Consider the following 57671-nt stretch of genomic DNA (forward strand, 5'->3'; position numbering starts at 1 on the left):
CAACAGCAAATTGGCGATCGCCATCATCACGAACGACACTGCCACGCCGCATAGCAGCAGACGGTCACTGTCCAGCCGACCCTGCCGGTTGGCGATGCCCAGCACCAGAAACATGCTCAACAACGCGCCGATGAACGCGGCGATCGGCAAGGTCAGCAGGCCGACGATTTCACCGACATGCAGCACCACGATCACTGCACCGAGCGTGGCACCGGAGGTGACGCCGAGCAGATGCGGATCCGCCAGCGGATTACGCGTCACCGCTTGCAGCACCGCACCGATCAACGCCAGCCCGGCACCAACCAACGCACCGAGCAACATGCGCGGCACACGGATCAGCCAGACGATGTGTTCCTGGCCGGCGCTCCAGTCCGGCACTCCGAGGCCGAACAGTTTGTGCAGCAGAATCCGCCATACCACGTCCACCGGCACCCGCGCAGGGCCGAAGCCCAGCGACACCACGCACGACACCAGCAGCGCCGCGCCGAGGGCAATCAGCAGCCAGCCGTAGCGACGATTGATCATTCGCCGTGGAAACCTTTGGCCAGGGTTTCAACCGCCAGCACGTTGTCGATCCCCGGCGTGGCCTGCACGTAAGGGATGACGATGAAGCGCTGGTTCCTGATCGCGTCCACCGATTGCAGCGCCTTGTTCTTCAGCAGGAATTCAATCTTCTGCTCGGCGGTGATTTCGCTGTAGTCGACGATCACGATCACCTGCGGATTGCGCTCGACCACGGTTTCCCAGTTGACCCGGGTCCAACTCGCTTCGACGTCATCGAGAACGTTGCGCCCGCCGGCGGCGTCGATCAGCGCCTGCGGCATGCCGAGGCGGCCGGAGGTCATGGCGCGGTCTTCGCCGCTGTCGTACAGGAACACTCGGGGTTTCTCGGCGGGCAGGTCTTTGCGGACTTCGGCGACTTGACTTTGCATGTCGGCGATCAGCGCGTTGGCGCGGCCCTGCACGTCGAAGATCTTTCCGAGGTTGCGCAGGTCGTTGTAAGTGTCGTCCAGCGTGGCGGCCGGGCGTTTCATCACAAAGGCGCAGGACTCGGTCAGTTCATAGACGTTGATGCCCAATGGTTGCAGGGTCTGCGGCGTGAGATCGCCGCCGACGCGCATGCCGTAATCCCAGCCGGCGAAGAAGAAATCGACGTTGGCGTTGAGCAGGGTTTCCACCGACGGGTACTTGGCTGCCAGTTCCGGCAGACCGTCGAGCAGCGACTGCATTTCCGGTGTCACCGACTTCCAGCCACTGACGCCGCTGTAGCCGGCCATCTTCGACTTGAGGCCGAGGGCGAGCATCATCTGGGTCATGTTGATGTCGTGGCTGACCGCGTGCTTCGGCGCTTCCTTGAAGGTCACTTCGCGGTTGCAGCTCTGGATCGTCAGCGGGTACTTGGTGGCCTCGGCAAAGGCGTGGGTGGTGCCCAGCAACAGAGCGAGGCAAAGCAGGGAGCGCACAGTCATGGTCGGGTTATCCAGGTGATTCGCGGGTAGCCGTGGAGAGGGTGGGAATCGATCAGTGCTTCGACGCCGAACACGTCGCGCAGCAGTTCGACGGTCAGGACTTGTTGCGGGGTGCCGCTGGCGACGATTTGTCCGTGATTGATAACGTACAAGCGGTCGCAGAATGCAGCAGCGAGATTCAGATCATGGATGCTCGCCAATGTGCCGATCTGCAGGCGCTTGACCAGTTGCAGCAGTTCCAGCTGATAACGCGGGTCGAGGTGGTTGGTCGGCTCGTCGAGGATCAGCAGTTGCGGTTGCTGGGTCAGGGCCCGGGCGAGAATTACACGCTGTTTTTCGCCGCCCGAAAGGGTGGCGAACGCGTGGTCTTCGAAGCCATCGAGGCCCACCGATTTGAGGGCTTGAGTGGCGAGATTCCGGTCTTCGAGGGTGTCGCCATCGAACAGGCCCTTGTGCGGCGTGCGGCCCATGGCGACCACTTCTTCGACGGTCAGGCCGAAGGCGTCGGGGAATTCCTGAAGGACTACGGCGATGCGTTGCGCGCACCAGCGCGAAGATTGCTTCCAGACGTTGTGGTGATCGAGTTTGACCTCACCGCGTTCCGGCTGGCTGAAGCGGTAGGCGCAGCGCAACAGGCTGGTCTTGCCGCTGCCATTGGGCCCGATCAGCCCGACGAACTCACCGGCGGCCACTTGCAACGAGGCGTCACGCAGCTGGAACTGGTGATGGCAGTGGCCGTGGCCCAAGGGTGACCATTTCAGGTTGGTGAGGGTTAGTGAAGTCATGCATTTCTCTTGAAAACTATGGTGCGGCGGATATCGCTTTCGCGAGCAAGCTCGCTCCCACAGGATCTGCACAATCCCTGTGGGAGCGAGCTTGCTCGCGAATGGGGCCTTGAATCAAAAGGTGTAGTCGGCGGTGACAAAGAACGAACGAGGCTCACCCAGAATCCACTGCTGCCCCTCATTGTATTGGCTTTGCGCGTACGTCCGGTCAAACAGATTGTTCACCTGCAAGCCCAGCGTGGTGTTACGCAGGGCTTTCCACGACAGCGTCGCATCGACCACGGTGTAGCTCGGCAGCTCGTTGCGGTTGGCCATGTCGGCGTAGCGCGCATCGACGTAACGCACACCAGCGCCAGCTTTCAGGTCATCAGTGAGCGTCTTGCTCAGCCACAGATTGGCGGTGCGGCGGGGCACGTCCACCGGGCGATTGCCATTGCGCGACACCGGCACGCCGCCGACCACTTCTTCAAAATCGTCGTACTTGGCCTTCACGATTGCAGCGTTGGCTTGCAGCTGCCAGGCGTGTGGTAGTTGCAGATCGAGGCTGGCTTCCAGGCCGTTCGACGATTGCTGGCCGACCTGCTGCTTGAGCGTCGGGTTGCCCGGATCGTCGGTCAGCAGCTTCTTCTTCACGATGCGATAGGCCGCCAAGGTGAACTCGCCACGCTGATCCCAGAACAGTTGCTTCAGGCCGATCTCGGTTTGCCGGGCAGTGGACAAGTCATATTGCTGCTGGCTCGGGCTCAGGGAAATCAGCCCGCCGATGCCATCGGTGCTGGTGGCGACCTGGCCGTAGAACGAAGTGTCCTGGGTCAGCGCGAACACCAGACCGGCCTTCCAGTTGTTGCCGGTCAGGGTCTTGTCGCTCTGGCTGCCGTCGACCAGGTTGTTGCGATCCACGTGCACGTAGTCGCGGCGCACACCGGTCACCATCGACCAGCGCTCGCTCAGTTGCGTGCGGTTTTCGGCGAATACCGACATCTGTCTGGTGGTGCTGTCGAACTGATCGCGATACGGATCGGCGCTCTCGAAATAACCGGTTTGCGGGTGATACCGATCCAGTGGCTGACCGTTCGGCAATACGTCGTTGAACGGCGAATTGCTGTCGAGCTGGAAGCGGATGCGGTTGTAGTCGACGCCGGTCACGGTCTGGCTGTCGAGACCAAACAGCGAGTGCTTGAAGGTGAAGGTCTGGCGGTCGCCGACCTGTTCCTGTTTGTGTCCGATGCCGAAGTAGCCGCTGCGGCTGAGCTGCTGACTGTCAGCGTCGAAGTTGTAGTTCTCGGCGTTCTGCCAGCGGCGTTGGGCCTTGAGGTAATACAGCTCGTTGCTGGCGCTGACCGCATCGTTGATCTGCCAATCCGTGGTCAGACGCGTCCATTGATCGTTGTAGTGCTGCTTGTCGTCGCGCACGTTGTAGTTCTTGTTGCGCAGGCTGTCTTTCAACTGGCCGTTGATCAGCGGCGTGCCGAAGTAGTTCTGCGGGCGCTGATCGCCGTAATCGTGGGCGAGGGTGAAGGTCAGATCGTCGGTGGCCTGCCAGCGCAGGGCGGCGCTGATGAAGTCGCTCGATGAGTCGCCGCGATCGACCCAGCCGTTGCTGCGCAGACGGTTGAGGTTGAGGCGATAGCTCAGGGTGTCGGTCAGCGAACCACCGCTGTCGAACGCCTGTTGTTGGCTGTCGAACGAGCCGTAGCCGACGCGCACGTGGTTTTCGATTTCACCTTCGAACGGCTTCTTCGGGATCACGTTGACCACCGCGCCGGTCGCGCCTTCGCCATACAGCACCGAGGCCGGGCCGCGCAGCACGTCGACGCGCTCCACCGACCAGGTGTCGACCGGGAAGGTCACGGTGCCCATGCCGGTGTACATGCGGTTGCCGTCATACAACTGCATCACCGAACTCTGCCCGGTAAAGCCCCGAGCCTGCAACGAGGTGCCGCCATCGCCGGGCGTGCCGGTGCGACTGATGCCGGTGCTGCGCGACACCGCGTCCTGCACGCTGCGATCACCACGGGCGCGGATCTGTTCGCCGCTCAGGCTTTCGACACTGGCCGGGGTTTCCATGGCCGTGAGGTTCAGGCGCGAGCCGGCGCTGGTCGGCGTGGTCAGGCTGACGGTCTGGTCGTCATGGGCCGGAGCGGTGATGGTGCCGGTGGGCAGCGTCAGCGGGGCGTTGTCGGCGTGGGCGCTGTGGTTCAGCGCGAACAGACAGAGGCTGGACAAGAGGTACTTGTTCATCGGGGCGGTGAATCACTTCTTCAAAAGAAAAGCCCGCAGGCTCATGACAGTGCATGGCTGCGGGCAGAGCAGCAAATTTGCGTTATACAGTAACACTAAAAAATGCCGGAGTTTAAGCCCCGGCAGTTTAAAGATCTGTCTGGATCGCGCATCTCGCCTGTTTCATGATGAAGTTGAGGCAGATTCAGCTTGTCGACCCAGACGCGACAACAGCAGCCGATCCAGCAACCACACCACCACCAGCGAAGCCCCCACCAGCGGAAACACCACCGCCAGCACCAGCATGATCGCCACCCCGGTTTTCCATTTCGGCAGATCGTAGCGCAGCGGCGGCACGCCGAACTTGCCCTGTGGCCGGCGCTTCCACCAGATCACCACGCCACTGACGGCGCTGAGCAGGATCATCAGGCAGATCAGCAGCACGATGATCTGGTTGAAGGTGCCGAACATCTTGCCTTCGTGGAGCATCACGCCGATCTCGGTAGCGCGGGCAACAGCGCCGTACTGCTCGAATCGCACGTCGGCCAGAACTTTGCCGGTGTACTGATCGACGTGCAGGGTGGCGTCGTTACGCGGGTCGTCGGCGAATACGGCGATGGTGAACACACCGGTGGCGGTGGTCGGCATCGTGATGCTGTAGCCCGGCTCGACCTTGCGCTCGATGGCGATGTTCTGCACGTCCTGCAGGCGGATGGTCGGTGCAGCGGGGCCGTGTTGCATGCCGCCGTGGGCCATATGTTCGGCGTGGTCACCGGACATCGGCATCGGGGTGTTTTCCATCGCCCACGGCACGGTCTGGCGTGCGGCGTTGTTGAGGCTGCCGGCCTCGACGTCGGAGGTCGGCACGTTGTCCCACATCGCCGCCGGGAACACGTTCCACACCTGGGCGTATTGCTTGCCCCAGAAGCCGGTCCAGGTCATGCCGCTGAGCAGCATCACCAGCAGCAATGCCGCGCCCCAGAATCCGGTAACGGCATGCAGGTCACGCCACAGCACGCGGCCGCGACTGCTCAGGCGTGGCCACAGAATCCCCGCTGCCTGACCTCGCGGCCACCACAGGAAAACCCCGGAAACTACCAGCACCACGCCCCAGCCGGCGGCCATTTCGATCAGTCGGTCACCGACGGTGCCGATCATCAGTTCGCCGTGGATCGCCCGGGCGATGGCTTGCAGGTTCTGCTTGGCATCCTGCTCGCCGAGGATGTCGCCGTGGTACGGATCGACGAACACGTTCAGCTCATGGCCGGCATTGGCCACGACAAACTGCGCGCTGCGCTCGGCATTCACCGGCGGCAGGTACTGGGTGACCTGGCCTTGTGGATAAGCGCTTTTGACCTTTTGCAGCAAGTCATCGGCCGGCACGGTGTGATGCCCGGCGGGGACGTTCAGCAGGCTGCTGTACATCAGCGAATCGAGTTGCGGCTTGAACAGGTAAATGATGCCGGTCAGGGCCAGCATCACCATGAATGGGGCGACGAACAATCCGGCATAAAAATGCCAACGCCAGGCCAGGTTGTAGAAATTCGGTTTGGGCTGTTTCATCACGTGTGCTCCGCTTGGCTTGGATCTTCTAGTTGTTCTGCAACCCTTGTGGGAGCGAGCTTGCTCGCGAAGGGGGCGGCACATCCAACATAAATGCCGCCTGATACACCGCCTTCGCGAGCAAGCTCGCTCCTACAGGGGGAAGGGTTAGAAACTCATGTCCACCTTGGTCCAGAGCGTGCGCCCCGGCTCATTGATCGCTTGCGGGTCGTTGGCCGGGTAGCCGAACCCGGCGTTGCCCGCCAGGTTCAGGTGTTCGGCGTAAGCCTTGCCGAACAGGTTGTCGACGCCGGTACTGACCTTCCAGTTTTTGTTGATCCGGTAGGCACCGTTGAGCGAGAACACGCCGAAGCCTGAACTCTTGTCGTAATCCTTGCCGACCACGTTGCCCTTGTTCTGGTCGATACGGTTTTGCGCGGCGACCACCCTCCACAGTGCGCCGGCGCTCCAGTTGTCTTCGGTATAGGTCAGGCCGAAGCGCGCATCCAGCGGCGGCATCTGCGGCAGTGCCTTGCCGTCGCTGCTGTTCTTGCCCCAGGCGTAGGCCAGGGTCGCATCGGCTTTCCAGTTGTCGGTGAGTTTGTAAGCGGCACCGAGTTCACCGCCCATGATCCGCGCGTCGATGTTCTCGGCGCGGGAAGTGCTCATGCCCATCATCCCCGGGGTGTAGTCGAACAGAATGTAGTCGCGCACCTGGCCGATGTAACCCGAGGCCCAGGCTTCAAGCTCGGCGCTTTTGTAGTTCACGCCGAAGTCGAGCTGGGTGGTCTTTTCCGGCTTGATCGAATCAAACGCATTGACCGAACCCGCCGGGCCGGACTTGGGCGAAAACAGCTCCCAGTAATCCGGAAAGCGCTGAGCGTGGCCGAGGCCGGCGTAGAGCGTGGTCGGGCTGTCGGCCAGGTCATGTTCGTAACGGACGAAGCCGCTTGGCAGGGTGTCGGCACGGGTATCGCCGGCAGTCGGATTCGGCCGGGACATCATTCCCGAGCCGGTGGTCTGCCGGAAATCCCTGGCCGAGGCACGGTCGACCCGGGCGCCGGTGATCAGCCGGTCGCGATCGGCGGCGTACCAGGTCGTTTCGCTGAACACGCCGTAGTTATGGAAGTCGGCGTCCTTGGTGAACGGCTGATCCTTGTAGGTATCGATGCCCATCCCGCTGCGCTGACGGTGTTCGTTGGTCTGCGCGTCGAGGCCGGTGATCAGCTGGATATCGGCCCAGCGCCAGGTCGCCTTGATCCGTGCGCCGAGGGTGCGGCGGTCGACGTTGGACGCCATCGGCCCTGCCATCATCCCGGTGCCGGAAGGCGTGCGCAGGGTGTAGTTGTCCATCACGTGGTCGGCATAGTTGTAGTAGACCTGCGCTTCGAGCTTCTCCAGCACATCGGTGATATTGGATTTCTCGACGCGCAGACCGAGGCTTTCACGCAGGAATTGCGAGCCGTCCATGCCGCGTCCGGCGTAGCGTGCTTCGCCGTCGCCCTTGCCGGCGGTGAGTTCGATCAGGGTGTCGGCGTCCGGGGTCCAGCCCAGCGCCACGTCGCCGTTCCACTTGTCATAGCGCGAGGCGACGATGTCGTTGTTGCCGTCGCGGTAGTCATCGGAATGTGCGGTGTTGCCGATCACCCGCACATAGCCCAGCGAACCGCCGGCCGCTGCATCGACGACTTTGTCGAAGCGTCCGTGGGAGCCGGCCAGCACGCTGGCGTTCACGCGGGTGCCGAGTTCGCCGAAGCTTTCCGGTTCGCGGTCGAACAGGATCGTGCCGGCCGAGGCGCCGGGTCCGTAGAGCACGGTTTGCGGGCCTTTGATCACAGTGAGTTTGTCGTAGGTCTCGGGCGAAATGTACGAGGTCGGCGCGTCCATCCGGCCGGGGCAGGCACCGAGCATCATGCTGCCGTTGGTGAGGATGTTCAGGCGCGAACCGAACATGCCGCGCAATACCGGATCACCGTTGGTGCCGCCGTTGCGCACCAGGGCGAAGCCGGGAATGGTCTTCAGATAGTCGCCGCCATCGCTGGCCGGCACCGGTTGGCGCGGGTCTTTCGGGTTGGTGACGATGGTCAGCGGCGAGCTCGGGGCGATGGCGGTGATCACCGTCGGGCTCAGCTCATCAGTGTGGCCGGCGTGTTCGTCGGCGTGGACCAGCGGGGACAGCAGGACGCCGCAAAGGACGGCGGTAGCGTGCCTGAAACGAATGCGCGATTCGTTCAGGGCAAAGGACGCCGGGGCAGAACCCGGGCGTGGGACAGCAGAAAACCTGGACATGACAATTTCCATCAAACAGTCGTAAACGACACGGCCGGCAGCCTGAAGCTGTCTTCTCAACCGTGTGCAATCGGAGGTGGGTGTTTACGCTGCGACGGGCGGGGCGCGGGTGCGGGCGCCAGGGAAGAAGGTCTGCCGGGCATGGCCCAGGCGCGGGGAGGGTGGGGTGAAGGTGTTGACCAGAGGGATGCTGAAAGTGGCGAAGCTGCCGCCGCCGGTCAGCGCCGGGCAATTGAACAGCAGGCTGCAATAGCCGCATTTTTCCCACAGCACATGGTGCGAGGATTGCGGCGGACAGTGTTCGGCGGTGGGCTGCGCATCGTGCCCGGAGTGATCCATGCCGGGCATGTCCATCGACATGTCCATGCTCATCGGCATGGAGGTCGAGGCGTGCTGATCCATCGGCATCGACTGGGAAATCAGCGGGCCGATGAAGATCATCAACATGGCGAACAGGGCGATCCAGCTGCCGCGGGTCAGGTGTTCAGTCTGACGGCGTTGCAGGGAGGGCCTGGCGCTCAGGGGGCGCATGGGCGGAGTCTGCCGGAACGGTTACTGGGCGTGCGCGTGGGCTCGCGTGGCTTCCGGCGGCTTCTTCTGCACGGCGACTTCGACGGTCACGTCACCGGCCTTTTCGAAGTGCATCGTCAGCGGGAAGCGCTTGCCGTCGGTCAGCAGACTGCGGTCAGTCGGATTCATCAGCATCACGTGATAGGCCATCGGCGCGAAGGTCACTTTTCCACCGGCCGGGATGGCCACGTTCGGCACCTGTTGCATCTTCATCAGATCGCCCTGCATCACATGCTCGTGCAGTTCCGCTGTCGGGGCGATGGGCGAGTCGACGCTGAGCAGGCGGTCAGCCGTCTTTCCACCGTTGTGAATGATGAAATACGCGGCAACGGTCGGCGCGTTCGGCGGCAGTTCCTGCGACCACGGGTGGGCGATTTCCAGCTCGCCGGCCTTGTATTCGTGGGCATGGGCGAAGCACGCAGGCAGCAACAGCGCAGCGATGACGATGAATTTGTTCAACATGGCAGTTCTCCAGAACGATTTGAAACGCAGGTCAAATGCGGGAACAAATCAAACCAGAGGGGACGCGCGGGGATTGAGGCTCGGCCATTGCTGGCGAGGTGTCGGGGTTTGCAGCAAGGCGGGCGCCACGCTGCGATTGCTTTCGTATCGGGCGAAATACAGCTGCGGCGAATGCCCCGGCAACGCCACCACCGGCGCCGATCCGGAACAGCACCAGCAATGCTGCATGGTCGAATGATTGTCACCGCTCTGCGGCGCTTTCTGATCGAGGCTGCCGATGTCGATCGCCACCATCTTCGTCCCGCTGCCGGTGCAGAAACTGCTCCACAGCAACTGCTCGGCCGGCGTCTGCGCCGCCTGCGCCACCGCTCCCGTCAACGGCATGGCGAGCATGTTGAACAGCACTGCAAAGCAGGCGATCCAGGCAAATGCGAGCCGGTGTCGGTTCATGGGACAGATCCGTAGGGTGGGCGATCAGGCGCGGCTATTTAGCCTGATCAGGGCCGATAAGTAAAAAAGCGTCGTGCGGTTTGGTGTCGCAGAGGATTCAGCCTGCTACGGCATGCAACCGCAAACCCAGCGCCTTCATGACTTTCATGATAGTCGCGAATTCCGGATTTCCAGTGCTGCTCAGCGCTTTATAAAGGCTTTCGCGACCCACCCCTGCATCTCGTGCAACCTGGGTCATGCCTTGGGCGCGGGCAATGTCATTCAGTGCTGCACGGATGAGAACGCCATCGCCAGCATCTTCGTCAAAACAAGCGTCCAGGTAAGCCGCCATTTCCTCGGGCGATTTAAGAAACTCTGCAGCATCGAAGCGAGCGAATTTTTCGAACATTGGAATCGCGTCCAGAGGCAGGTTGATACTGCAAACGTATGCTCGGGAGGCTGCTGCAGGTAGTCAGTCGGGCTTTAAGTTGTTGTGCGTAGCGTCCGATTGATTGGTAGGACTTAAGTTTTTCGCTGTGACAGCCGACGCCATCGCGGGCAAGCCCGCTCCCACAGGGTTAGCGTTGGACATCAGTTTTGTGATCGGCGTTAACCACTGTGGGAGCGGGCTTGCCCGCGAAGGCGTACTCAAGAGCGCAAAAAGCCTCAGGGCTGTAAGTTGATGGTGAGTGCGCTGATGGCTTCATCAACCGTCCAAAACTCCCGATCAACCCTCGCCAACTCCGGCCGCTTCAACACCATCACCGGCACCCCAAGCTCCCGCGCCACTTCCAGCTTCGGCTCGGTTGCGGTGCTGCCGCTGTTCTTGCTGATCAGCACGTCGATCTGCCGGCGTTCGAACAGCGCCCGCTCATCTTCCAGTAGAAACGGCCCACGGGCGCCGATGACTTCGCAGCGTTCGTTGCCGGGGTAGACGTCGAGGGCGCGCAGGGTCCAGAACTGGTGCGCAGGGATTTCGTCGAGGTGTTGCAGCGGTTCGCGGCCAAGGGTGAACAGTGGGCGGCGGAAGGGTTCGAGGGCGGTGATCAGTTCGGCCCAGTCGGCGACTTCGCGCCAGTCATCGCCCGGCTGTGGTTGCCACGCCGGGCGGCGCAGGGCCCAGCAGGGGATGCCGGTGAGTTGCGCAGCGGTGGCGGCGTTCTGGCTGATCTGTGCGGCGTAAGGATGGGTCGCGTCGAGCAAAAGTGTGATGCCTTCGTCACGAATGAACTGCGCCAGACCTTCGGCGCCACCGTAGCCGCCGACGCGCACCTGACACGTCAGATCGGTCGGCACCCGGCCGACGCCGGCCAGGCTGTAAATGTGTTCCGGTCCCAAAGTGCGCGCGATGGCCAGCGCTTCAGTCACGCCGCCCAGCAACAGAATCCGTTTCATACAAAAGCTCCCGCATGGCCAACGATGCCGCCCTGACGATCAATCGCAAACACCTCGACCTGCACCTGCACCGGCACTACGCTGCGGGCGAACTCCAGCGCGTGGCGGCAAACTTCATCACCGAGGGCGACACCCGCCGCGCTGGCCATCGCCAATGCCTGCTGACTGGTGTTCGCCCCGCGGATGGCTTGCTGCAACGCATCGTCGGCGCCAATCGCCGCTGCCCATTCGGCCAGTTGCGGCAGGTCGATGCTCGAATGGCGCGAGTGCAAGTCCATGTGTCCGGCCGCCAGTTTGCTGATCTTGCCGAAGCCACCGCACAGGCTGAGTTTATCCACAGGCACTTTGCGCAGGTGCTTGAGCACGGCGCCGACGAAGTCGCCCATTTCGATCAGGGCGATTTCCGGCAGGTTGTAGACCCGGCGCATGGTGTCTTCGCTGGCGTTGCCGGTGCAGGCGGCGATGTGCAGGTAGCCGTTGGTTTTCGCCACGTCGATGCCTTGATGAATCGAGGCGATGTACGCCGCGCAGGAAAACGGCCGGACGATGCCGCTGGTGCCGAGGATCGACAGGCCACCGAGAATGCCCAGGCGCGGGTTCATGGTTTTCAGCGCCAGGGCTTCGCCACCCTCGACGTTGACCGTCACCTCGAAGCCGCCGCGATAGCCGGTTTCTTCGGCGAGCAGCGTCAGGTGATCGCTGATCATCTTGCGCGGCACCGGGTTGATCGCCGGTTCGCCGACGCCCAGCACCAGCCCCGGGCGGGTCACTGTGCCGACGCCCTTGCCAGCAATAAAGCGGATTCCCGGCTCGTCGATCAGCTGCACGCGGGAGTAGAGCAGGGCGCCGTGAGTCACGTCCGGATCATCGCCCGCATCTTTGATCGTCCCGGCTTCAGCGCCGTCATCAGTCAGTCGACAGAACTCCAGACGCATCTGCACCTGCTTGCCCTTGGGCAACACGATTTGCACGGCGTCAGCCACCACTCCGCCGAGCAGCAGTCGGGCAGCGGCGAGGCTGGTGGCCGTGGCGCAGCTGCCGGTGGTCAGGCCGCTGCGCAGGGGCGCGGGTTGTTCGGCGGTTTCGTCACGCATCGAGGGGTTTGACCAGATCGAGCAGGGTGATCGGCAAGGCCTGGCGCCAGGTGTCGAACTCGCCCAGCGGTTGCGCCTGGGCGATGTGGATGCGGGTCAGCTCGCCGCCGTGGCGTTCGCGCCAGCTCATCAAGGTCATTTCGCTTTGCAGGGTCACGGCGTTGGCGACCAGTCGGCCACCGGGTTTGAGTTGTTCCCAGCAGGTGTCGAGCACGCCTTCGCGGGTCACGCCGCCGCCGATGAAAATCGCGTCCGGACGCTCCAGCCCGGCGAGTGCCTGCGGGGCACTGCCGCGAATCAGTTGCAGACCGGGAACGCCCAAGGCATCGCGGTTGTGTTCGATCAGTTGCTGACGACCGTCATCGGCTTCGATGGCCAGAGTGCGGCAGCTCGGGTGAGCGCGCATCCACTCGATGCCGATCGAACCGCTGCCGGCACCTACGTCCCACAACAGTTCGCCCGGCGTCGGGGCGAGGCGGGCGAGGGTGATGGCGCGCACGTCGCGTTTGGTCAGTTGGCCGTCATGCTGGAAGGCCGAGTCCGGCAGGCCGGCGAGGCGCGACAGGCGCGGTGTCTGCGGATCGCCCAGACACTCGATGGCGATCACGTTGAGGTCGGCAATGAGCGGGTCATTCCAGTCGTTGGCGGTGCCATCGATCCGGCGTTCAGCGTTGCCGCCCAGATGTTCCAGCACACTCAGGCGACTGGCGCCGAATCCACGCTCGCGCAGCAATGCCGCAACCGCTGCCGGGCTTTGTCCGTCATTGCTCAGCAACAACAGGCGCACGCCGCTAAACAGTTGTGCGTTGAGGGCCGCAAGCGGGCGAGCCACCAGCGACAACACACTGACATCCTGCAACGGCCAGCCCAGTCGGGCCGCCGCCAGCGAGCAGGACGACGGCGCCGGCAGAACCAGCATCTCGGCGTCCGGAACCTGACGCGCCAGGCTCGCGCCGACGCCATAGAACATCGGATCACCGCTGGCCAGCACGCACACGGCTTCACCGCGACGCTCAAGAACCGGGGCCAGGGAAAACGGGCTCGGCCACAACTGGCGTTCGCCACGGATGCACACCGGCAACAGATCCAGCTGACGCTGACCGCCGATGATCCGTGAAGCGCCCAACAAGGCGCGCCGGGCATTCTTGCCCAGGCCCTTGAAGCCGTCTTCGGCGATGCCTACAACCGTCAGCCAGGGGGTCATGCCATTCCTCATTACTTATCTATCGTCGGTGGGCGACATGATAACTCGACTTCCGCGAAATGACTGCTGCGCATTTGAATAGCCTGGAAGACATCTAATGTTTATGTTGTTTTTTCTCGGGTGGTTTCTTTGTTGATAAGTTTTGTTTGTGGTTGGCAATGAGTTTGTCAGGGGCGATTAGTTGTCCTGAGTGGTAAGTTTTTATAAGGGAATTGATAACGTATGGATATGTTTGAGAACGATATGCTGCCACAAGTCGCCGAAAGCACTGAAGAAAGCAGCTCGATTGTGGCGGGTAATGGCTTGCTCACTTTTTTTTCCGGGGTGACCCGTGAAGATGAGCGTTTTATCAAAGACAGCATGCGCTGGGCCGAGTATCAAGCCGACCAGCGAGTGAATAGAGGACAGGCTCCGGGTTTCTGGTTCGAGTATTACTCTGCATCGCTTCAACATCTTGGCTGGGAGCTGGGTGACCCGGTGCGGGTTACCGGCCGGGAGTTTGAAGGCGACTTTCTGGATGCCTGGTCAATATCGATGGAGCGACTGCTGAGTAGTGGAAGGCGACAGCAGATGAAAAAAACCTTTCAATTGCTGGAACACAATCCGGCGGGCTTTGATTTGTTTGCGGAAAGTGCCCGGGAATGGAATGACTTTGTATTCTCACCGGCCTACTACAATTATTATAAACATCTTGAAATAGTGATAAGTCATGTCGGCTTGCTCAACTCGCAGTGGGCGAAGAAGTATTTGTTCTGGGATATTGAATATTCCAGGTCGCAGCTGGAAGTCTATGCGCGGCGTTTCATGAACACGCCGAAAAACATGAACGCTCGGCGAGCAGAACTGGCAGAGCTGGTTCGCGATATGCGTCGTAATGAGTTTGCTCTGAATCAGTAAATTTGGTTTCTTGTTTGTATTGAAATAACTTGAATTCAGTGAAAGTTGCTAGTTGATTGAGTGAAAGTTAATTTGAGTGTGCGCCATGGAGGCGTTTTGATTTTTAAAGGAATGTACGAAATGAATGAAGTAATTGCTAAAAACAATGAAGTGTCTGATGAAGTCCTGTCTGCAGCTCAGCGTATTGCTTTTATGGAGGAGTGTAACCAACTCATCGCGGCGCAGCCCGTCCCTCGCTCTGCGAAGTTTTCGCTGAATGCCAGTTTGCCAATCGACAAGGATGAACTTAACGCAGCCATCATGGGCACAGGCATTGCCGGTTTTGATGAAAGTATGTCCAAGCGCAGCAAACGCATTGTGAAGAATACTTATATGTACGCCGATCTGGTTGCCTTGCTCAAATACCCTGCCGCCAGTCAGAAAGAGCAGCGTTACAACGAATTCATGCGACTGATGAAACTGGCGGGCTGGTTCGCGTTCAGTCAGCCGTACAATCGTTACCAGGCCACCTCCCAGAAACTGACCATGGACAACATTGCGCTGAACATCATCCACACCGCGGTGTCGGCGGTGGGGGGCTCGGGTGCAGCAGCCTTGAAAGTGCTCAAGGACGTGGCGGACGCCACCATGGACGCGCTGAAAGATGTCCCTGAAGCGCTGGTTCTTTTTGAGCGCAACGCCAAAAAGGCTGAGGGCGGCAACTTCTGCATGTCGAGTGCCCTGGAGGACAAGGACGGTACCATTACGATGGCCATCGCTGCCGTTCAGTACTTCGCTGCGGCGCAACCAACCAAGGTGCTGTTTGTCGAGTGGGCTACATCCAGCGTCAGCATCTACAACGGTTCGGCCACCATGTCGATGGACGAAGAAGACTACTTGATGGTCGAGCCATTGATCGTCAAGGCACTGACCGAACAGCGTGAAAAAGCGCTCAGCTATGAGTTTGGCAAGGCCTGATATTCATTGGAGCCAGAGGCACGGGCCTCTGGCTTTTTTATAAGGAGTTCTCGATGAATACAGGTATCGGTTTTAAAACCTTCATATGTGCCGGTACGGTGGTTCTGGTTGCGGAGGAGTTACTGGAGTCTGACCGGTGCGACGGTCTGGATGCGCTGCTTTACGCTCAGTTGGTCGCCTCTCACAAATGTCCTGATTTTGCTCAGGTCGATCCATGGAATCAGGCCAACAAGATCGCACTGAGAGTCACCGGTGCAATGTTGCTGGATAACCCGCAAGCCAGTCTGCCTGTACCGATGCCGGGCAGTTTTTCTCTCGCCGAATTGGCTCGGAGGATTTTTCAACAGTGGGTCCCTGCTGCGACCGATGAAGTCGTGGATCTCAGCCTGGATTCGCTGTCGAGCAAGGCATCGCCGACACCGGCAATGGAGGTTTTGCTCGAGAACGCCCTGCACAAAGGCAGGTGGGTCCGGTTCGGCTTCAGTCTTCTGTCTCGGGGCTTGAGCGTGTTGACGGTGTTCATCTCGTTCGAAGTTGATGAGGGCGTTGAAGGCAATCTTTTGTGGCATCGATTCAATACCGCAAACGTGCGGGGGAACATATCAATCGATGGCTACAGGGCGCTGATCGATCCCGAAGATTACGTCTTTTCCCGGGACAAAGTGATCGCGTTATTGGGCGAGCGGCGACAGAAGCAGATCATCGCGTCGGCCTGAGAACTGACGGCAAGCATCAGCGGCCGAGAGAGAAGATGCGACACGATCGGCTGTCCGACGGGCAGACTTTTCATGCAGTCAGGCAAAGCAGGCATAATGGCGACCTTTCGCCTACCACAACACTGCCTGTCAGCCGGTCATCCCTTGAACGAACGCCCGATGTCCAACGCCATACGCCCCTCGGCCTGTCCGGGGTTGCTGCGTATCGTCCAGGCGCTGGATGGCGGGATCTGCCGGATCAAGCTTGATGGCGGTTCGATCACGGCCGATCAGGCCGATGCGGTGGCCAGTGCCGCCGAGCGGTTTGCCGGCGGCGCGATCGAGGCGACCAACCGCGGCAACCTGCAGATCCGGGGCATCGGCGAGCAGTCCGCCGCGTTGATCGACAGCCTGCTGGCCGCCGGTCTCGGGCCGCGAACCGCAGCGGGCGACGATGTGCGCAACCTGATGCTCAGCCCCGCCGCCGGCATCGACCGGCAGATGCGCTTCGATACTCGTCCACTGGCCGGACAGATCCTCGAGACCCTGCAAAGCCATCCGCGTTTCCACGAGCTGAGCGCCAAGTTCGCCGTGCAACTGGATGGCGGTGAAGCACTGGCGATGCTCGAACATCCCCATGACCTGTGGTTGTCGGCATTCGAAGATCGCGGCGACACCCTATTGGCGTTCGGTCTGGCGGGTTGCCCGACGGATCGACCGCTGGCTGCCGTGGCGCTTGCGGACGGGCATGCGCTGGTGGTCGCGGTGCTGGAGTTGTTCCTCGAACTGGCCCGACCGGAGCAGACGCGAATGCGCCATCTGCTGGATGAATGCCCGGCGCCGGTGTTCCTGGAAAAACTCGGTCAGCGGATCAACCTGAAAGCCGCTGCTGATTGGCAGCGCGAAGCCGGACCGGAAGGTTTGCACCTCGGCATCCATCCTCAGCAATCGATTGGTCAGGTCTATGTCGGTGCCGCCCCGGCGCTCGGCCGCCTCGATCCGGACATGCTGCGTGGCTCCGCACAATTGGCCAGAACTTTCGGTGATGGCAGCCTGCGTTTCACCCCATGGCAAAGTCTGCTGTTGCCCAATGTTCGGGAAGCGGATGCGGCTCAAGTGCTCGACGAATTGAGCAAGCTGAACCTGCTGACCCACTTCGAAGATCCTTTGGCGCACCTGATCGCCTGCACCGGCGCCAACGGCTGCGGCAAAGGCCTGGCCGACACCAAACACGATGCCCGCCTGCTGGCTAAGCTGTTGCCACACGCCATGGATGTGCACCTGTCCGGCTGCCCGCGATCATGCGCCGCCGCACACCGGTCAGCCGTCACTCTGCTGGCGGTCGGCCCCGGTCACTACGATCTCTATTTTCGCGATGCAGCGCTGCCGGGTTTCGGCGCGCTGCACGCCCACAACCTTACTATCGAAGCGGCCGCGACCCTGCTCGCCGCCCGCTCACGGAGCCCCCTTGATGCTTGATTACATCCGCGACGGTCAGGAGATCTATCGCAACTCCTTCGCGATCATTCGCAGCGAGGCCAACCTCTCGCGCATCCCGGCCGATCTGGAAAAACTCGCCGTGCGGGTGATCCACGCCTGCGGCATGGTCGAGGCCATCGACGGGCTGCAATTCTCCGAGGGCGCCGGCAAGGCCGGGCGCGATGCGCTGGCCGCCGGCGCACCGATCCTGTGCGATGCGCGGATGGTTTCCGAGGGCGTGACCCGTGCGCGCCTGCCGGCCAACAACCAAGTGATCTGCACCCTGCGCGACGATAGCGTGCCAGAGCTTGCGCGTGAGTTGGGCAACACCCGCTCGGCAGCGGCGCTGGAACTGTGGCGCCCGCATCTGGAAGGCAGCGTGGTGGTGATCGGCAACGCGCCGACCGCGCTGTTCTATCTGCTGGAAATGCTCGACGCCGGTGCCCCGAAACCGGCGCTGATCCTCGGCTTCCCGGTGGGCTTCGTCGGCGCTGCCGAATCCAAGGCCGAGCTGGCCGCCAATAGCCGTGGCGTGCCGTTCGTGATCATGCAGGGTCGCCTCGGCGGCAGCGCCATGGCCGCCGCTGCGGTCAATGCCCTCGCCACGGAGATCGAATGATGCAGGCTCAAGGACGTTTGATTGGCCTGGGCGTCGGCCCCGGTGATCCGGAACTGATTACCGTCAAGGCCCTGCGCCTGCTGCGCGAGTCGCCGGTGGTGGCGTACTTCGTGGCCAAGGGCAAGAAGGGCAACGCGTTCGGCATCATCGAAGCGCACTTGCAGGACGCACAGAACCTGCTGCCGCTGGTGTACCCGGTGACCACCGAAGTGCTGCCGGCGCCGCTGTCCTACGAACAGGTGATCAGCGATTTCTACGATGACGCGGCAGAGGACGTGGCCGCGCATCTGGATGCCGGTCGCGACGTGGCGGTGATCTGCGAGGGTGATCCGTTCTTCTACGGTTCCTACATGTACCTGCATGATCGCCTCGCCAGCCGTTACGAAGCCGAAGTGGTGCCGGGCGTTTGCTCGATGCTTGGTGGCGCTTCGGTCCTGGGGGCGCCGCTGGTGTATCGCAATCAGAGCCTGTCGGTGCTGTCCGGCGTGCTGCCTCATGACGAGCTCAAGCGCCGTCTGGCGGATGCCGACGCAGCGGTGATCATGAAGCTGGGGCGCAACTTCCCGAAAGTGCGCGACGTGTTGGCAGAACTGGGCCTGGCCGGGCGTGCGCTGTACGTTGAGCGCGCGACCATGGCCAATCAGAAGATCGTGCCGCTGGATGAGGTCGAGCCGATGTCGTCGCCGTACTTCTCGCTGATCATTGTGCCCGGCGAACGGTGGCAAGGCTGATGACTCATTCCACACCGGCCATCGTCATTCTCGGCCAGGGCGCGCTGGCCACAGCCCGTCGTCTTCAGCAGGTCTATCCGGCCACGCAGATTCATGGACTAAAAGGGCGCGTAGAAGGCGCCGACCTGACTTACAGCGACTTCGGCGCGACCCTGCGCGAGCTGTATCAACAGGACACGCCGATCATTGCCCTGTGCGCGGCCGGCATTGTCATCCGCACGCTGGCGCCGCTGTTGCTGGAGAAGGGCGTCGAGCCTCCGGTGCTCGCCGTAGCGGAAGACGGCAGCGCCGTGGTGCCGTTGCTCGGCGGCCTCGGCGGGGTGAATGTCATGGCCCGCGAGATCGCCGCTGCACTTGAAGTGGCCGCGGCGATTACCACCAGCGGCGAGTTGCGCTTCGGCACCTGCCTGCTCAACCCGCCCGGCGGTTATGCCCTCGGTGACCTGGAGCAGGGCAAGCGCTTTGTCTCCGACTTGCTGGCCGGCCACAGCGTGCGCATCGACGGCGCTGCGCCGTGGCTTGAGCTGGCGCAACTGCCGGAAGATCCCCAGGCGCAGCGTTCGATTCATGTGGGCAGCGATGCCCGCGCGGCGAGCGCCAGTGAGTTGCTGATTTATCCGCGCAGCGTGGCGGTGGCGCTGAATGCCGATGTGGCTGACTTGCCGGGTGCGATTCGCGATGCGTTGCTGCAAGCCGGTGTGGCGATTCAATCGCTGGCCTGTCTGGTGGTGGCGGACGTTCAGATGGCCAGCCCGGCATTGCGTGAAGCAGCGCTCGAACTGGGAGTGCCGTTGCGCTTTGTCGCGCCAGCGAGTGACATCGGCGAGCTGGCTCGCGATGCAGTCCCCAACGCTCGAATCATCACAACATCCCGAGACATTGCCATCGCCGTGGCCGAACAGCCACTGGATGTTTCTCAGGTCGGTCGCCCGCGCGGGCGTCTGGCCGTCATCGGCCTCGGCCCAGGTGCGGTAGAGCTGATGGTGCCGGCGGTGAAAGCCGAACTGGCTCGCGCCACCGATGTTCTGGGTTATGAAACCTATGTGCGCATGGCCGGCCCGTTCCGCGACGATCAGGTGCAGCATTGCACCGACAATCGCGAAGAAATGCAGCGCGCTCGCCATGCCTTCAGACTGGCCGCTCAGGGTCGTTCGGTGATCGTCGTTTCGTCCGGTGATCCGGGTGTATTCGCCATGGCGGCGGCCGTGCTCGAAGCGTTGCACGAGTCGACGGATCCGGCGTGGCACAGCGTCGATCTGGAAATCCTGCCGGGTGTTTCGGCGTCGCTCGCCACTGCCGCTCAGGCCGGTGCGCCGCTGGGGCACGACTTCTGCGTGATGTCGCTGTCGGACAACCTCAAGCCGTGGTCGATCATCGAAAAACGTCTGGATCTGGCCGCCGAAGCGGATCTGGCGCTGGCCTTCTACAACCCGATCTCTCGTGCCCGTCCGTGGCAATTGGGGCGAGCGCTGGAAATCGTCGCGCAACACCGCACACCGCAAACCCCGGTGGTGCTGGGCCGCGATATCGGTCGGCCGGGGCAGACGTTGCGCGTGACGACGTTGGGTGCGCTGACACCGGATCAGGTCGACATGCGCACGATGGTGCTGATCGGTTCGTCCACCACCTGCACCTTCCCTCGTGTGCAAGGCGGGGAGTGGGTATATACGCCGCGCTGGTACGGGGAAAAACCGGTCGGATGAAAGCGCTGTCGTAACCCGTTGTTGTTTCTCTCCATGGATGTCAATAGCAAGGCCGCGAATGAAAGTTCGCGGCCTTGTCTGTTTCTGCGTGGTGTGTTTTCGGGGTCGTATTTAATGGTTGTAAAAAATATTGATTTTATGTTGTTGGATGTTTTTCTGACATTGTTTGAATTTCTTAATGTTTGTTTGTGAAGTTGTTTTGTACTAGTTTCGCCTTCGAAGGTTTATTGGTTTTCACTGTTTTCAATTGTCATGGGGAAGTTTCTCTTTTGGCTGGCTTTTTGTGCGCGCTTGTTTTTTTTGTGAGTATGTAATTTAACGTTTCGAGGAGTTTGGTTCATGCAAGAGGCAAAAGTTAATGCTGCTGATGGTGGATATGTGAAGTTTGTCAATTTGTTCAAGTTGGCAGACCTTGAACAGGCATTGTTGCCGTACAAGAACACCCGACAATATGATGCCGTTTTCCGTTATTACTTTGCCTGCATCGGTTTGCTCGATTCACCGCGGCTGCAGCATCCGCTGGCGCTGTTCAGACAGGCGTTGGGAGCGATGGGTCAGCGTCGTGCGCGTCGCGAAGCAGAGCAGGATATTGCGCCGAGCCCCGATAAAGAGGCAGCTCCCGGTCTGACGCAAATCCTTGGACGAGTGGACGCTTTCGAAGCGCGGCTGCTTTACGGCATCGAACTGATGAAAGTACCGGCGACGCAAGTGCCGAAGATACTGCACTTCGTCTGGCTCGGTGGTGGGATCGGCGAGATTCAGCGTGATTACATCAATGTCTGGAAACAGGTGCTGGCCGGTCAGGGATACCGGATCAATGTCTGGTATGACAGCGACGCGTTGCTGGCCTGGCAGGCCAATCGTCTGGTGGTTGAGGCGGCCAAGGTGGACGCCATGAAGCACGGAGGCGTCGACAGCACCTCTGACCAAATATTGGGCGAAATGTATGTAGCCCGCGCTATCGCCTTGAAGCAGCAGATGAGCGAACACATCAGTGCGGCAGTGGCGAGAAGCGAGTCTGCCGATGAGGCAAGGTTGCAATTGTTGAGCCGTGCCTATGGGCAGAACCCTCATGATCTGCGGATCTTGAAAGCAAAGAACCGGGCAAGTATCGATGCGCTGGCCGGCGGTGACGTTCGTGTACGCGATCTCGACGGCTCGGAACTATCTTTGAAGTTGCAGGATATTTACCAGCGGGAACTGCGCATGCGAGGAAACTTTGCTGCGGCGTCGGATATTGTAAGGGCAGAAGTCTTGCATTTTGAGGGTGGCAGTTATAGCGATGTGGACAACTTGCCGCCTTTGCTGAAGGAAATCGCAGGTGTCGATATCAGCGGTTTTGGTGAGGATGCACGACTCGGTGTTTTGCAGTTGATACTGGATCAAAATCCCGACTGGATGCCAGGCCGACAAGCGTTGCGGGCGCGATACAGAGACAAGCTCTTGCAAATACCCGAAGAGCATCGCACGGCACTGCAAGCGTTTGCCAAAAGCCGACCGCTTTTGACCCAGGTGTTTCAGCCACCCCAGGACCTGCTTGTCCGGCCCTACGCTTTGCGCGCGGTGGCAAAGGGAAACACGATCAGCAATGCCTACATGATGGCTCATGCCGGCTCGGCGGTACTTGAGTCCGTGCTCAAGCGCTTCCGGTTCAACTATGAGCTGATCGATGACACCGCTCGATTGGCGACTGACAGAGGTATCAGTCTTCAAGCGCATGAAGCCATGGATACACTGGCTGGCGAAGTGCTGGAAACGACTTACGGGCCTTTGTTTGAGTTGCCCGGTATGGAAGCCATCTTCGCGTCTTATCTGGCGAATGCCGCAGCCGGATATCACAACGAAGGTATCCGGCCAAAAAATGAAGGGACGATCTATTTGACCGGACCGGTCGCGATCAAGGATGGCACCGGCGATTTCGAAAAGGCATTTTTAACACCCGAGGGCGCACGGGCGTCACGGCGGGAAATGGCTATCGCACCATTGCAGACGGTCAATCAGCTCACTGAAGAGGAACTGGATCACTCCTGGAAAGAAAACGAAACGGATCCTCAGAAGTGGCTTGAGACTGAGCAGCAGCGCTGGCGCGACGGCCAATACAAGGCCCGTTACGCAGGCAATGTCACTGAGTTGCTCAAGCAGACGACCGTTGAGTTCGAACTCGGCTGGCCACTGATCGAAGGGCGCCATGTCCTGAATGCCGAGCTGTTGCAGCGTCTGGCCGAGCGCCTCGGCGAACCGTTTACCCAGGCGATGATGAGCGGCCACGACGGCCCGGTCGTGTTCGCTGAAAGGTTGCCGCTGAGCTTCGATGATCGTCAGGCCATCCGCAATCAGGACACGCGCCTGCGACCGCCGGCATTCCCTAAAAATCAGCTCGCGCAAAATCTTGGGCTGGATGAAATCTTGATCGGTCTTGGTGCCGGCTCCTGGCAACTTGAGCAGCTCAACCCTTTGCAGCGTTTGGCGCTTGGAGCATTGCTGGGCGTCGAGTCACTGGACAGTCAGAGCTTTTCCACCCTGAGCAGTGCGCTGGACAATCTGGTCAACAGTGTCAGCGAGCGCGGGACGTCCGGGCGTTATGCGGTGATCGAACGGCATCTCTATCAGCGTCGGACGCCAGCGTTCATGGCGGGGATGGCGAGTGTCGAGGATGGTTTGTGGGCGAGCCCGGTCACCGCATTGAGCCTGAAGAAAAGTGCGCTGGCCAACGCTGTGACGCTGTTTGACTGGGGGCGTCGGGTGGCGCAGATCCAGCGGCTCGCCATTCAGGAACACCGCGAAAAGGTACAGGAACGGGTGGAGCAGGTGCTCAATCAATTCGAAGCCGGCACCGCCAAAATGGTACCTCAGGATCTGTTGATGCACGGGCCGGGTGATACCGCAGCCGGGCGCTGTTTTCCGCTGGCGTTGGCGATGAGTGCTGCCCTCACGCGGGGCGAGGCAGCGACCCGCCAGTTACGCGAGCGTTTTTTCCTCGCGGTACTTGAGCCGCAGCAACCTGACTCGGCTGCGTTTCTCGGTGCACTGGAAGAAATGCGTGGCGTGAACGCCGCAGAGGTGGGTACGGCGCTGGGGCGGCTCGATCTGGACAAGGTGGTCGCGAGCCTCGAGGACTCCGCCGGCCCCCGAACCCTGATGCTCAACTCGGACAACCACTCGATGCTGGTCGCTCGAACCGTAAACGGGGCAGCAAGCGTTTATCACTTCTACGATCCGAACTTCGGTCTGTTCGAGTTCGACAGCCCCGGGATTTTCACAATGGCCCTGAAGCAATTCTTCAAGGACACGGACATGGCTCGGCATTACGCCGTGTTTGGCAACGCTGGCAGGCCGCAGTTCGATCTGATCGATGTTCAGGGTGAACAAGTGGCGGCTCTGGCCCTGTCGAGCGGCTTCAAGGTGGCCGGGTTGCTCAGGGATGAGCCGCTGCCCGACAAACCGTTCAGGTCCGTTCGTCAGCGTGTCAACAGTGCTCACGGGCGATCGCTGATGGAAAATTCGCACCTGGGCAGTGCACTGCTGTCGGCAGACAATGATTGGTGGGCGGAGCAGATTGCCGATGCGACTTCGCGCTTGCGGGAGGGTCATGACTCGGCGAAACCGCTGGTGCCGTTATTCGACTCGCTGGAGGTGACGCCCCAGGGTGGCTATCAGGTGGGCATGATCGACCCGCAGAGTGGCAACCTGGTAGTCAATGTCACCAGCCAGGATGGCCGCCTGCTGCGAATCAGGAACTACCTGACGGAGCTGTTCTTGACCTTGGGACGCAAGCGTGAAGGCAGTGTGGATCCGACCGATGCAGTCGCAGTGCACACACTCAATGCCGGGTTCGCGGTGCAGGCGCTGATGAATGCGTTGCGCGGGCGTGAAGGCGAAGACCGTACATTGACCACTGCGGTGCAGTGGCATGCTTACGTCAACTATGCGCAGCTGGTGCATGGCAATGCGGTCGATGTCGCAGGACTGGTCCGCCTGGTGCAAACCGCGTTGCGCGATGAAAAACTGATTGCACGGACCAGTTCGAAGGTGGTCGGTGAAGCCCTCGAGCCGTTGACCGGCAGAGCGCTCGGCGCTGTGGCCGGGCACGTGGCCAACGAGGGTGTGGGGGCCGTGCTGGGGCTGGCCAATGTCGGCTTTGATATTTATCAGTTGGCGAATGCCCGTAATGACGTCGAGATTGCCACTTTCGCGACTCAGCTCACCTTTGACGCCAGCAGTCTGGCCCTGGCCGGCGCCGGACTTGGCGCCGCACTCGCCGGTGCGGGAACGGCAGCCGGGGTGCTGGGAGGTGCCGGAGTGATTCTGGGAGGGCTGGCGGTCGGTGTGACTGCATTGGCGCAGAACTTTGCAACCATCGCAGAGGAAGCGAAAGCGATCGGGCTGTTTTTCGCGGATCTGGAACAGGCACATCAGAGTTCCGGGTATCGCTACAGCGACAAGCAAAGTGCCTGGCTACCGCGACCGGCACTGATCATCAATGGTGTGGACCTGAGTACCGGCAAACTGTTGCTCGACAGCTCCCGTCTGTATCCGCTGCGCGATCATTTCGGCGTGCCGGAATTCGAGGTCGACTACTCACGGGCCATCAACCTCAGCAACGAGCTGGGCTATCCGGCGCAGATGACGTTCACTCCCCCTGCCGAACAGGCCATTGTCCTGCCGTGCACGCCGCTCACCTGCTACCGCTACGAATACCAGATCCTGCCGTTTTCATCGCAACGCCATGACAAGGGCTTCGACATCGCCAGGCGTCTGGAGAAGAAGAAAACGGATGGTCAATGGTTGTTCCTGTTTTCGTTCTACTCGTTTCCCAGCCATTACATCATTCATCGAATGTCCCCCGACTATCGGCCGACCACGATCAGCGTCACGCTCGATGGGCAGGCACGCAAACTGGTCGTTCCGGTAATCCCCAAGCCATGGCACGAGCAAATCAGCTATCGGATCCAGGGTGGAGGAGGCACCTGCACGCTGGTGCTCAACCCCGGTGTGAACGTTGAGCTGGTGTCAGTGGGCGTGCAACAGAATCGCTGGATCATCGTCGCCCCCTGGGCCGGCGAGGGGGACATTGTGTTCGGCAGGAGCGGGGAGTTCAGCGTTAAAGGCTGCCAGTTCGAGGTGAGAGCGAACATCGCGCCGGAGATACTCCTGCTGATCGAAAACGGTCGGCTCTTCAGGGTCGCCGACCGCAAATGGCATCCGCTGGATCTGCTTCAGGAACGGGCGCCCGAGGGGGTGGACGACCAGCTACTGCAGGACCATCTGCAAGCGCTGGCCCGGGCTCATCGACTGGCGCTGCGCTATACGCCAATTCACGATTACCTGATTCCGTTCGAGAGCATCACGGCGCCGCGTTACACCAACGGCTGGTACGACGCCGCGCAGGACCGGATTCTTTACATCCGCAATGATGAGGTGTTCCACGATGAGGGCAGGCTGTCGGTGGTGGTCGGTGGCTCGGCGTTTTACCATGATCCGGAATCATTCGATATCTGCCAGGTCGATGCCGGCACGGGGCTGCTCAGTCATCGTTATCGATTGATGGTGCGGTTCAAAGGTGCCAGCACGATTCGCAGCGTTGAAGCCGATGGTCATGGTGTTGTGCATGTGGTGCAGGAGTATGCCCATGAAGACGGTACGCTCGAGCGCCTCAACTACTTGATTCACGAGGGTGAGCTGTGGCTGAGCTCGGTCACCTGTGCACTTGAGCCGACATTCGAGGCATTGCTCGATAACAGCACGCCTCTGACTGACTGGGTTCCGATACTGGGTAAGTGGGCAGTACTCGAACGGGTCTCTGCCGACAAGGGGTATGCCACGGTCGACTGGCAGTTTGCGCCTTACGTTTCAATCAGCTGGAGGATTGAGGAGCGTTTCCGCGACATGGCCTGGATTCGTACCCGTGACAACCTGATTGTGCGCCCGATGCCGCATCGTCACCATGCCCGCGGCTGGCCCGATTCGATTCAGAACCTGAACGAGCTGATGCTGCTGACGCTGGCCGATGACAGCGATGTGTTTGTCATCTACAACCGGAAATTCCAGAGTCTGTGTCGGGTGCAGCGGACCCTGGCACAGGAACAGAGCCAATGGTCGCACCGCTGGGTGCAGCCTGAACGTTTGACGCAGGTCACGACCGAGCACAAGGGTTATCAGGCGCGGACAGAGGATGGATTGACGTTCGAAATCGGTATTGACGGTGAAGTGCGCTTTGCCGGGCTGGCCGAGCCATGGCTCGAGGGGCGAGAGCAATGGTGGCAGGCGCTTGGAGGTGTTGCCCGGCAATACACCGTTGAGCAATTCCCGATTTTCGGTGTTGCCAATGCGCAGGGCGATGCGCGTTTGCACGCGTGGTACGTGGACGACCGTTTGTTACTGTGTGACGCGCAGCAGACGCAGGTCCGGTTGCTCGGCATGACACCGGACAATCAGTCGGTGTGGCTGTTCGAACCCGAGACCGGCGAGGTCTGGCGCCAGGCGTTTATCGATAAAAAGCAACTCGACCAGGCGTTCGGAAAGGGCACGCAATTATTGCAGGCATCATTGCTTCCCAAACCGGAGCGACAGTGGACTGCACAGCGTTATGTCGATGTGCAGGTCGCGGGGGCCGGGCTGGTGGGTACGACGCAGGAGGGAGTGGTGGTGCAACTGGAGCATCAGGAACCTCCACTGATTACGGGTGTGCAGCACGAATGGCTGGCAGCCCATGGCGACAATCCGATCGGCAACTTGCAGGCCTTGCTGGCGAACGAGGCGCATCGTCCATTCCTTTCCGTCGCCGCGCAAGATTCCAGTGTTCAGTGGTACATCGCCGACAGCGCACGGCTGATCCAGATTCCCGCTGCCGACCTGCCGGAGGATTTCGAGCTGCTCGGAATCCGTCGCCGCACGAATGTTCTGCTCCATGAGCCGCAGGAACGAGTCGTTCGGAGCTACCCGAGCCGGCGCCAGATCAAGCCGCTGGATTATGTCCGGCGCACGGGAGAAGTGCTGGTGCTCGAAGGGCGCCTGGATGCCTACGATCTACTGCCACTGGTTCCGGACGATGTACGTACACTTGTTCTGCGGGTGGGGCGCGGTTCGATGAAGTGGCACCTGTCCGAGGCGCTCATGCGCAAGCTCGACCTGATGGTGATCGACTGTCGTTATCCGCTGGGAGACCGTCCACTGGTCATGAGCCGGTTGATCTGGACTCCGGTCGACTCGCAAAAGCTTGAGGTGGCGATGGTCGACGATCACCTGGTGATCATCGTCCCCGACAGCGAACACTGTGTGCTGGTGCGGAATGCAGGAGTGAGTGATCCGCTGTTGCGCGGTGATGCCATGCTTGAGGTCAGGGGGCTGAGCCCGTGCCAAGTGTCGAAGCTGGTGCGCTGGCTAAGGGGGCGCAAGGAGGACGCCGACGGCGTGACGTTGAAAGCGCTCATCGATCAGGCAAACGCACAGAAAACCGTCGAGCCCGCCGATTGAAGTATGACGGGCAGTGACGGAAAAAGACCGCCGACGTTGCCGTCGGCGGTCTTTTCGTTTCCGGGTTCAAGGTACCAGGTAGCCTTTGACTCCGGTGAAGATGATCTGCGCTGCCAGTGCACACACGAAAAGGCCCATCAGGCGGCTGACAATCTGCAGACCCTGATCGCCGAGGATCCGCTCGATACGGTTCGACAAGTAAAGCACCACCCCGACCGTGACACTGGCCAGAGCGATACTCATGATCGCGATCAGCTTGTCATCCCAGTGCGGCTGGCTGACGCCCATCACCAGCAATGCACCGATGGTGCCGGGGCCGACAGTCAGCGGGATGGTCAACGGGACGATGGTTACGTCCTGCTGCACATTATCGGCCTGCACTGCCGGCTTGCCTTGGGCCATGCCCAGTGCCGAGATGAACAGCACGCTACCGGCCCCGATGCGGAAGGCATCCACGGTGATGCCGAACACGTCGAAGATCACCCGCCCGAACAGATACAGCAATACGCTCGATACCAGGGTGGCGATCGCCACTTTCCAGGCCAGGCGCCGTTGTTCCTTGCGCGAATAACCCCGGGTCAGGCTGATGAAGCAGGACAACACGAAGAACGGGCTGTAGAGCACCAGCATCTTCAGGTAAACACTGAATAACACGTGGAGCATGGCGCGGGCTCGCTGGTGGGGAAAGACGGGGGGAGTCTAACAGGCGCTATCGTGTCTGTCGGCTCACGACGGTTGCGTCGTCGCACGGTTCTGCTGATCACGCTGGGCCACCCAGTGTTCGATCAGCTCGCGCAGCTGCGACAGCTCCACCGGTTTGGCCATGTGCCCGTCCATCCCGGCCTGACGCGCGCGTTCCTTGTGTTCGGCAAGGATGTGCGCAGTCAGCGCCACGATCGGCGTGCGGATGCGCTGGTTGCCGACCTCCCAGGCCCGCAGTTGCTGGGTCGCTGAGAAACCGTCGAGGATCGGCATTTCGCAATCCATCAATACCAGGTCGTAGCGCTGGGCTTTCATCGCCTGCAAGGCTTCTTCGCCATTGCTGGCGGTGTCCGGTTGCAGATTGAGTTTGCCGAGCATGCCACGAATGACTTTGGTGGAAATTGTGTTGTCTTCGGCCACCAGAATGCGGAAGTCACTCGGCACCTTGACCGGTGTGGCAGGACTCGCGACCTGCGGCTGGAACACCACCTGGCCACGGTTGCGCTGGTTCAGCTCGTCGGCGAGCGTGGTCTTGAGGGTATAGCCGGCCACCGGTTTGGCCAGGATGCGCTTGATCCCCGAGTTGCGCGCGATGATCTTGCTCGGCGCATTGCTGATGCCGGTGAGCATGATCAGCAGGATGTCGTGGTTCAGGCTCGGGTCTTCCTTGATTTTGGCCGCCAGTTGCATGCCGGTCATGCCGGGCATGTTCTGGTCCAGCAGGACCACGTCGAAATAATCGCGCAGGTGCGCCTTGGTGCGCAGCAGGGCCAGCGCTTCCTTGCCGGATGGCACGGCACTTACATTCAGACCCCACGCGCTGCATTGCTGCACCAGCACTTTGCGGCAAGTGTCGTTGTCGTCGACCACCAGCACCCGCGCGCCTTGCAGCGGACTGTCGAGATCTGAAGTCGGATGTTCCAGCCGATCCGGATCCAGCGGCAGTGTCAGCCACAACGTGCTGCCCTGAGTGGCGCCACTCTTGATGCCGAACTCGCCTTGCATCAAACGGATCAGTTGCCGGGCGATCACCAGCCCGAGGTTGCCGCCCAGGCGGTTGGCCGACAGGAAGTGCTTGCTGTGCAACTCGGCATGCATCAGCGCGTCGCGTTCTTCCTGATCCATCGGCTGGCCGCTGTCCTGTACGGCAATGCGCAGGCGTGGCCCGGCGCTGCGTTCGTCGAGGGCGACCACTACCAGCACTTCGCCTTCTTCGGTTTTTTTCAGGGCGTTTTCCAGCAGGCTCAGCAGTGTCTGGCGCAGGCGTGTCGGATCGCCGCTGATGACCCGTGGCACTTGCGGCTGGATGAAGCTGATCAGTTCGACGTTCTGCTGTTCGGCCTTGGCGCGGTAGATGCTCAGGCAATCGTCGATCAGCGCATTGAGGTCGAACTGCACATCGTCCAGTTCGATCTGCCCGGACTCGAGCCGCGAGATGTCGAGGATCTCGTTGATCAGGGTCAGCAGCTCGTTGCCGGCGCTGTGGATGGTTTGCACATAGTCGCGCTGTTTGACCGACAGCGGCGTGCCGAGCAGCAGTTCGGTCATGCCCAGTACGCCGTTCATCGGCGTGCGTATTTCGTGGCTGATCTTGGCCAGGAATTCGGCCTTGGCGTTGATCTCGGCGTTGCTTGCAGCGAGGTCGCGGCTGATATTGAAACTGCTTTCGGTGATGCTGCGCTGGCGCTCGCCCAAGGCGATGCTCATCAACAGTCCACTGACGCAGATGAAGCCCATCAGGGTCATGATCAGGCCTTGTGGTGCCACCAGGGTCAGTCCCAGCAGGGCCGGCAGGATGATCAGTGTGCCAATGTTGAATACCACCATGGCGGCGACGAACAGCCGGGCAGGCCGGTAGCCTTTCTGCCAGTGGTGGAAACCGACCAGCAGCATGCTCAGCCCGGCCAGGGCCACTAGTGCATAAGTGATGATGTTCAGCGGCAGGGTGTTGACGAACAACAGCAACAGGCTGCAGATCACGATGAACAGGATGTCGCCGATCAGCAGCTTGTTCAGCGGATGTGGGCCGAGGGGGGCGAAGAAGCGGTAGGCGAACATCAATCCGGCGGGCGCTGTAAGCAGCAGGGCCAGATAGGCGCCCGGCGTCTGGATCGCATGCCAGTTCGGCAGCCAGGGGCCGGCGAGGTTCAAGAGCAGCAACAGACTCAGGCTCAGCAGGGCTTCGCACACTGCCAGCCACAAGCTGCTGCGTGAACGGGTGTAGGCGTAGCGGATCAGGTTGTGCAGGATCAGCATCGCCAGACAGCCGAACAGCAGACCGTAGATCAGCGTCTGGTTGTGATTGGCCGCGGCCATCACCGCCGATTGCAGGGTGATGTACGGGCGCAACTGGTGATCGGAGACCAGTCGCAGGTAGACGTCGAGGGGCTTGTCACTTTGCGGTAACGGCAGCATGAAGTCGCTGCTCGGCAGCGGCCGCTCCACCTGGGGCTGGGTGGTGCCGGTGTCGCGTTGCTCGATCAGGCGATCGCCGTCGAGGACATACAGATTGAGGTGCGACAGGTCGGGGGCGAAGATCCGCAGCACTTGTTCGTGCTTGCCGGGCGCCAGCCTGAAGCGCAGCCACAAGGCGCCATCGGGTTCGGCCGCGGTGAGGCGGTCAAGCTCGATAGGGCTGAATTGATTGGTGTAGCGGGCGGAGCGGATGTCGCTCAGCTGGAGGTTGCCCTGATCGTCAAGCAAAACCGACCAGCCACTGCCTTGCGCGGCCAGGGCCGGGAGCATGCAGAGCAAGGTCAACAGCGTGACGGTGAAGCCTATGGCAATCCTGAGCCAGCGCACGGCGAAATCCCTTCGTAGGTTGATGCCAGAATATAACGATGCGCAGCGTCGGAACAGTCCGGCAAGGGCGATGAGCCCCTGCCGGAAACACAGCGTAGCTTATTACTGAGACTCACCGCGTTCACGGGCAATGGCGCGGTAGCCAATGTCGGTGCGGTAGAAGCAGCCTTCCCAGTCGATGGCCTTGGCCAGTTTGTAGGCCTGCTCCTGGGCGGCGCCGACGCTGGCGCCCATGGCGGTGGCGCAAAGCACCCGACCACCGGCCGTCACGACGTTGCCGTCCTTGAGCGCAGTACCGGCGTGGAAGACCTTGCCTTCCAGTGCGGCGGCTGCGTCCAGACCGTTGATCGGCGCGCCCTTGGCGTAGTCGCCCGGGTAACCGCCGGCGGCCAGCACGATGCCGACGCTCGGGCGTGGATCCCACTGCGCTTCAACCTTGTCCAGCGCCTGAGCCAGTGCCGCTTCGACCAGCAGCACCAGGCTCGATTGCAGACGCAGCATCACCGGTTGGGTTTCCGGGTCGCCGAAACGGCAGTTGAACTCGATGACCTTCGGATTGCCGGCCTTGTCGATCATCAGACCGGCGTACAGGAAGCCGGTGTAGACGTTGCCTTCGTCGGCCATGCCGCGCACGGTCGGCCAGATCACCTGGTCCATCACGCGCTGGTGCACGTCGGCGGTGACAACCGGAGCCGGGGAGTAAGCACCCATGCCGCCGGTGTTCGGGCCGCTGTCGCCGTCGCCGACGCGTTTGTGGTCCTGGCTGGTGGCCATCGGCAGAACGTTCTTGCCGTCGACCATGACGATGAAGCTGGCTTCTTCGCCGTCGAGGAATTCTTCGATGACGACACGCGAACCGGCGTCGCCAAATGAATTGCCGGCGAGCATGTCGCGCACGGCATCTTCGGCTTCGGCCAGGGTCATGGCAACGATCACGCCTTTACCGGCGGCCAGGCCGTCGGCCTTGATCACGATCGGTGCGCCTTTTTCACGCAGATAAGCCAGGGCCGGCTCGATCTCGGTGAAGTTCTGGTAGTCGGCGGTCGGGATCTTGTGGCGTGCCAGGAAATCCTTGGTGAAGGCTTTCGAGCCTTCCAGCTGCGCGGCGCCAGCGGTCGGACCGAAGCAATCCAGGCCGCGGGAGCGGAACAGGTCGACAACGCCGGCAACCAATGGCACTTCCGGACCGACGATGGTCAGGGAAACGTTTTTCTCGGCGAAGTCGGCGAGCTGCTCAAGGGCCAGCACGTCGATGGCGACGTTTTCGCACTTGGCTTCAATCGCGGTACCGGCGTTACCCGGCGCGACGAAAACTTTCTGCACTCGCGGATCCTGAGCCACTTTCCAGGCCAGGGCGTGTTCGCGGCCACCGCTGCCAATGATCAAAACATTCATTTCAAAAACCTCGGATGACGCTAATTCTGTTGAGCGCCGCAGGGGCGCTTTTCTGTGGGAGCGAGCTTGCTCGCGAAAGCGGATTCTCAGTCACATCTGAATTGAATGTGCCGCCGTCTTCGCGAGCAGGCTCGCTCCCACATTTGAATCTGTGTATCAGTGACGGAAGTGGCGCATGCCAGTGAACACCATGGCGATGCCAGCCTCGTCGGCAGCAGCAATCACTTCAGCATCACGCATCGAGCCACCTGGCTGGATCACCGCAGTGATACCGACCTTGGCCGCATTGTCCAGACCGTCGCGGAACGGGAAGAACGCGTCCGACGCCATCACCGAACCAGCCACTTGCAGACCGGCGTGCTCAGCCTTGATCGCCGCGATACGCGCCGAGTTCACGCGGCTCATCTGGCCGGCGCCGACACCAATGGTTTGACGGTTCTTGGCGTAGACGATGGCGTTGGATTTGACGAACTTGGCCACTTTCCAGGCGAAGATCAGGTCGTGGACTTCCTGTTCGGTCGGGGCGCGCTTGGTCACCACTTTCAGGTCGTCGGCGCCGATCATGCCGATGTCGCGGCTCTGTACCAGCAGGCCGCCGTTGACGCGCTTGTAGTCCCAGGCCGGAACGCGATCGGCCGACCACTCGCCGCAGGCCAGCAGGCGCACGTTGGCCTTGGCAGCAACGATGGCGCGGGCTTCTTCGCTGACGCTTGGCGCGATGATCACTTCAACGAACTGGCGCTCGACGATCGCCTTGGCGGTCTCGGCATCCAGTTCACGGTTGAAGGCGATGATCCCGCCGAACGCCGATTCGGTGTCAGTGGCGTAGGCCAGTTCGTAGGCCTGACGGATGCCGCCTTCGGCGTCCGGGCTCACGGCCACGCCGCACGGGTTGGCGTGCTTGACGATCACGCAGGCCGGTTTGACGAAGCTCTTCACGCATTCCAGCGCGGCGTCGGTGTCGGCCACGTTGTTGTACGACAGTTCTTTGCCTTGCAGCTGGGTGGCGGTGGCGATGCCGACTTCGGCAGGTTTGGCTTCAACGTAGAACGCCGCGCTCTGGTGCGGGTTCTCGCCGTAGCGCATTTCCTGGGCCTTGATGAACTGGCTGTTGAAGGTGCGCGGGAATTCGCTGCGACCTTCGGTGCTCAGGGTTTCGGCAGCCTGGTTCACGGTGCCCATGTAGTTGGCGATCATGCCGTCGTAGGCGGCGGTGTGTTCGAACGCCTTGAGCATCAGGTCGAAACGCTGAGCGTAGGTCAGGCCGCCGGCCTTGAGGTTTTCCAGGACGTTGGCGTAATCGCTGGCATTCACCACGATAGCCACGTCTTTGTGGTTTTTCGCCGCCGAACGAACCATGGTCGGGCCGCCGATGTCGATGTTCTCGATGGCGGTCGGCAGGTCGCAGCCTGGCTTGCTGATGGTGGCTTCGAATGGATACAGATTGACCGCTACCAGATCGATCGGCTTGATGCCGTGCTCGTTCATGATCGCGTCATCGATACCGCGACGACCGAGGATCCCGCCGTGGATTTTCGGGTGCAGGGTTTTCACCCGGCCGTCCATCATCTCGGCGAAACCGGTGTAATCAGCGACTTCCACTGCGGCAACACCGTTGTCGCGCAGCAGCTTGAACGTCCCGCCGGTGGAGAGGATCTCGACGCCCAGAGCTTCGAGCTCTTTGGCGAATTCGAGGATCCCGGTCTTGTCGGAAACGCTGATCAAGGCGCGGCGGATCGGCAGGCGGGTAGTCTGGTCGGTCATCTCAATTTCCATCAAAAGCAAGGGAAGTCAGCAAAAAAGGCGACCGTTTTTTACGCGGGCGCCTTTCTGGTTTGATTGAATGCTTACAGCAGATCGTACTGCTTGAGTTTCTTGCGCAGCGTGCCGCGGTTCAGTCCGAGCAGTTCGCTGGCCTTGGTCTGGTTGCCCTTGACGTAGTTCATCACGCTTTCGAGCAGGGGAGCCTCGACTTCGGAGAGCACCAGGTTGTACACATCCGTGACGGACGCGCCCTCAAGGTGGGCGAAATAATTGTGCAGCGCCTTCTCGACACTCCCGCGAAGGGTCTGGCCTTCTTCGCTCGGGGTATTGAGGTGCTGTTTCAAATTCACGTTGTCGCTCACGGGTGTTGTTCCACTCACTAAAGTCTCGGTCATCATCGTCATGCGGCCACCCCTTCTCCGTCCCCTGTCAGGCTCTTGTAACGTTCGGCGAAGAACTCCCGAACGTTGGCGCATTGTGTTTCCGTACCATCCAAACGATTGAAGTGGGCGCGAAATTCCCTGGCGCCCGGCAAGGTTGCGAGATACCAGCCCACATGCTTGCGGGCAATCCGCACGCCCATCACGTCTCCATAGAAGGCGTGAAGGGCGGCCAGATGCTCAAGCAGAATGCGTTCCACCTCGATCAGCTCCGGCGCCGGCAGTTTTTCGCCGGTACGCAGGAAGTGTTCGATCTCGCGAAAAATCCATGGCCGCCCCTGGGCGGCCCGGCCGATCAACAGGCCATCGGCACCGGTCGCGTCGAGCACGTAGCGGGCCTTTTCCGGCGATACGATGTCGCCGTTGGCAAAGACCGGAATCGACACCGCCTGCTTGATCGCGGCAATGGTGTCGTACTCGGCTTCGCCGGTGTACAGGTCGGCGCGGGTGCGGCCATGCACCGCCAGCGCCGTGATCCCGGCCTGCTCGGCGATCTTCGCCACGGTCAGGCCGTTCTTGTTGTCGCGATCCCATCCGGTGCGGATCTTCAGGGTCACCGGCACATCAACTGCCGCCACGACGGCGTGCAGGATCTCGGTAACCAGTGCCTCATCCTTCAACAGCGCGGAGCCGGCGGCCTTGTTGCAGACCTTCTTCGCCGGGCAACCCATGTTGATATCAATAATCTGTGCGCCCAGTTCGACGTTGGCCCGGGCCGCATCCGCCAGCATCTGCGCGTCACCACCTGCGATCTGCACCGAGCGCGGCTCGGGATCGCCTTCGTGGATCATGCGCATGCGCGACTTGCGGGTGTTCCACAGGCTCATGTCACTGGTGACCATTTCCGAGACTACAAGCCCTGCGCCCAAACGCTTGCACAGCTGACGAAAGGGCTGGTCGGTGACACCCGCCATCGGGGCGAGGATCAAGCCGTTCTGCAATGTATATGGGCCGATGCGTACCGCCGACATAGGACTTCCCTGAAGTGGGGCCGGATCATGAGAGTTCGAAAAAGGGTTGGCATGATACCCGCTCTCGATGACTGGATAAAGGCTGAATTGAACAAAATCTGAACAGTTATTCTGTTATTACCGCCGGTTTGGTCGTGCGTTGCGCAGTCAGAAAACTGCCGTCAATCCGGGAGCGGTGAAGCGTTTCACTCGGGCGAGTGGAAACTCAGGCTGTAGTTCACGGCTTTCGGACCTGGATCGAGGATGTCCAGGGCGATGTGGATCGGCGTCTGCGGCGGCATTTCCGCCATGCCTTCGAGGTCGCCGTTGAGGTATTCGCCGGGTTTGAAGCGACGACTGGCGATCAGGTGACCGTTGAGGTCGGCGAAGCGCAGCTCCAGCAGCGGAAACGGCTGCGAGAACGGCGCGCGGTTATAAATGATCGCGTCCACCACCAGCGCACCGCTGAATTCCGGGTGGCTGCGCACCACCAGGTTGCTGCTCTTGATTTTGGCGATATCCACCTTGGACGGCACCGTACAGCCGACTTGCGGGCACAGTTGCTGGAACCACGGTCGGTATTGATCCTGGCGCGCCAGTTCATCGAAGTGATAGGCAATGTATTGTCCGGCAAGACCGGCGGCGGCCAGCACGATCAGCAGCAGCCAGAGCAGGCGACGGCCCCAGGGTGAACGGCGCTTCTGCCAGTCCAGTTGCAGCGGATCGTCGGTCAGATCCTGCAACGCTTCGGCGCGCACGCTGGATTCGACGCGTTCGCGCTTTTTGCGCGGTGCTTCGATCAGAGGCAGTTCGTCGTCGACGTCAACGCTGGCCGACAGGTGTTCGCGGCGGGCATTCGGGTCGATCGGATCGTGCAGGCGCAGTTGCGGGATCGGCGGTTCGTCATCGAGATCCACCGGTTCCAGTGACAACGAGGGTTCGGTGCGCTCGGGGCGGATCGGCTCGGGCTCGATGGCTTCGGGTTCATCTTCGACTTCCGGTGCGCGTTCATCTGCCGGTTCGCTGAACAGGCTGTCCGGCCACGTCGTGTCTTCCGGTTCGTGGCTGTCGCGGCGAGCGCTCAGGGCGTCTTCGCGCGGGCGGCCGAACTCGGTGGTCGGCTGGATTTCCCGTTGTTCGAGGCGGGCCAGTTCTTCGTCCAGATCCAGGCTGTCCAGATCCAGCTCGGCGGCGCTCCATTGCTTCTGGCTGATGGCGCGCGGTTCGGGTGTTTCGACGATGGCCGGTGGTTCGACAGGTGTCGGCTCGCTGACCGGCGGCTCGCTGGTTAACGGCGCCACCGGCGTGACCGCTTCCTTGCCTGCGTGTTGCTCCAGCAATTGCTTGGCGGCATTGAACACTTGCAGGCAGGAGCCGCAACGAACCACCCCGCGGGCCACGCTCAACTGAGCGTGGCTGACGCGGAAACTGGTTTGGCAATGCGGGCACTGGGTGACGAAGCTGTCGGTCATGCGGCGATCCGGATTGAGCAGGCGGTCATTCTAGCGCCGACGGCCGGTGATGCGCACCCAGCCGTCACGATTGGCGATCGGGTCGAGATCGAAGTCCTGTGCGTAGGCGGCAGCGACTTCGTCACCTTGTTCGGCGAGGATCCCGGACAGTGCCAGACGCCCGCCGGACTTGACCAGGCCGGACAGTTGCGGGGCCAGGGAAACCAGCGGACCGGCCAGAATGTTGGCGACCAGTACGTCGGCTTTGACCTGCGGCAAGTCTTCCGGCAGGTACAGCGGGAACAGTTCGTCAGCGATATTGTTGCGCCCGGCGTTGTCGCGGGAGGCTTCGAGTGCCTGCACGTCGATGTCGGTGCCCACGGCTTCTTTCGCGCCGAGCAGCAGGGCGGCAATCGCCAGAATCCCCGAGCCGCAGCCGAAGTCCAGCACGTTGCAGTCTTTCAGGTCCTGGCCGTCCAGCCATTCCAGGCAAAGGGCGGTGGTCGGGTGAGTGCCGGTGCCGAACGCCAGGCCCGGATCCAGCAGCAGGTTGACCGCGTCCGGCTCCGGTGCGGCGTGCCAGCTCGGCACGATCCACAGACGCTGACCGAAACGCATCGGCTGGAAACCATCCATCCAGCTGCGTTCCCAGTCCTGGTCTTCGATCACTTCGCTGTGGTGCTCGGGCAGTGGGCTGCCGGTCAGCAGTTCCAGATGGGCCAGTACCGGGGCGGCTTCGGTGCCGCCCTCGAACAGAGCCAGCAGATGGGTGTGTGCCCACAGCGGGGTGGTGTTGAGTTCCGGTTCGAAGATCGGCTGATCTTCGGCGTCCATGAAGGTCACCGAAACGGCGCCCACTTCAAGGAAAGCGTCTTCGTAGGTTTCGGCTTGTTCTGGGCTGATGGCGAGACGGACTTGCAGCCAAGGCATGGCGGGCACCTGTGAAAAAGATTGATTGCAGCCTAGCGGCCTGCGAGAAGCGCGCAAGTTTACGCGAGCTCAAAGCTTTTGTGGGAGCGAGCTTGCTCGCGAAAGCGGATTGCCAGTCACTTTGATGCTGACTGATGCGCCGCCTTCGCGAGCAAGCTCGCTCTCACAGGTTTTTTGTAATCTGCAGAAACAACAAAGCCGCCCGAAGGCGGCTTTGTCAGGTGCGGGCTGAAGCTTAGTGCTTCTCGCCAGCCAGCTTGTGCTCGAGGTAGTGAATGTTCACGCCCCCTTTGCAGAAGCCTTCGTCACGGGTCAGATCACGGTGCAGCGGGATGTTGGTCTTGATCCCGTCGACCACGATTTCGTCCAGGGCATTGCGCATGCGGGCCATGGCTTCGTCGCGGGTCGCGCCGTAAGTGATCAGCTTGCCGATCAGCGAGTCGTAGTTCGGCGGAACGGCATAACCGCTGTACAGGTGCGAATCGACGCGAACGCCGTTGCCGCCTGGAGCGTGGAAATGCTTGACCGTACCCGGGCTCGGCATGAACGTGCGAGGGTCTTCGGCGTTGATCCGGCATTCCAGCGCGTGACCACGGATGACCACGTCTTCCTGACGGATCGACAGCTTGTTGCCCGCGGCGATGCTCAGCATCTCCTTGACGATGTCGACGCCGGTGACCATTTCCGAAACCGGGTGCTCTACCTGAACACGAGTGTTCATCTCGATGAAGTAGAAACGACCGTTCTCGTACAGGAACTCGAAAGTGCCTGCGCCACGGTAGCCGATGTCAATGCACGCCTGAACGCAGCGAGCGAAGACTTCCTGGCGAGCCTTTTCGTCGATGCCCGGTGCCGGCGCTTCTTCGAGAACCTTCTGGTGACGGCGTTGCAGCGAGCAATCGCGGTCGCCCAGATGGATGGCGTTGCCCTGGCCGTCGGACAGAACCTGCACTTCGACGTGACGCGGGTTGGTCAGGAATTTTTCCAGATAGACCATCGGGTTGCCGAACGCCGCGCCTGCTTCGGAGCGGGTCAGTTTCGCCGAGGCGATCAGGTCTTCTTCCTTGTGCACCACGCGCATGCCGCGGCCACCACCACCGCCGGCGGCCTTGATGATCACCGGGTAGCCGACTTCACGACCGATGCGCAGTGCCGTTTCCTCGTCTTCCGGCAGTGGGCCGTCGGAACCAGGAACGGTTGGCACGCCCGCTTCGATCATCGCGTGCTTGGCCGATACCTTGTCGCCCATCAGGCGAATGGTGTCGGCTTTCGGGCCGATGAAGGCGAAGCCGGAGTTCTCGACCTGCTCGGCGAAATCAGCGTTTTCCGCAAGGAAGCCGTAGCCTGGGTGAATGGCGGTAGCGCCAGTCACTTCAGCGGCAGCGATGATGGCCGGGATGTGCAGGTAGGACTGAGCGGCAGAAGCCGGGCCGATGCAGACGGATTCGTCTGCCAGACCCAGGTGCATCAGCTCTTTGTCGGCCTTGGAGTAAACGGCGACGGTCTTGATGCCCATCTCTTTGCAGGCACGCAGAATCCGCAGGGCGATCTCACCGCGGTTAGCGATCAGAACTTTTTCCAACTTCGCAGTCATCAAAGGCTCTCCGCAGTTCAAACGATGGTGAACAGCGGTTGGTCGTACTCAACCGGCTGGCCGTCTTCGACTAGGATGGACTCGATCACACCGCTGGTTTCAGCTTCGATGTGGTTCATCATCTTCATGGCTTCGACGATGCACAGGGTGTCGCCTTTCTTCACGGTCTGGCCGACTTCAACGAAAGCTGGCGAGGTTGGCGAAGACTTGCGGTAGAAAGTACCTACCATCGGCGAACGGGCAACGGTGCCGTTCAGTGCTGGAGCAGCAGCGGCAGCAGGAGCTGCAGCAGCGGCCGGGGCGGCAGCGGCGACTGGCGCGGCGGCCGGAGCCTGCATCGGAGCCGGTGCGTAGTACTGCTGCGCCGGGGCTTTGCTGTTACGGCTGATGCGTACGGACTCTTCGCCTTCCTTGATCTCGAGCTCGTCGATGCCGGACTCTTCCAGCAATTCGATCAGTTTCTTAACTTTACGGATATCCATGAATCATCAACTCCCAAGGGTCGGTCAGGGGCGTATAGCTTGTTGTTCAAGCTGCTCTAGTGCAGCCTCCAGGGCCAGTCGATAACCGCTGGCGCCAAGGCCGCAGATCACTCCTACCGCTACGTCGGAGAAGTAGGAGTGATGGCGGAAAGGTTCGCGTTTGTGCACGTTGGACAAATGCACTTCGATGAATGGGATGCTCACTCCCAGCAGCGCGTCACGTAATGCGACACTTGTGTGTGTAAATGCTGCCGGGTTGATCAGAATGAAGTCCACGCCCTCGCCGCGTGCGGCGTGGATGCGATCAATCAATTCGTACTCGGCGTTGCTTTGCAGATACAGCAGATGATGGCCGGCTTCACGGGCGCGGCGTTCCAGATCCTGATTGATCTGCGCCAGGGTGGTCGACCCGTAGGTCCCGGGTTCCCGGGTGCCGAGCAGGTTCAGGTTGGGGCCGTGCAGCACCAGTAGCGTCGCCATCTGCGTGTTCCTTGTTATGGGTGAGCCTTCGTCAGAACCCGGCGACTATGCCGCAAAGACTTTGTGACTGTCCAGTTCTCTGCAATAGCCAGCACGATGTCCGATGTTTGCGCAAGATATGTGACTGACTGATTAAATCCGGTCATTCGCTTTGTCGACACGTTCGGCGAAGTCGCTGGCATTGATCTCGCCGATCACCCGCACATCGCGACGTTCAACCCCGTCCTTGCCGAAGAACATCAGCGCCGGTGGGCCGAACAGGCTGTAGCGGTCGAGCAGGGTGCGCTGTTCGGCGTTGCTCGCGGTGATATCGAAGCGGATCAGCCGATAGCCCTTGAGCCGATCCACGACCGTGGCGTCATTGAGCACTTCGTGTTCGATGACTTTGCAGCTGATGCACCAGTCGGCGTACCAGTCGAGCAGCAGCGGGGTGCCGGCGGTTTTCGCTTCGAGCAGTACCCGGTCCAGTTCCGCCGGGGTGCTGACGGTCTGCCACGAACCGCTGTTTTGTGCGCTCGAGCCGCTGTCGGCAAGGCGTGCCGGGGCTATCGGATTCAACGGGTCGGTCTGCCCGCTGAACGCGCCGTACCAGCAGGCCAGCGCATAAAACAGCAGGAACATGCCCAGTAACTGTCCGAGGCGTTTGCGCGGCGGTTTGTAGACGAATTCCAGTGCGCCGAGGAACAGGCCGACGCCGCCGGCCAGCAAACCGATCAGCAACAACGTGATCTGCCCCGGCAACACCCGACTGAGCAAGCCGATTGCCAGCCCGAGCAGCAATACGCCGATGCCGTTCTTCACGTACATCATCCACGGCCCGCTTTTCGGCAGCCACGCCGCGCCGCCGGTAGCCACCAGCAACAGCGGTGCGCCCATGCCCAGTCCGAGCATGAACAGCTTCAGGCCGCCGCCCAGCGCATCGCCGCTGGCGCTTATATAAAGCAGCGCGCCGGCCAGCGGTGCGGAAACACACGGCGATACCAGCAAGCTCGACACCACACCCAACACCGCCGCGCCCCACAACGAGCCGCCTTCGGTGCGCCCGGCAATCCGGTCGAGGCGGCTGCTGATGAAGTGCGGCAGTTTCAGCTCGAACACGCCGAACATCGCCAGCGCGAACACCGCAAAGAACATCGCGAACGGCACCAGCACCCACGCCGATTGCAGCCGCGCCTGCAGATTCAGTTGCGCGCCGAACAGCCCCATCAACGCGCCGAGCAGCGCAAAGCATGCGGCCATCGGCAGCACATAAGCGAGGGACAGATTGAAGCCGCGCAAACCGCCCACCTGCCCTCGCAGCACCACGCCGGACAGGATCGGCAGCATCGGCAATACACAAGGCGTGAAGGTCAGGCCCAGACCCGCCAGGAAGAACAGCGCCAGATCACGCCAGTCCCAACCTGTTACCGGAGCGGGCGCGTCACTTGCCGCTGTGTTGCCCTCGATGCTCAGGCGCTCGGTTTCCGGTGGATAGCACAAACCCTTGTCGGCACAGCCCTGATAGGTGACAGCCAGCGTGAATGCTCGGGAATCATTGCGCGGCAGCTCCACATCGAGAATGCCGTGGTAGACCTCGACGTCGCCGAAATACTCGTCGTGCTTCTGTTCGCCTGGGGGCAACTGTGCGGCACCGAGTTTCACCTCGGCAGGCTCGGCACGAAACTGGAAGCGATGGCGGTAGAGGTAATAGCCTTCGGTGGCGACGAAGCGCAGTTTGACCGATTGCGGCGTGCTCTCCACCAGGCTCAGTTGAAAGGCTTCACGCACCGGCAGGAAATCGGCGCTGTTGTTGACCGAGCCCAGCGTGGCGCTGGGTTTGCTGTCAAACAGACCGGCGGCGCCGGCCGGCAGGGCGAAGACGAAAAACAGCAGGCAGAGCAGACGGCGCATGACAATCTCGCGAATCAAAGATGCGGGAATGATAGCGGACGGAGTGCCGATTGGCAGGTTCTTGCGTTGACTCGTCTGGCCCCATCGCGAGCAGGCTCGCTCCCACAGTGGGTATGTATTCCAATGTGGGAGCGAGCCCGCTCGCGATAGCCATCTGTCAGACGCGAAAGGCTTGCACGGCGGTGTGCAACTGGCCGCCCAGCAACAGCAGGTTCTCGCCTTGCTCGCGGCCCTGGCCGATGCGTAGCAGATTGTCCCCGCCCAATTGGTGAATCCGTTCGCTGTGATCGCGGATCTCGCTGACCGCGCCGCTCTGTTGCGCGGTGATGTCGGCGATGCGGATCGCCGTGTCGGAGATGGTCTGGATCGCGCCGACAATCTTGTCCAGCGCCCCGTCCGCCGATTGCGCCTGATTGGCCGTGGCCTCGGCGTGTTCGACCTGCGCGCGCATGCCCTCGACCGATTGCCGGGCGGCGGTTTGCAGGCCGGCGATCAGGGTCTGGATTTCCGCCGTGGCGCCGGCGGTACGCTGTGCCAGTGAGCGCACTTCTTCGGCCACCACGGCAAACCCGCGGCCCATCTCCCCGGCGCGGGCGGCTTCGATCGCCGCGTTGAGCGCCAGCAGGTTGGTCTGGTCGGCTATTGAGCGGATGACCGTCAGTACGCCGCCGATGGTTGCCGACTCTTCGGCCAGGTGTTCGATCATCTGCGCGTTGCCTTGCACTTCGCCGACCAGTGCGTGCAGACCGGTGAGGCTCTGGCCGATCACTTGTTGCCCGTGTTCGACGGCCAGTCCGGCATGGCGGCTGGCGTCGGCGGCCTGGCGCGCATCGCCGGCCACTTGCTGGATGGTCGCTTCCAGTTCGCCGAGGGAATCACGGATCAGCGCGGTATCGCCGGCCTGATGTTCTGCACCGCTGTGCAAGTCATTGCTCAGTTCGGCGAGGGTGCGACTGCTGCCCGCCACTTGCTCGGCATTGCCGCGAATGGTCCCGACCAGATCCACCAGATAGGCGCGCAGGCGATTGAGCGAGGCTTCGATGTCGTGCAGTTCGCGGTTGGTCTTGCCCAGATGAATGTCGCGGCTGAAATCGCCTTCAGCCCAGGTCGACAGCGCCGGCGCGAGGTTGGTCAGGGTGCGGGCCAGGCGTCGCTGCAGGGTGTCGATCAGCAGCGCGATCAGCAGAATCAGGCCGATCATCACGCCTTGCATCAGCCGTACTTCGCCCTGGATCTGCCCGTGCTGGGCGCGCACCACCGGTTCGAGGCCGGCGATGGCTTGCTGCACGGCGGCGATTTTCTGGTGGGTCGCGGTGCTCAGATCGGTGCGTTTCTGGATCTGTTCGCGGGTGCGCGCCAGCTCTGCCGGGTAACGACCGAGCAGACTGTTGAGTTCGCGTTTGAGGCCGACACCGGCATCTTCGGCGGCGGCTTTTTCTGTGCTTTCGATGCCCATCATCGCGGCGAAATCGTCACTGCCGGATTCGCTGCTGGCGACCACGCCGAGCAAGGGCAGGGCATCGATTGTCTGGGCCTGGGCGCGGATGTTGCTGACTTCGCGCTCGACATCGGCGGCCAGTTCACTGCGTCCGCTGCTGACCAGTTTGTCCCGGGCCAGCGACAGCTTGCCCAGATGTTGAGAGGCGACCAGCAGGGGCGTCAGGTAAGTCGCGTTGCCGCCGGCGTAGGTGCTGAGCTGGTCGAGGCTGGCGCTCAACTCACGTTCGGCCTGCAACAACAGGGCCTGCGGATCACCGGCCAGTTTGCCAGCGGCCAGCAGGTCGGTCTTGCTGAATTCATCGAGGCCGGTGAGGCTCGGGCGCAAGGTGTCGGCCAGCGCCGGCGGCAACTCGCCAAGCTCTTTCTGCAAATGATCGATGGCCTGGCTGGCGCTGCTCAGGCGCAGGGCGTCGCCGCTGGCGAGGTAATCCTCGACGTTGCGTGCCACGTCATTCTGAAATTGCTGCGACAGCCCCAGGTAACGCTCCATCAACAGATACGGGCGTTCCAAGGCTTTCTGCGACCACCACAGCGTGGCGCCGAGGGCCACACAAACGGCGACCAGCAACAGAGTATTGAGATTGGTGAGCAACTTCAGGCGCATGACGGCTACCAACGGCAGAATGGTAAGCGCCTGAATTTATTGCGGTTCTGTTACAGGGTTATGACCGATTGGGTCGAATCCGATGAAAAAGTGGCACTTTGCTTTGAGTCCCGCGCGGTCTGCACCCGATTGCGTCCTTCGCCCTTGGCGCGGTACAGCGCCTCGTCGGCCTGGCTGGCCATCATCAGGCTGTCGGAGTCGTCGTGCATTTCCACCACGCCGGCGCTGAAGGTGCACCACAGATCCTGCGGCTGGGCCGGATAGTGAATCTCGGCAAAGCGCTGGCGGATTTCGTCGAGTACTTTGTGCGCAGCTTCTATATCGGTGTCTGGCATGACGATGGCGAATTCTTCGCCGCCGTAACGGCCGATGAAGTCGGTCTTGCGCAGACGCTGCTTGAGGAACAGCGCCAGGCTCTTGATCACCCGGTCGCCCATGGGGTGGCCGTGGCTGTCGTTGACTCGTTTGAAGTGGTCGATGTCGAGCATGGCAAAGCTCAACGGCTTGTTCTCGCGGCGGGCGCGGAACGAGCAGTCTTCGAGCAATTGCAGAATGTGCGTGTGGTTGTACAGGCCGGTGAGGCTGTCGCGGACCATCCGTGCCTTGAGATTGCGCGCGCGGGCGGCACGGTTGCGCACGGTGGTGATCAGGTGGCGCGGCTTGATCGGCTTGGTCAGGAAATCGTCGCCGCCCTCGCTCATGGCGTCGAGCTGTTTGTCCAGATCGTCCTCGGCCGACAGATAAATGATCGGCACGCTGACATAGCGGTCGTTGTGGCGGATGACCTTCGCCAGCTCGGTGCCGGTGCAGGCCGGCATGTACATGTCGAGGATGATCAGGTCTGGCTGGAAGTCCGCCAGCTCGGCCATGGCCTGAATCGGTTCGATCAGGGTGCGGGTGACGATCCCGGCGCTGTTGAGCAGGCGTTCGGTGTGCAGGGCCTGGGCGCGGGAGTCGTCGATGATCAGCACTTTATAGGGTTCGTACTGGGCGACGCAGGTCAGGACTTCGATCTTCTCCAGCAGGCTCGATGCTTCGAGGGTGCCGGTGAGGAATTCCTGGCCGCCGGCGCGCACGGCCGCGAGGCGGGTCGGGGTGTCGGTTTCGTGCAGGCTGAAGAACAGCAGTGGCAGCGGTTCTTCCAGGCCTTGCTGGGCTTCGGCGGCGAGTTTCAGGCCGACGCCGGCGCCGCTGAAATCCACGTCCATGACGATCGCGGCCGGCAGGCGCTCGACCATCGAGGAGCGAAACGCCGACACGCTGTCCAGCGCCTGGGCGCTCAGGCCGAAAAATTCGAGCTGCTTGGCCAGCCGCTCGGCGCGGTCGTGATCCTGCAGCATCACGTAGATCGGTTTGCGCAGGGGCGGCAGGAACGTCTGGTCGAGTTGATCACCATGGCGCAGGCCGGTGCGCGACAAGCGCTGCATCAAACGGTTGAGATCGGTGATCAGGCCGCTGCTCAGGCGTCCGCGATTGGCGTCCACCGCTTCCAGCGACTGACTGATGTGGCGGGCCAGTTGCGTGTGTTCGGGCTGTTCGAAACGCTCGGCAAAACGCAGCAGGCGCAGATTGGCCTCGCTTAGTTCGGCGAGATCGGCAGTGGACCACTCACTGCGTTGCAGGCGCTGCCATATCTCAAGAATCTGACGTGCCTGATGAATTACCCGCTGGGCAAAGTGGTGCTTGAGGCGCTCACGGCTGGGGTCTTCTGGCTCGGTCATATCCTGACTACTAGTTAGGCTGCATGCTGAGATCGACTGGTGGCTCTATGCTAGCACCTCTTTTCCCTTACATGAGTGTCGTACGTCAATAATCTGCGGTGCGTCACCATTCAGTTTGTGACCGTTTGGTTTTGTACTGGACTTGTACGTCGATCAAATGCCCGGAAACAGGGCGTTTCAGGAAGTTTCCCAGGCTTTATGAGGAAGCTTCTGTGTACTTGGCGGGCTTCGTCTGTCAGGGCTTTCTGATTTTTCGCCAGAGCGGTTTTGGAGAGGGGACAGACTGGTAGGGTCAGGGAAACCCCTACGAGAAATCTGCCCGGACATGACCCAGTGTTTCAACGAACACCCCACTGATGCTCTGCGCCTGAACCATCCCGCCACGCCCGTTGCCGACTGCCAATGCAATGAAGAAACGCTGTATGGCGAACGGATGAGGGTGACAGAGGTGCCGGTGTTGACCTGCCAGTGCGTTTGGCGCGCCTATCAACTCGAAGCCGAGAAAATCGTCGCCCCTGAAGGTGTCCTGATCGCCGATCCGGTGCAACGCAATCGGGCGATCAACGCCGCGTATGCCCGGCTGTGGCTGCATGATTCGCGGTTCCAGTGGGCCGGGCTGGCGGCCTTCGCGTCCAAGCAGGTGGGCTGCGGATTGCTGCATGCGGCCGACAGTATCGAGCTGATTCACCAGGAGCATGAGGCGCGGCAGCGGGTACGGGAAGGGCGCCGTGAGTCCGGATTGCTCACCCCTGAGAACATGCCCGAGCAGACCGAGCAGTGGCGTAATTACGAGGCGGCGAGGGCGCGCAACCCCATACCTTCGCTGGATTTCCGTACTTCGGGTGAAGAGCTGTCATTGGTGCAGCAACAGTTCCGGCACGTGTACGACATGATGGCGATGGGCAATACCACGCTGTTTCTGGACGTTTATCCGCTGCATCGGTTTTATGCGGTGCGCGGGTTGGGGGAGTTGAAGAAGTGTCTTGATTACCGGGGAGGAATTTACGGGCATGCACGATTTCCGGTGCTTTGGCCAATTGGAGAAGAAATACTTTCCTTCGGATTGGCATCCAAAGAAGTCCTGAAGGGCTTTGAGGCGATAGAGGCCGGAAATGTCGCCGAAAGTGTGGAGCATCTGGCGTTTCACGAGCAGCGAAACATTCTTCAGCCCGCCATTTATGAAAATCGTCATCTGGTGACACTGTTGCGTGGTAACCACTTTTCTTACGTTACCGATTTCCCTTCCGGCGTGGCTCAGGCCATCGAGTTGACGCTCACCAGTCAATGCACGCGCGTCGATGATGGACGAACCATCGGTTTTGGCAGCAATCCGTTGGCTGATCTGTCCGATATCGATCAGCGGATGGAGTTCGTGCTTCGGGCGGCAGCCCGTTTTGACCAAATGCTCAACGACCGCAACAGAGAGGTTTTGGCGCAATCCATCAGAGAAATTGCCGTCAAAGAGGGCGCTTGATGAGCTTGCGATCCTTTCTGCCCAATTGTCACCGTTGGGCGTGGCTGGTGGTTGGTTTTGGCTTTGCGTTGGCCGCCACACGTCAACTGACGCAGCCATTGTGGGACGACCCGATGATTGCCTTGGAGATCGGTGGGACTTACGAAAATATGCGCGAGTACTCAACCGCCCCCTTCAGCCGGTTGATTCGTGGTCATGTTTGGGGTGGCATGCCGAAGGCGGATGCGCGAATGCGATTTGTCGATGTGAAGTACGGATTCGAAACGCCGCTGGCCCGATTTTTCTCGGTTGGCTTCAATGACAACGTGATCTTTGATGTACGTATGTCGCCGCAAGTCGAGCCGTTATTGATCGGCGATGCCATGAAGGTCGTACTTGATCTGCAAGCTCAGTGGTGCGCCACGGGGTGGAAACCGATGGGCCTGCCGCGACGTCCTACCATGGCTGATACGCCCGAGTGGCGGATCTATCTCAGACACAGCGTGATTCCCGGGATTTCCTATTGGCAGGCCGGAGACAAATATCAGGCGATGCTGGTTCTTGCACGGTTTCGAGACTCCAGACACCCCGACCAGGAACGCTATCTCATCACCCTCGCCGTTGCCGAGCCGTGGATCCCCTTCGACGAAATCGAGAACCTCTACGAAGAACCCCACCCCTTTCCCCCGCCCCAACCCAAACAAGGAGCAATACCATGCCAAGCCCAGCCTTCATGACCATTTATGGCAGCCGCCAGGGCTTGATCAGCGCCGGTGCCTTCACCGAACCGTCGGTGGGCAACAGCTATCAGAGCGGGCGTGAAGACAAGATCATGGTTCAGGCCTTCAGCCACTGCATTCTCCTGCCCAAGGGATCGGGTGCCGGGCGGCGAGTGCACAAGCCTCTGGTCATTACCAAAGTGATCGATAAGGCGTCGCCGCTGATCCAGATGGCAATGTGTTCCGGTGAGCTGCTGAGCAAGTGTTGTGTGGAGATGTATCGCACCTCGGCCCAAGGCACCCAGGAGCATTTCTATACGATTGAACTGGAGGACGCGCAGATAGTCAGCGCCGAGGTCTTTATGCCGGATTGTCAGGACCCGGCGACGTCGCACCTGACGCAACGGGAAAAAGTCCACTTCAGCTACCGCCGCATCTACTGGCGGCACGAAATCAGCCGGACGATGGGCTCCGATGAGTGGCAGAGCGAGGGGCAGGCGTGAGGCTGGTTCATTATTCGCACCTGACCGAAAACGAGCGCTCGCATGTCTATCCGGTGGATCAGGCGCTGGAACGGATCTGCCAGGTGCTACTGGAGCAGCAATTCCTCGAAGGTCTCGATCAGTTGCGGGCAGGCCTGATGCTCGATCTGGACAGCGAGGTGCTGGAGCAGATCGAACACGGCGAATGGCTGTTGCTCAGGGCGCAAGCCGATTACGGCGAATGGCCTGCCGCCCAGGCAGCGTTCGATCAGGCGGTACAGGACCTGAAGAACAATCCACTCGCCCAGCCAACCAGAACGCCCCGAATCTATCGTCTGGTCGACAGCATGACCGGCGAGCCATTGCCGCAGCAGGACTACATTGCAACGGTCGATGGCGTTCCCATCCAGCGCCGGACCGATGCCGAGGGTATCGCCCATCTGTTCCTGGCGGATGACGTGCGGCAGGTTTTCATGAGAATTTTCAACGTCTGAAGCAGGGCGTCTATCCTTTGGTTCGCTCACGACATCCGTTTGTTTTTTCCTTGGTCCGCAATCGCGGGTGCCGGGCCGAGGCACGTTGTTGTATGGTTGTGGTCGAACCGTTGAACCCAAGTTTTGAAAGGATATCGCCATGCTGGACTGGAAGAACCGCGCGGGCAGCGCGCCTGAACGTGCCGCCGAGCCGAAGTCGGCAGCGCGCAGTTATGTTGGCGGGCTGTTGTTCAGCCGCGCGCTGGCCACGCTGGTCGCCATTTACCTGTTGGTGACCATTGGCCTGGGCTGGTACTGGAGCCAGGAGCCCGCATTGTTTCCCGTGGCGCAGAACGCCCAGGTTGCCGCCGAGAAGGAAGGCAAGCAGATGGTGGTCGGCTACACCACCGTCGAAACCCTGAAAACCGTTGCCGGCACCTTGCTGGACAAACCGGGCGGCTACATTTCCAACGACCGTTTCCCGCCGGGCCTGTGGATGGACAACATGCCGAGCTGGGAATACGGCGTACTGGTGCAAGTGCGCGATCTGACCCGTGCCCTGCGCAAGGACTTCGCCCGTTCGCAGTCGCAATCGGCTGAAGACGCCGACCTGGCCAAGGCTGAGCCGCGCTTCAACTTCGACAACAAGAGCTGGGTCCTGCCGTCCAGCGAGTCGGAATATCAGGAAGGCATCAATTCCCTGAGCCGTTATCAGGCGCGCCTGTCCGACCCGACTCAGAAGAACGCACTGTTCTATGCCCGCGCCGACAATCTGAACAACTGGCTGGGCGATGTGGGCACCCGTCTGGGTTCGCTGTCGCAACGCCTGTCGGCCAGTGTTGGCCGGGTCAAGCTCAACACTGCGCTGAAAACCGAAGTGCCGGCAGTGGGTGAAGTGCCGCAGGTCGACGAGGAAGTCGTCGAGACTCCGTGGATGCAGATCGACAACGTGTTCTACGAAGCTCGTGGCCAGGCCTGGGCGCTGTCGCACCTGCTGCGCGCGATCGAGGTCGATTTCGCCGATGTGCTGGCGAAGAAGAACGCGACCGTCAGCGTGCGTCAGATCATTCGCGAACTGGAAGCATCCCAGGAGCCGGTCTGGAGCCCGATGATCCTCAATGGCAGCGGCTTCGGCGTGCTGGCCAACCACTCGCTGGTGATGGCCAACTACATTTCCCGGGCCAACGCCGCCGTGATCGATTTGCGTCAACTGCTCAATCAGGGCTGAGTCATGGACGACAGCGCCAAAGAGGCGGCCCACCGCGCCGCCTCGGATGCCGAACAGATCGCCTGGGTCGACGAGCAGGACAACCTGCTCGGCTCTCTGGTACGGGCCGACCTGCGCGAGCGCGGGCTGATCGGTCGTGGCACCTACATCATGCTGTTCAACTCCGCCGGTGAACTCTGCGTGCATCGGCGTACGTTGAGCAAAGCCATTTATCCCGGTTACTGGGACGTGGCGGCGGGCGGCATGGTGCAGGCGAATGAGACCTACGCCGAGTCGGCGGCCCGTGAGCTGGAAGAAGAGTTGGGAGTGAGCGGCGTCGAGCTGACGGCCCACGACCATTTCTACTTCGAGGACACCGGCAATCGCCTCTGGTGTTCGGCGTTTTCGGCGGTGTGGGACGGGCCGTTGATCCTGCAGCCCGAAGAAGTGCTCGAAGCGCGCTTCATTCCGGTCGAGCAGGTCATGTTGGAAATCCAGCAAAAGCCTTATTGCCCGGACTCTCTGGCCGCGTTGAAACGCTATCTGAAGGCTCAGCAAAGCGACGTCGCAAAGAACACATAAATTGGCGCCGATTGGCACTTAGCAATCGGCGTTTTTGCCGTTACACTGCGCGACCTTTTCAAGCTGTGCCGGCCCGCGTTCATTAGCCGATGGCACAGTAGCGCTGCCCCTGCCTGAGTGGGGCTTCGCGGTCGATAGCCTTGCCCAAGGCTGCGATCAGTCTTTGTCCTCCCGAGAGGATTGCCGGTGGCCAAAAAAGCCGCATCCTTCGCCGCCCTGGGCGGCCTGGTATTTTCCACCGACGCAGGTCGTCATTGCCCGGAATGCAGCAAGCCGGTGGACGCCTGTATCTGCAAACAAACCGTGATCCCGGCTGGCGACGGCATTGCCCGCGTGCGCCGCGAGAGCAAGGGCCGTGGCGGCAAGACGGTGACCACCATCACCGGCGTGCCCCTGGCCGAAGACGCGCTCAAGGAGCTGGCGACAACGTTGAAGAAACGTTGCGGCACCGGTGGCGCGCTCAAAGACGGGGTCATCGAGATTCAGGGCGACCATGTCGAGCTGCTTCTGGCCGAGTTGGTCAAGCACGGTTTCAAGGCGAAGAAGTCCGGCGGCTAGCAGCCTCTGTGAAACCCACCGGCGGCTTGATTCAGCTCCAGAGTTCCTGGGTCTGACGTCGTTTCCATGGTTTTCACAGAGCCTGTTCATGAACGGTTTCTAAACTCAACGCTGTCAGCGCGGTCTACCGCCCCGCTGACGAACCGTCATTTTCATTCTTTAGACTGCGCCGGCCTGAGATCAGGCGACGCACTATGACTTCTTTATAGGGGACTTCGATGTCCGTACGACGCACACGCAAAGACGATGGCAGCCAATGGACAGTTGCGGACAGCCGCAGTGTTTACGGGATTCGCCATTGGGGGGCCGGGTATTTCGCGATCAATGACGCCGGTCGCGTCGAAGTTCGTCCGAACGGCCCGAGCAGTTCGCCTATCGATCTGTTCGAACAAGTCGACCAGTTGCGCAAGAGCGGCTTGTCCTTGCCGCTGCTGGTGCGTTTCCCCGACATCCTGCAAGACCGCGTCCGTCAGCTGACCGGTGCGTTCGATGCGAACATCGAGCGGCTGGAATACCAGAGCAAATACACCGCGCTGTACCCGATCAAGGTCAACCAGCAGGAAGCGGTGATCGAGAACATCATCGCCACCCAGAACGTTTCCATCGGTCTGGAAGCCGGCTCCAAGCCTGAGCTGCTGGCGGTGCTGGCACTGGCGCCGAAGGGCGGCACCATCGTCTGCAACGGTTACAAGGACCGCGAGTTCATCCGTCTGGCGCTGATGGGTCAGAAGCTCGGCCACAACGTGTTCATCGTGATCGAGAAAGAGTCCGAAGTCGGTCTGGTGATCGAAGAAGCCGCCTCGCTCAAGGTCAAGCCGCAGGTCGGTCTGCGTGTGCGTCTGTCGTCCCTGGCGTCGTCGAAGTGGGCGGACACCGGTGGCGAGAAATCCAAATTCGGTCTGTCGGCGGCGCAACTGCTGTCGGTGGTCGAGCGCTTCCGCGCGGCTGGCCTGGATCAGGGCATCCGTCTGCTGCACTTCCACATGGGTTCGCAGATTGCCAACCTGGCTGACTACCAGCACGGCTTCAAGGAAGCGATCCGTTACTACGGCGAGCTGCGCAACCTCGGTCTGCCGGTCGATCACATCGACGTCGGTGGCGGTCTGGGTGTCGACTACGACGGTACGCATTCGCGCAACGCCAGTTCGATCAACTACGACATGGATGACTACGCCGGTGTTGTGGTCGGCATGCTCAAGGAATTCTGCGACGCGCAGGCCCTGCCGCATCCGCACATCTTTTCCGAAAGCGGCCGTTCGCTGACCGCGCACCACGCGATGCTGGTGGTGCAGGTGACTGACGTCGAGAAACACAACGACGACGTGCCGCAGATCGAGAACAAGGAAGCACTGCCGGAAACCGTGCAGTGGCTGGTTGACCTGCTCGGCCCGACCGACATCGAAATGGTCACCGAAACCTACTGGCGCGCCACCCACTACATGAGCGACGTGGCCGCCCAGTACGCCGACGGCAAGCTGACCCTGGCTGAAAAAGCCCTGGCCGAGCAGTGCTACTTCGCCGTGTGCCGCCGTCTGCACAACTCGCTGAAGGCGCGTCAGCGTTCGCACCGTCAGGTGCTGGACGAACTCAACGACAAGCTGGCCGACAAGTACATCTGCAACTTCTCGGTATTCCAGAGCCTGCCGGACACCTGGGCGATCGATCAGGTCCTGCCGATCATCCCGCTGCACCGTCTCGACGAAGAGCCGCTGCGTCGTGCCGTTCTGCAAGACCTGACCTGTGACTCCGACGGCAAGATCAACCAGTACGTCGACGAGCAGAGTATCGAGACCAGCCTGCCGGTGCATGCGCTGAACGAAGGTGAAGACTACCTGCTGGGCGTGTTCCTGGTCGGCGCCTATCAGGAAATTCTCGGCGACATGCATAACCTGTTCGGTGACACCGACTCGGTGAACATCTACCAGAACGCCGACGGCAGCGTGTATCACGCAGGTATCGAAACCCACGACACCATCGAAGACATGCTGCGATATGTGCACCTGTCGCCGGAAGAGCTGATGACCCACTACCGCGACAAGTGCGCCAGTGCCCGCATCAGCGCGACCGAGCGCACCCAGTTCCTCGATGCATTGCGCCTGGGCCTGACCCGCTCCTCCTACCTGTCTTCCTGACGACAGGTTCCGAATCCATCAGGTTGTCTGAAATTTTCCCGCACGTAGCGGACGTTTCAGATGACCTGGTGAGACTCTTCTTTTTCTTTTCGCGAAACGACTGTCATTCAGGCGAGCAAAGTGATGTCGTCTGCTTTTCGCGTAGGTCATTTCCGAATCTGTACTTCGGCACTCTACTCGGCCATGCCGCTCGGCGAGAATCCCCGGCCGCCCCCCCTGTAGAGAATCGCCCATGTTCGATCCAGCCCACGAGCCGTCGTTTCGTCTCGATGTAGCGGGGCTGTCCGCCCCGTTTGAAGTCCTGGCATTCACGGGTTTCGAAGCCATCAGCGAGCCTTTTGCATTTGAGATCGACTTGCTGGTCAATGACCCTCATCTGGACCTTGCCGGTCTGATGTATCGCCCGGCGCGCCTGTGTTTCGGGCCTTCTGGCAATGGCGTGCACGGGCAGTTGCATAGCCTTGCCCAGCATGAACATGCGCTCGGCCCCCGTTTGTGCCGGGCGCGGCTGGGGCCGCAGTTGAGTTGCCTGGGCCTGCGCTACAGCCAGCGCATCTTCAGTGACCGCACGGTGCCGCAAATTCTGGATCAGGTGCTGCGCGAGCACGGTATCAGCGCAAGCCGGCGCCGATTCGAACTGCAGGCCGATCATCCGTCCCGGACTTTTTGCACGCAGTATGGCGAGTCGGATCTGCAACTGGTGCAACGGTTGTGCGCGCAGGCCCGGATTCACTTTCACTTCGAACATGGTGCCAGAGGACATTGCCTGGTGTTCGGCGATGATCCGGCCCGGCTGCCGCGAGCGGGCGTCTTGCGATTCGACGGTGAAGGTCGCGGGTCGCCGCTGACAGTGCGTCGCTGGCAGATAAGCGAGCACGCCCACAGGGGCGGCACGCGATTGCAGTGCATCCGCACGGCACAAGGGGAGTGCGATCAGGCTACCCTGCGCAGCGGCCAATGGCTGGCGTTGTTCGGTCACCCCATTGCGCATGCCAACACCCGTTGGTTATTGACCCGGATCGAGCACCGGGCGGATCCGTTGCTTGATCCGCCTTACAGCAACCGGATCTTTGCTGTCGATCATCTGCCCGTGGTCCCGGTGTCCACTGAGGGTTTGAGGAGTCGCATGCGCAGTCCGCAGCGTGCCTGGGTCGTGTCGGTCGAGGAGCAACAACCGGATCCCGCGCGCGCGGTTGCCGTTCAGTTTGACTGGCTTTATCAGGGTGAAGGCGCAAGTCCCAGCCACTGCTGGCTGCCGCTTGCCCCGGCGCTGGCTGATGTGCCGTCGGCGCTGTTGCAGGAAGGTCTGGAGGTGGTGGTGAGTTTTCTGGAAGGCGATCCCGAGCAACCTGTGATCAGTGGCGTCTTGCAGGCCCCGGCAGTCGAAGCATGCATTGAGGAAGAAGAACGATTGTCGCTGCCCGACCACCTGGCAAGCGAAGGTCTGTCGCACTGGCTGAAAGCGGCCGAACCATTATTGCTGTTATGCCTGATCCCCGGGGGCGGCAGCTATAAGCATTGCGCCGCATCAATGTGCAGTTGCCGAGTGGTCGCCGGACTGAAAACGAGCGAAGGAAGATGAGCGCCGCGACACCGGGGCAGCATGCGCAGTGGTTGTTGCTGGACTCTGCACAGGCACCACAGGCGTTGACTACCCTGCGTCAGGGGTTCGCGGGTGTACGCCGCCAGAAACTGTTTGAAGGTACGGAGTTTCAGCCCGTTAGCGAGCAGGGGCCATTGTTGATCGACCTGCGCGAATGCATGGCGCTGTCGGCGCTGTGTCACACCGATCCGCAGACCTGGTGCGGGTTGCTGTTAGGCAGCGATGCCACGACCGAATCGCTGCGTGCGCATTTACAGCGGATGCTGACGGTTTCTGTCGGCGTGAATCATCGTGCGCTGCTCAATTACTACGACCGGCAGACGGCCAGTTACTTTTTCGATGCCTGTGATGCGCGTCAATTGAGTTGCTGGCTCGGACCGATCAAATGGCTGCGCTGGTTCGGTGGTACCTGGGCCGACCGGGCGAGCGGCAGCCTGGGATGGCAGCAACTGCGCAATCCGGGGCTGGACGTCGAGCCACTGCAGATTGAACAGGGGTTGACCCGTCATCAACGCGAGCACCTGCATCGTTGCCTGCTGGAACAACATGTCTGGCGCTGGAGTCAATCGACGGGAACCGATTACCGCACACTGTCCTCCCACCTTGAACAGGGCCTTTCGCTGGGTTTCAGCGATCGGGCCGTGCTGGACGACTGGTTGTGGCTACGCTTGCAGCATCCACGCGCAGAAGTGGTGCAACCGCCACAAGGGTTGACCCAACAGGAGCGGCTCGAACATCTGCGTCGCCGCTGGCAGAACAACCAACCCTGACACGAGGTTTCGCGCGCATGGCCCATTTTTTACGGCACTGGTTCGGCGCGATCCCCGCGGGTTTTCTGCTGTTGATTCTCAGTGGTTGTTCGCCGCTTGAAATACTCGACGCCCTGACGCCGCAAGACTCCTTCGTCAAAACCGCGAGCATTGCCTATGGCGACGATCCGCGTCAGGAGCTCGATGTCTACGTGCCGCGCCACCTGCCAATGGGCGCCCCGGTGGTGGTGTTTTTCTATGGCGGCAGCTGGAACAGCGGCGACCGCGGTGATTACGGTTTTGTCGGTGAGGCATTGGCCTCACGCGGCATCGTGACGGTGGTGGCGGACTATCGGTTGTACCCTCAGGTTCGCTATCCACAATTTCTTGAGGACGGGGCCCGGGCCGTTGCGTGGACCAAGGCCCATATCCATGAGTTTTCCGGCAACCCCCGGCGGCTGTACCTGATGGGACACAGCTCCGGGGCCTACAACGCCTCGATGCTGGCGCTGGATCCGCGTTTGCTGGGTGCGGTCGGGATGTCCCCGGCGGACCTTAGTGGCTGGATCGGCCTGGCCGGCCCTTACGATTTTCTGCCGATCAGGAACCCGCAAGTGCGTCCGGTGTTTTTCTGGCCGGACTCACCGCCTCAATCACAGCCGATCCGGCATGTCAGCGCCGGTGCACCACCGGCGCTGCTGATAGCGGCGAGCCGGGACAGCCTGGTCGATCCGGCCCGCAATACCGGTGGCCTGGCGCGAACCCTGCGCGAAGTCGGCGTGCCGGCGCAGGATTTGTACTACTCCCGCCCGAATCACATGACGCTGGTGGCTGCATTGTCGCAGCCGCTGCGGTGGCTGGCGCCGGTGCTGGATCAGATTGTCGGTTTTATCCGGCACACGCCCGCCTCAATGAGCCGCGCCGGCGAACCAGCCGTCGTTGCGCCGCAGTCGCCACGCTAACGTGCCGAGGGTCAGGCTACGCAGCACCATGAA

47 protein-coding genes (2 of these 47 only partly in view) are annotated in these 57671 nt (G+C 61.2%); 19 read left to right on the plus strand and 28 right to left on the minus strand.

Translation table 11 applies throughout. The annotated features are described in order from the left end of the window. From N8H71_RS09530 to cbiE, 13 genes are all read right to left on the minus strand, one after another. Positions 1-525: the 5' portion of a FecCD family ABC transporter permease gene (locus N8H71_RS09530; protein ID WP_262193779.1), read on the minus strand. The gene continues 486 nt to the left of window position 1, outside the view; 525 of the gene's 1011 nt are visible here — the first part of the coding sequence; it begins with the start codon at positions 523-525; its stop codon lies off the left edge, out of view. Continuing rightward, positions 522-1469, minus strand: coding sequence for an ABC transporter substrate-binding protein (locus N8H71_RS09535; protein ID WP_262193780.1), 948 nt, complete (start codon positions 1467-1469; stop codon positions 522-524). Before N8H71_RS09535 ends, N8H71_RS09530 begins: the two co-directional genes overlap by 4 nt. Further along, the gene (locus N8H71_RS09540; RefSeq protein ID WP_262193781.1) at positions 1466-2254 is read right to left on the minus strand and encodes an ABC transporter ATP-binding protein; all 789 of its coding nucleotides are present in this window, start codon (positions 2252-2254) and stop codon (positions 1466-1468) included. The genes N8H71_RS09535 and N8H71_RS09540 overlap by 4 nt, the downstream gene beginning before the upstream one ends. A 114-nt stretch (positions 2255-2368) precedes the next feature. Further along, positions 2369-4495, minus strand: coding sequence for a TonB-dependent receptor (locus N8H71_RS09545; protein WP_262193782.1), 2127 nt, complete (start codon positions 4493-4495; stop codon positions 2369-2371). 162 nt (positions 4496-4657) lie between these two features. After that, positions 4658-6037, minus strand: coding sequence for a PepSY-associated TM helix domain-containing protein (locus N8H71_RS09550; protein ID WP_262193783.1), 1380 nt, complete (start codon positions 6035-6037; stop codon positions 4658-4660). A 147-nt stretch (positions 6038-6184) separates the two neighbouring features. Beyond that, a complete protein-coding gene (locus N8H71_RS09555) occupies positions 6185-8305 on the minus strand; it encodes a TonB-dependent copper receptor (RefSeq protein ID WP_262193784.1) in 2121 nt (706 codons plus the stop codon). Between the two features lie 84 nt (positions 8306-8389). Further along, positions 8390-8836, minus strand: a complete 447-nt coding sequence (locus N8H71_RS09560) for a DUF2946 domain-containing protein (protein WP_262193785.1) — start codon at positions 8834-8836, stop codon at positions 8390-8392. Between the two features lie 21 nt (positions 8837-8857). Further along, positions 8858-9337, minus strand: coding sequence for a copper chaperone PCu(A)C (locus tag N8H71_RS09565; protein WP_262193787.1), 480 nt, complete (start codon positions 9335-9337; stop codon positions 8858-8860). Positions 9338-9385: 48 nt separating this feature from the next. Continuing rightward, entirely contained in the window at positions 9386-9787 is a 402-nt protein-coding gene (locus N8H71_RS09570; RefSeq protein WP_262193788.1) for a DUF2946 domain-containing protein, read from the minus strand. A 97-nt stretch (positions 9788-9884) separates the two neighbouring features. After that, a complete protein-coding gene (locus N8H71_RS09575; protein ID WP_262193789.1) occupies positions 9885-10175 on the minus strand; it encodes an addiction module antidote protein in 291 nt (96 codons plus the stop codon). Between the two features lie 257 nt (positions 10176-10432). Further along, positions 10433-11161 (minus strand): cobalt-precorrin-6A reductase, encoded by a 729-nt coding sequence (locus N8H71_RS09580; RefSeq protein ID WP_262193790.1) that lies wholly within the window; start codon positions 11159-11161, stop codon positions 10433-10435. After that, entirely contained in the window at positions 11158-12255 is a 1098-nt protein-coding gene (locus tag N8H71_RS09585; protein WP_262193791.1) for a cobalt-precorrin-5B (C(1))-methyltransferase, read from the minus strand. Before N8H71_RS09585 ends, N8H71_RS09580 begins: the two co-directional genes overlap by 4 nt. Next, the gene (gene cbiE / locus N8H71_RS09590) at positions 12248-13459 is read right to left on the minus strand and encodes a precorrin-6y C5,15-methyltransferase (decarboxylating) subunit CbiE (RefSeq protein WP_262193792.1); all 1212 of its coding nucleotides are present in this window, start codon (positions 13457-13459) and stop codon (positions 12248-12250) included. Before cbiE ends, N8H71_RS09585 begins: the two co-directional genes overlap by 8 nt. A gap of 222 nt (positions 13460-13681) precedes the next feature. Between cbiE and N8H71_RS09595 the strand changes: the two genes are divergently transcribed. The 8 genes from N8H71_RS09595 (at position 13682) to N8H71_RS09630 (ending at position 28013) form a co-directional block, all read left to right on the plus strand. Then, a complete protein-coding gene (locus N8H71_RS09595; RefSeq protein WP_262193793.1) occupies positions 13682-14356 on the plus strand; it encodes a hypothetical protein in 675 nt (224 codons plus the stop codon). A gap of 120 nt (positions 14357-14476) precedes the next feature. Further along, positions 14477-15313: a hypothetical protein gene (locus tag N8H71_RS09600; protein ID WP_262193794.1), complete on the plus strand. Its 837-nt coding sequence runs from the start codon at positions 14477-14479 to the stop codon at positions 15311-15313. A gap of 53 nt (positions 15314-15366) precedes the next feature. After that, the gene (locus N8H71_RS09605; RefSeq protein ID WP_262193795.1) at positions 15367-16029 is read left to right on the plus strand and encodes a hypothetical protein; all 663 of its coding nucleotides are present in this window, start codon (positions 15367-15369) and stop codon (positions 16027-16029) included. 159 nt (positions 16030-16188) lie between these two features. Then, a complete protein-coding gene (gene cobG / locus N8H71_RS09610) occupies positions 16189-17487 on the plus strand; it encodes a precorrin-3B synthase (protein ID WP_279309566.1) in 1299 nt (432 codons plus the stop codon). Then, the gene (locus N8H71_RS09615; RefSeq protein ID WP_262193797.1) at positions 17480-18106 is read left to right on the plus strand and encodes a precorrin-8X methylmutase; all 627 of its coding nucleotides are present in this window, start codon (positions 17480-17482) and stop codon (positions 18104-18106) included. Before cobG ends, N8H71_RS09615 begins: the two co-directional genes overlap by 8 nt. Then, positions 18103-18837, plus strand: a complete 735-nt coding sequence (locus N8H71_RS09620) for a precorrin-2 C(20)-methyltransferase (RefSeq protein WP_431768304.1) — start codon at positions 18103-18105, stop codon at positions 18835-18837. Before N8H71_RS09615 ends, N8H71_RS09620 begins: the two co-directional genes overlap by 4 nt. Further along, on the plus strand, positions 18837-20540 hold the full coding sequence (gene cobJ, locus N8H71_RS09625) for a precorrin-3B C(17)-methyltransferase (RefSeq protein WP_262193798.1): 1704 nt from the start codon (positions 18837-18839) through the stop codon (positions 20538-20540). Before N8H71_RS09620 ends, cobJ begins: the two co-directional genes overlap by 1 nt. A 339-nt stretch (positions 20541-20879) precedes the next feature. Further along, a complete protein-coding gene (locus N8H71_RS09630) occupies positions 20880-28013 on the plus strand; it encodes a TcdA/TcdB pore-forming domain-containing protein (RefSeq protein WP_262193799.1) in 7134 nt (2377 codons plus the stop codon). 66 nt (positions 28014-28079) lie between these two features. On the opposite strand, the gene N8H71_RS09635 is transcribed toward N8H71_RS09630, so the two are convergent. From N8H71_RS09635 to gcbA, 14 genes are all read right to left on the minus strand, one after another. Continuing rightward, complete coding sequence (locus tag N8H71_RS09635) at positions 28080-28676, minus strand: MarC family protein (RefSeq protein ID WP_262193800.1); 597 nt, start codon at positions 28674-28676, stop codon at positions 28080-28082. Between the two features lie 63 nt (positions 28677-28739). Continuing rightward, positions 28740-31517 carry a hybrid sensor histidine kinase/response regulator gene (locus N8H71_RS09640; RefSeq protein WP_262193802.1) on the minus strand — a complete coding sequence of 926 codons (2778 nt, stop codon included), beginning with the start codon at positions 31515-31517 and terminating at the stop codon, positions 28740-28742. 102 nt (positions 31518-31619) lie between these two features. Next, complete coding sequence (purD, locus tag N8H71_RS09645; protein ID WP_007951030.1) at positions 31620-32912, minus strand: phosphoribosylamine--glycine ligase; 1293 nt, start codon at positions 32910-32912, stop codon at positions 31620-31622. Between the two features lie 156 nt (positions 32913-33068). Next, the gene (gene purH / locus N8H71_RS09650; protein WP_262193803.1) at positions 33069-34676 is read right to left on the minus strand and encodes a bifunctional phosphoribosylaminoimidazolecarboxamide formyltransferase/IMP cyclohydrolase; all 1608 of its coding nucleotides are present in this window, start codon (positions 34674-34676) and stop codon (positions 33069-33071) included. Between the two features lie 83 nt (positions 34677-34759). Beyond that, positions 34760-35080 carry a DNA-binding transcriptional regulator Fis gene (fis, locus tag N8H71_RS09655; RefSeq protein WP_002555375.1) on the minus strand — a complete coding sequence of 107 codons (321 nt, stop codon included), beginning with the start codon at positions 35078-35080 and terminating at the stop codon, positions 34760-34762. Further along, entirely contained in the window at positions 35077-36087 is a 1011-nt protein-coding gene (gene dusB, locus N8H71_RS09660) for a tRNA dihydrouridine synthase DusB (protein ID WP_007951027.1), read from the minus strand. Before dusB ends, fis begins: the two co-directional genes overlap by 4 nt. Before the next feature lie 185 nt (positions 36088-36272). Then, complete coding sequence (locus N8H71_RS09665) at positions 36273-37538, minus strand: DUF3426 domain-containing protein (RefSeq protein WP_262193804.1); 1266 nt, start codon at positions 37536-37538, stop codon at positions 36273-36275. Between the two features lie 30 nt (positions 37539-37568). Then, on the minus strand, positions 37569-38447 hold the full coding sequence (gene prmA, locus N8H71_RS09670) for a 50S ribosomal protein L11 methyltransferase (protein ID WP_007951025.1): 879 nt from the start codon (positions 38445-38447) through the stop codon (positions 37569-37571). Positions 38448-38682: 235 nt separating this feature from the next. Then, on the minus strand, positions 38683-40041 hold the full coding sequence (accC, locus tag N8H71_RS09675) for an acetyl-CoA carboxylase biotin carboxylase subunit (protein WP_262193805.1): 1359 nt from the start codon (positions 40039-40041) through the stop codon (positions 38683-38685). Between the two features lie 17 nt (positions 40042-40058). Beyond that, a complete protein-coding gene (gene accB, locus N8H71_RS09680) occupies positions 40059-40523 on the minus strand; it encodes an acetyl-CoA carboxylase biotin carboxyl carrier protein (RefSeq protein ID WP_262193806.1) in 465 nt (154 codons plus the stop codon). A gap of 24 nt (positions 40524-40547) precedes the next feature. Continuing rightward, the gene (aroQ, locus tag N8H71_RS09685; protein WP_007951022.1) at positions 40548-41003 is read right to left on the minus strand and encodes a type II 3-dehydroquinate dehydratase; all 456 of its coding nucleotides are present in this window, start codon (positions 41001-41003) and stop codon (positions 40548-40550) included. A gap of 132 nt (positions 41004-41135) precedes the next feature. Then, a complete protein-coding gene (locus N8H71_RS09690; protein WP_262193807.1) occupies positions 41136-42893 on the minus strand; it encodes a protein-disulfide reductase DsbD in 1758 nt (585 codons plus the stop codon). 157 nt (positions 42894-43050) lie between these two features. Next, entirely contained in the window at positions 43051-44997 is a 1947-nt protein-coding gene (locus N8H71_RS09695) for a methyl-accepting chemotaxis protein (RefSeq protein WP_262193808.1), read from the minus strand. Positions 44998-45047: 50 nt separating this feature from the next. Next, positions 45048-46718, minus strand: coding sequence for a diguanylate cyclase GcbA (gene gcbA, locus N8H71_RS09700; protein ID WP_085609200.1), 1671 nt, complete (start codon positions 46716-46718; stop codon positions 45048-45050). 325 nt (positions 46719-47043) lie between these two features. Here gcbA and N8H71_RS09705 point away from each other — a divergent pair, with 325 nt between their 5' ends. The 11 genes from N8H71_RS09705 to N8H71_RS09755 all read left to right on the plus strand — a co-directional run bounded on the left by N8H71_RS09705 (position 47044) and on the right by N8H71_RS09755 (position 57638). After that, positions 47044-48192, plus strand: a complete 1149-nt coding sequence (locus N8H71_RS09705) for a DUF2515 family protein (protein WP_262193809.1) — start codon at positions 47044-47046, stop codon at positions 48190-48192. Then, complete coding sequence (locus tag N8H71_RS09710; protein ID WP_262193810.1) at positions 48192-48908, plus strand: hypothetical protein; 717 nt, start codon at positions 48192-48194, stop codon at positions 48906-48908. The genes N8H71_RS09705 and N8H71_RS09710 overlap by 1 nt, the downstream gene beginning before the upstream one ends. Beyond that, positions 48887-49393: an Hcp family type VI secretion system effector gene (locus tag N8H71_RS09715; protein WP_262193811.1), complete on the plus strand. Its 507-nt coding sequence runs from the start codon at positions 48887-48889 to the stop codon at positions 49391-49393. Before N8H71_RS09710 ends, N8H71_RS09715 begins: the two co-directional genes overlap by 22 nt. Beyond that, positions 49390-49866, plus strand: coding sequence for a hypothetical protein (locus tag N8H71_RS09720; RefSeq protein WP_262193812.1), 477 nt, complete (start codon positions 49390-49392; stop codon positions 49864-49866). The genes N8H71_RS09715 and N8H71_RS09720 overlap by 4 nt, the downstream gene beginning before the upstream one ends. 139 nt (positions 49867-50005) lie before the next feature. Then, a complete protein-coding gene (locus tag N8H71_RS09725; protein WP_262193813.1) occupies positions 50006-51073 on the plus strand; it encodes a DUF2333 family protein in 1068 nt (355 codons plus the stop codon). A 3-nt stretch (positions 51074-51076) separates the two neighbouring features. Further along, entirely contained in the window at positions 51077-51634 is a 558-nt protein-coding gene (locus N8H71_RS09730) for an NUDIX hydrolase (protein ID WP_262193814.1), read from the plus strand. Between the two features lie 186 nt (positions 51635-51820). Continuing rightward, a complete protein-coding gene (locus tag N8H71_RS09735; RefSeq protein ID WP_064379228.1) occupies positions 51821-52192 on the plus strand; it encodes a translation initiation factor Sui1 in 372 nt (123 codons plus the stop codon). Between the two features lie 218 nt (positions 52193-52410). Beyond that, the gene (speA, locus tag N8H71_RS09740) at positions 52411-54324 is read left to right on the plus strand and encodes an arginine decarboxylase (protein ID WP_262193815.1); all 1914 of its coding nucleotides are present in this window, start codon (positions 52411-52413) and stop codon (positions 54322-54324) included. Positions 54325-54556: 232 nt separating this feature from the next. Beyond that, the gene (locus N8H71_RS09745) at positions 54557-55906 is read left to right on the plus strand and encodes a type VI secretion system Vgr family protein (RefSeq protein WP_262193816.1); all 1350 of its coding nucleotides are present in this window, start codon (positions 54557-54559) and stop codon (positions 55904-55906) included. Further along, positions 55903-56697: a DUF4123 domain-containing protein gene (locus tag N8H71_RS09750; protein ID WP_262193817.1), complete on the plus strand. Its 795-nt coding sequence runs from the start codon at positions 55903-55905 to the stop codon at positions 56695-56697. Before N8H71_RS09745 ends, N8H71_RS09750 begins: the two co-directional genes overlap by 4 nt. A 17-nt stretch (positions 56698-56714) precedes the next feature. Next, positions 56715-57638, plus strand: coding sequence for an alpha/beta hydrolase (locus tag N8H71_RS09755; RefSeq protein WP_262193819.1), 924 nt, complete (start codon positions 56715-56717; stop codon positions 57636-57638). On the opposite strand, the gene N8H71_RS09760 is transcribed toward N8H71_RS09755, so the two are convergent. Beyond that, positions 57585-57671 carry the final stretch of an MATE family efflux transporter gene (locus tag N8H71_RS09760; RefSeq protein WP_262193820.1) on the minus strand. It continues 1263 nt past the right edge of the window, so only the last 87 of its 1350 coding nucleotides appear in the window; the start codon falls outside the window, past its right edge — the gene reads right to left on this strand; the stop codon is at positions 57585-57587. The genes N8H71_RS09755 and N8H71_RS09760 overlap by 54 nt on opposite strands.

The organism is Pseudomonas koreensis (assembly GCF_025447595.1).
GTDB lineage: Bacteria > Pseudomonadota > Gammaproteobacteria > Pseudomonadales > Pseudomonadaceae > Aquipseudomonas > Aquipseudomonas koreensis_H.

Excerpts from the sequence above, each read along its gene's own strand:
- N8H71_RS09745 (WP_262193816.1), top strand. The coding sequence starts at position 54,557 with ATGTTCGATCCAGCCCACGAGCCGTCGTTTCGTCTCGATGTAGCGGGG.
- N8H71_RS09665 (WP_262193804.1), bottom strand. The coding sequence starts at position 37,538 with ATGACCGACAGCTTCGTCACCCAGTGCCCGCATTGCCAAACCAGTTTC.
- fis (WP_002555375.1), bottom strand. The coding sequence starts at position 35,080 with ATGACGATGATGACCGAGACTTTAGTGAGTGGAACAACACCCGTGAGC.
- N8H71_RS09725 (WP_262193813.1), top strand. The coding sequence starts at position 50,006 with ATGCTGGACTGGAAGAACCGCGCGGGCAGCGCGCCTGAACGTGCCGCC.
- accC (WP_262193805.1), bottom strand. The coding sequence starts at position 40,041 with ATGACTGCGAAGTTGGAAAAAGTTCTGATCGCTAACCGCGGTGAGATC.
- N8H71_RS09755 (WP_262193819.1), top strand. The coding sequence starts at position 56,715 with ATGGCCCATTTTTTACGGCACTGGTTCGGCGCGATCCCCGCGGGTTTT.
- N8H71_RS09580 (WP_262193790.1), bottom strand. The coding sequence starts at position 11,161 with ATGAAACGGATTCTGTTGCTGGGCGGCGTGACTGAAGCGCTGGCCATC.
- N8H71_RS09635 (WP_262193800.1), bottom strand. The coding sequence starts at position 28,676 with ATGCTCCACGTGTTATTCAGTGTTTACCTGAAGATGCTGGTGCTCTAC.
- N8H71_RS09550 (WP_262193783.1), bottom strand. The coding sequence starts at position 6,037 with ATGAAACAGCCCAAACCGAATTTCTACAACCTGGCCTGGCGTTGGCAT.
- N8H71_RS09535 (WP_262193780.1), bottom strand. The coding sequence starts at position 1,469 with ATGACTGTGCGCTCCCTGCTTTGCCTCGCTCTGTTGCTGGGCACCACC.
- N8H71_RS09600 (WP_262193794.1), top strand. The coding sequence starts at position 14,477 with ATGAATGAAGTAATTGCTAAAAACAATGAAGTGTCTGATGAAGTCCTG.
- N8H71_RS09715 (WP_262193811.1), top strand. The coding sequence starts at position 48,887 with ATGCCAAGCCCAGCCTTCATGACCATTTATGGCAGCCGCCAGGGCTTG.
- N8H71_RS09555 (WP_262193784.1), bottom strand. The coding sequence starts at position 8,305 with ATGTCCAGGTTTTCTGCTGTCCCACGCCCGGGTTCTGCCCCGGCGTCC.
- speA (WP_262193815.1), top strand. The coding sequence starts at position 52,411 with ATGTCCGTACGACGCACACGCAAAGACGATGGCAGCCAATGGACAGTT.
- cbiE (WP_262193792.1), bottom strand. The coding sequence starts at position 13,459 with ATGACCCCCTGGCTGACGGTTGTAGGCATCGCCGAAGACGGCTTCAAG.
- N8H71_RS09565 (WP_262193787.1), bottom strand. The coding sequence starts at position 9,337 with ATGTTGAACAAATTCATCGTCATCGCTGCGCTGTTGCTGCCTGCGTGC.
- N8H71_RS09570 (WP_262193788.1), bottom strand. The coding sequence starts at position 9,787 with ATGAACCGACACCGGCTCGCATTTGCCTGGATCGCCTGCTTTGCAGTG.
- cobG (WP_279309566.1), top strand. The coding sequence starts at position 16,189 with ATGTCCAACGCCATACGCCCCTCGGCCTGTCCGGGGTTGCTGCGTATC.
- N8H71_RS09540 (WP_262193781.1), bottom strand. The coding sequence starts at position 2,254 with ATGACTTCACTAACCCTCACCAACCTGAAATGGTCACCCTTGGGCCAC.
- N8H71_RS09545 (WP_262193782.1), bottom strand. The coding sequence starts at position 4,495 with ATGAACAAGTACCTCTTGTCCAGCCTCTGTCTGTTCGCGCTGAACCAC.
- N8H71_RS09585 (WP_262193791.1), bottom strand. The coding sequence starts at position 12,255 with ATGCGTGACGAAACCGCCGAACAACCCGCGCCCCTGCGCAGCGGCCTG.
- N8H71_RS09560 (WP_262193785.1), bottom strand. The coding sequence starts at position 8,836 with ATGCGCCCCCTGAGCGCCAGGCCCTCCCTGCAACGCCGTCAGACTGAA.
- N8H71_RS09705 (WP_262193809.1), top strand. The coding sequence starts at position 47,044 with ATGACCCAGTGTTTCAACGAACACCCCACTGATGCTCTGCGCCTGAAC.
- N8H71_RS09575 (WP_262193789.1), bottom strand. The coding sequence starts at position 10,175 with ATGTTCGAAAAATTCGCTCGCTTCGATGCTGCAGAGTTTCTTAAATCG.
- N8H71_RS09710 (WP_262193810.1), top strand. The coding sequence starts at position 48,192 with ATGAGCTTGCGATCCTTTCTGCCCAATTGTCACCGTTGGGCGTGGCTG.
- gcbA (WP_085609200.1), bottom strand. The coding sequence starts at position 46,718 with ATGACCGAGCCAGAAGACCCCAGCCGTGAGCGCCTCAAGCACCACTTT.
- N8H71_RS09605 (WP_262193795.1), top strand. The coding sequence starts at position 15,367 with ATGAATACAGGTATCGGTTTTAAAACCTTCATATGTGCCGGTACGGTG.
- dusB (WP_007951027.1), bottom strand. The coding sequence starts at position 36,087 with ATGTCGGCGGTACGCATCGGCCCATATACATTGCAGAACGGCTTGATC.
- accB (WP_262193806.1), bottom strand. The coding sequence starts at position 40,523 with ATGGATATCCGTAAAGTTAAGAAACTGATCGAATTGCTGGAAGAGTCC.
- N8H71_RS09620 (WP_431768304.1), top strand. The coding sequence starts at position 18,103 with ATGATGCAGGCTCAAGGACGTTTGATTGGCCTGGGCGTCGGCCCCGGT.
- N8H71_RS09630 (WP_262193799.1), top strand. The coding sequence starts at position 20,880 with ATGCAAGAGGCAAAAGTTAATGCTGCTGATGGTGGATATGTGAAGTTT.
- cobJ (WP_262193798.1), top strand. The coding sequence starts at position 18,837 with ATGACTCATTCCACACCGGCCATCGTCATTCTCGGCCAGGGCGCGCTG.
- N8H71_RS09750 (WP_262193817.1), top strand. The coding sequence starts at position 55,903 with ATGAGCGCCGCGACACCGGGGCAGCATGCGCAGTGGTTGTTGCTGGAC.
- N8H71_RS09730 (WP_262193814.1), top strand. The coding sequence starts at position 51,077 with ATGGACGACAGCGCCAAAGAGGCGGCCCACCGCGCCGCCTCGGATGCC.
- prmA (WP_007951025.1), bottom strand. The coding sequence starts at position 38,447 with ATGCCTTGGCTGCAAGTCCGTCTCGCCATCAGCCCAGAACAAGCCGAA.
- N8H71_RS09695 (WP_262193808.1), bottom strand. The coding sequence starts at position 44,997 with ATGCGCCTGAAGTTGCTCACCAATCTCAATACTCTGTTGCTGGTCGCC.
- N8H71_RS09690 (WP_262193807.1), bottom strand. The coding sequence starts at position 42,893 with ATGCGCCGTCTGCTCTGCCTGCTGTTTTTCGTCTTCGCCCTGCCGGCC.
- purH (WP_262193803.1), bottom strand. The coding sequence starts at position 34,676 with ATGACCGACCAGACTACCCGCCTGCCGATCCGCCGCGCCTTGATCAGC.
- N8H71_RS09595 (WP_262193793.1), top strand. The coding sequence starts at position 13,682 with ATGGATATGTTTGAGAACGATATGCTGCCACAAGTCGCCGAAAGCACT.
- N8H71_RS09615 (WP_262193797.1), top strand. The coding sequence starts at position 17,480 with ATGCTTGATTACATCCGCGACGGTCAGGAGATCTATCGCAACTCCTTC.
- aroQ (WP_007951022.1), bottom strand. The coding sequence starts at position 41,003 with ATGGCGACGCTACTGGTGCTGCACGGCCCCAACCTGAACCTGCTCGGC.
- purD (WP_007951030.1), bottom strand. The coding sequence starts at position 32,912 with ATGAATGTTTTGATCATTGGCAGCGGTGGCCGCGAACACGCCCTGGCC.